The organism is Marinibaculum pumilum (assembly GCF_042646425.1).
Lineage (GTDB): Bacteria > Pseudomonadota > Alphaproteobacteria > Ferrovibrionales > Ferrovibrionaceae > Marinibaculum > Marinibaculum pumilum.
This window is the reverse complement of record NZ_JBHRTR010000054.1, coordinates 391779-447233: the sequence shown is the minus strand read 5'-3', so window position 1 is coordinate 447233 and position 55455 is coordinate 391779. Positions and strand designations below refer to the sequence as shown.

The following is a 55455-nucleotide window of genomic DNA, read 5'->3' as shown; positions in this document are numbered from 1 at the left end:
GCGGTGGACGTGGTGCTGCGGGCCTGGACGGAGGAGCGGTTGAGCTATGCCGGCGCCTTCTTCTCCTGCGACGGTGTGGAAGTGCTGCCGAAGCCGCTGCAGGCGCCGCATCCGCCGGTCTGGATGGCGGCGACGTCGGAGCCCGCCATCGACTGGGCGGCGGGGCAGGGCTTCACCATCCTGATGGACCCGCATGCCACCTTCGACGAGCTGGCGGCGAAACGCCGCTTCTACGGCGAGCGGCTGGCGGCATCGGGCCACGACATTGCCGGCCGGGAGATCCCGATGGCGCGGCTGATCGCACTGGCGGAGGACGACGACAAGGCGGAGGCGGTCGCCCGTCGCGGTGCCGCCTGGCTGACCGATTCCTATGCCGGCCCGGGGCACAACACCGTCGAGCTGCAGAAGCGCGACCTTGGCGGCAAGGATCCGACCGACCGCTATGTGGAGCAGGTGATCCTGCACGGCTCGCCGGACCGGGTGGTGGACCGGATCCTGGAACTGAAGGAAACCGTGCCGCTCAGCTATCTGCTCTGTGCGCCGCTGAGCCAGGAGAGCTTCGGCCTTCTGACAGAGAAAGTGCTGCCGCGGATCCTGTGAGGGGGCAAGCGGCGCCGGTCACGCGGTCTGTCGCGCGGCCTCCATCCGCTGCCAGAGGGGCCGCATCGCCTCGGTGAGCATCGCGAAGGTCTGGTAGCGGTCGCCGTAATGGACGGCCATCGCCGGATCGGGGGCGAATGCTGTGCGGGGGCCGGCCATGGCCTGCGCCCCGGCGGCGAGGTCCGGGAACAGGCCGGCGCCGGTGCCGGCGGCGATCGCGGCCCCCAGGGCGCCGGTTTCCGGACGCGCCCCGGTCGTGATCGGGATGCCCAGCACGTCGGCGAACATCTGCGGCCAGACGGTGCTGCGGGCGCCGCCGCCCGACAGCGCGGCGGTGTCGAAGGCGATGCCCGCCTGCCGCAGCACCTCGACATGCCGGCGATGCTCGAAGGCGACGCCTTCGAACAGGGCGCGCAGCAGATGCCCTTCGCCATGCCAGCCCGCGAGCCCGTAGAAGCCGGCGCGCATGAAGGCCCCCTGTCCCGAGCCGTAGAGGAAGGGGTGGAAATAGGGATCGTCCGGTGCCGGCGCGACCGCTTCCACCAGGCGGCCGCAGGCGGCGAAGGGGTCCGGATGATGCGCCCCGCGCTCCACCAGCTCGCGGACATACCATTCCAGGTTGGCGGCGGAGGTGGCGCTGGACTCGATCGCCATGAAGCGGTCGGGGGCGAAGGCGGAGACCATGAACAGAAGCGGGTCGGCGGGCAGGCTGTCGGTGATGACCTGGTTGATGCTCCAGGTGCCGGCGATGATCGACGCCTCACCCGGCGCGGCGATGCCGGAGCCCAGCGCGCTGGCCACCACGTCGAACAGCCCGCCGACCACCGGCGTGCCGGCGGCGAGGCCGGTGGCCGCCGCCGCCTCGGCGGTGACGGTGCCGGCGATCTCCGCCGGGCCGACCAGGTCGGGCAGCAGGGGCAGGGCGTCGGCAAGGCCGTAGCCGGCCATCAGCTCGGCGTCATAGCGGCCCTCCGGCAGCCGCAGGAAGCCGGCGCCGCTCATGTCGGATATGTCGGAGACCCGCCGCCCGGTCAGGCGGAAGGTCACGAAGTCCTTGCAGAGAAAGGCGGTGGCGGCGCGGCCGTAGAGCTCCGGCGCGTGGCGGCGCAGCCAGGCGAGCAGGGTCGGGGTCTGCGACGGCCAGGGTGCCTGGCGGCAGATCTCTTTCAGCCGCCCGCCATTGCCGTCGGCGGCCAGCTCCGCCGCCAGCCCGGCGGCGCGCATGTCGAGCGAGGTGATGGCCGGCAGCGGTTCGCCGGCCCGGTCCAGCAGGTAGAGGCCGTTGCCGTGGCCGGCACAGCCGATCGCGGCGACGGCGCCGGGCGCAGCGCCGCTCCCCTCCAGCACCTCGCGGATCACGGCGGCGGCATTCGCCCAGAGTTCGCCCGCGTCGCGCTCGACATGGCCCGGGGCGGGCGAATGCGCGCTGCCGTCGCGGCGGCTGGCGGCCAGCTGGTTGCCGTCGCGGTCGAACAGCACCGCCTTGATGACGGTGTTGCCGGCGTCGAGGCCGAGCAGGAGGTCGCCGTCAGCCACCCTGGTAGATCTCCCAGGCTTCTTCGCCGGAGGCGCCGCGGTGGATCATCGCCATCAGCGCCGCCACGACCCGCTTCGGATCGTCATGCTGGTAGACGTTGCGGCCATAGACCAGGCCCCGCGCGCCCTGCGCCAGCAGCGCCGCCGACTTGGCCAGCACGGCGCGCAGATCCTCCTTTCCGCCGCCGCGGACCAGGACCGGCACCCGGGCGGCCTCCACCACCCGGTGGAATTCCTCCGGGTCTTCAGTCGGGTCGGCCTTGATGATGTCGGCGCCCATCTCCGCGGCCAGGCGCACCAGGGTGACGATCTTCGCGGTGTCGCCGTCGACCTGGTAGCCGCCGCGCACCTCGTTGGGCAGCATCACCAGCGGTTCGATCATCAGCGGCATGCCGTAGCGGGAACAGGCGGCGCGGGTGGCGGCGATATTGGCGACGCATTGCCGGAACAGGTCCGGTTCGTCGGGCAGCATGAACAGGTTCACCACCACGCAGGCGGCATCCATTTCCAGCGCGCCGATGATCGGCTCGTCGCGGTTCTGCAGTTCCGCCCACATCACCCGGTGGCGGCGGTCGTTGTAGGGATTGCCCATGTCGATGCGCATCACCAGCGCGGGCTTGCCCTTCTCCGGCCGGGACTGCAGCAGGTCGGCCTGGCCGTAGTTCATCTGGATCGCGTCGGGCGCGGCGGCCACCAGCTGGTCGACGACCCCGGCCATGTCCTCCAGGCCCGCCATGAAGCCGGGCTCGTTGCAGACGCCATGGTCGATCGCCACGTCCAGGCAGCGGCCATGGGTGAAGAGGCGGTTCATCCGCGCCTTCGGGCTTATGCGCATTGCAGGTCTCCCGTGATGTTGCGGTCGCGGCCGGCCAGCAGGCCGACGGTCAGTCCATGGTCCCGCTCCAGCATGGCGCGGAACGCGGCCTCCGCTTCCGCCGCCTTTGCCGCCGGCCAGCCCAGTTCCTCGGCCAGGATCGCGGTCGTCTCCGCGATCGCGGCGGAGGAGAGCGCGCCGGTGATCGCCAGCGAGGTGCGGCGCTGCAGCAGGTCGGCATGGCTGCGGGCATGTTCGTGCCGGATCAGGTAGCGCAGTTCGGCCTGGCTGTAGGCGGTGCCGGCGAGCGGCCGGTCCTGTCGGTCGCGGCAGAAGTCGAGGATGCGGCCGGCATGGCTGCCGTAATGGCCGATGACATGGGTCGCACGGGCGGGATCGACGCCGAACTCTGCGACCAGCGCGTCGGTCATTGCCGCCACCGCCGCTTCGTCGGCCGGATAGCCGGCGCCGCCGCCGATCGGCAGGTCGTCGGTGGCGACACGGCGCGGCCGGTCCAGGAGCGCCAGCGCCCGGTCGGCGGCCTGGGCGCCGAAGGCGCGGAAGGTTGTCCACTTGCCGCCGACCAGGCAGAGGATCGGCGGGCTGCCCGGGATCTCCTGCACCACATGGTCGCGGGAGATGCGGCCGGTGAAGCGGGCATCGCTGCGCACCAGCGGCCGCACGCCGCTGTAGCGGTAGACGATCTGCTCCGGTGCGACCGCGATGCCGGGAAAGACGTAGGACAGCGATTTCAGGATATAGGCGACCTCCTCCGGTTCGCAGCGCACCGCGACCGGCCGGTCGACCCGGATGTCCGTGGAGCCCAGCAGGACCCGATCCAGGTAGGGGAAGAGGATGCACACCCGCCCGTCGACATTTTCGAAATAGATCATATGACCGTTCAGGGCGCGCAGCAGGGCGGGATGGTCGAGGATCAGGTGCGAGCCCTTGGTGCCGCCGACCAGCGGGCGGGGGCGGGAGCCCGGCGCGGCGACGGCCAGGTTGGTCTCGTCCGCCCACGCGCCGGTGGCATTGACGATGACGTCGGCCTGCACCGTGAGAGAGGACCCGGTCAGGGAGTCCGCCAGGACGATGCCGGCCCCGTCCCGGCCCAGCGCAGCCATGTGGTTGATCGCCAGGGCGCCGCCATGCGCCTGCGCCGCGTCCTGCAGCAGTTCGATGCCCAGCCGTTCGGGATGGCTGATCCAGGCATCGTGATAGGTGGCCGACCAGCGGATATTCGGCGGCAGGTCGGGCCAGAGCCGCGCCGTCTCCGCCCGGCCGCGGAAGACATGGGGTGGCATGCTGCGCCGCCTGCGCGCCAGGCGGTCGTACAGCCAGAGGCCGGTCTTCACCGCCAGCGCGCCGCGCTCCGCCGGCCGGTTGCGCAGGCCCAGCATGCCAGTCAGGCCGTTGAGCAGGCCGGAGAAGGTGCGCTGGATCGGCACCGTGGTCGGCAGCGGCCGGACCAGATGCGGCGCATTGCGCAGCAGGGCGTCGCGTTCCTGCAGGGATTCGCGGACCAGCGCGAACTCGCCGTTCTCCAGGTAGCGCAGCCCGCCATGGATCATCCGCGACGGTGCGGAACTGCAGGCACCGCAGAAATCGCCGCGGTCGACCAGCAGCACGTCGACCCCCTGCAGCGCCAGCTCACGGAACGCGGAAATGCCGTTGATGCCGCCGCCCACCACGAGCGCCTGCACCTTCGGTTCCGCCGTCAGCGCGGCGAGCATCTCTTCCCGCGTCCTGGCCATGGCTCGCTGCCGCCGGCAGGGCTGCCGGCGTTCTCTCCTTTCCCTGTCCCGTGGGCCCCGGGGGGCCGTCAGGCGTGGATGCCGGCGAGGTGCGTGGCGGCGGCCGCGTCGATCGCGGCCAGGTCGTGCGCCGTCAGGACGAGCGCGCCGGCGCGGGCATTTTCCACCGCCTGGCCCGCGTTGCGCGCGCCGCAGAGCGCGAAGGTGATCCCCGGCTGCTGCAGGGTCCAGGCGATCACCAGCTCGGCGATGCTGGCGCCATGGGCGTCCGCCACGGGCGCCAGCTCGGCCGTGAAGGACGCGACCTTGCGGCGGTTGTCCACGCTGAAGCGCGGATCGGAGATGCGCAGGTCGTCGCCCTCGAAACGGCGCTCCGGCCCGATCTTCCCGGTCAGCAGGCCCAGCGCCAGCGAGGAATAGCTGAGGATCGAAATGCCGCGCTCCCGGCAGGCGGGCACCAGGTCTGCCTCGATATCGCGATGCACCATGCTGAACTGCTCCTGGATCGCATCCAGGGTGCCGGCGGCGGCATAGGCGGCGATATCCGCAGCGGTCACGTTGCTGGCGCCGATCGCGCGGATCTTGCCCGCCCGCTTCAGGTCCTGCAGCGCGCCCATCGTCTCCGCAACCGGAGTGGTCGGGTCCTGCCAGTGGGTGAAGTAGAGGTCGATATGGTCCGTGCCGAGCCGGCGCAGGCTCTGCTCCACCTCGTGGGCGATGGAGTCCGGCCCCAGATAGCGATGCACCGGGCGGCCGTCCTGGTCGAAGAAATGGTTGCCGCGGTCGGTGTGCCAGACCAGGCCGCATTTCGTCGCCAGCACGACCTCGTCGCGGCGGCCGGCGATCGCCTTGCCGACGATCTCCTCCGACCGGCCCATGCCATAGGCGGGCGCGGTGTCGACCAGGGTCACGCCGGCATCGATGCCCGCCCGGATCGCGGCGATCGATTCCGCCTCGTCCGTGCCGCCCCACATCCAGCCGCCGATCGCCCAGGTGCCCAGTCCGATGGCGGAAGCCTTGATGCCGGAGCCGCCGATTTCCCGTGTCTGCATGCGTTTCACCGCCTTTCCCTTGGTTCCGGTATCGTGCCGGCCATGCGGCCGCGCCTATCCATCGAGCGTCTCGAGGACCGCCTGGGCGGTCGCTTCGTCGCAGACCATGGCCTTCACGTGGCGGCCGCGCAGGGCGGCGCAGATCGGCTCCACCTTGTTTGCGCCCGATGCGACGCCGATGGTGAAGGGGATCGCGTCGAGCGCGTCCGGGGCCACGGCGACGAGCCGGGCATTGAGCTGGTAGTCGCAGGGCCGGCCGTCCCGGTCGACGAGATGCGCCAGCAGCTCCCCCGCCGCGCCCGCCTTCTCGATCTCCGCCCGGTTGCCGCGGCTGCCGGGATGCAGGTCGTAGTAGCTGGAATCGCCGGACAGGATGGAGCCGATGCCCAGCACCGCGACCTGTGCCGCGCGGGCCCGGTCCAGGGCCTCGGTCACCGACTTCATCCCCATCAGCATCTCCTTCTCCGCCACGCTGTCGGCGAACAGCGGTGCATGGATCAGGAAGGCGGAGCCGCCCAGCTTGTCGGCCATCTGGGTCGCGACATGGTTGACGTCGGTATAGTGCTTGCCCTGCACGCAGCCGGTCAGGGGCACCACCTCCACGGCATAGGCGCGATCCGGCGCAAGGCCGGCCACGACGGCGCTCACCCCCTTGCCGCCGGTGATGCAGATCGTGTCGCCGTCGCGCAGCCGTTCCAGCAGCAGCCCTGCGGCCGCCGCACCGACCTGCTGCAGGGTGGTCTCCGCATTGGGGGAGGTGGTGGGCGTGATCCGCACCGCCTCCAGCCCGGCCGCCTCGCGCAGCCGTGACTCCAGGTCGAACAGCGCCTGGTAGCGGCTGCGGATACTGATCTCGACCATCCCCAGCTCGCGGCCCTGCTTGATCAGCCGGTTCACCTTCGGGTGCGACAGGCCGGTGATCTTCGCGATCTCCGCCTGGGTGATGCCCTCCTGGAAGTGCATCACCAGCACGCTGTAGATCTGTCGTTCCAATTCGTAGCGGCCGAAATCGCTGGCGATCCTCATCGCGCCCTCACCTCGACTTCCGCCGGTGGAGGTAGAGGTCGAACGACACTGCGGCGAGCAGGATCGAACCGCGGATGATGTCCTGCCAGTAGACGGAGACGTCCAGCAGGGCGAGCGAGCTGGAGACCACCGACAGGAGGATCGCGCCCAGGATGGCGCCGAGGATGGTGCCCTGGCCGCCGGTCAGGCTGGCGCCGCCGATCACCGCCGCGGCGATCACGTTCAGCTCCATGCCGACGCCGAAGGTCGGCTGCGCGGAGCCGAAGCGGGCCATGTAGATGATCCCCGCCACGCCGGCCAGGGTGGAGCAGAGCACGGTGGTCGCGACGACTACCCGCTGGGTGCGGATGCCGGAATAGGCCGCCGCCTTCGGATTGCTGCCGGTATAGAACACCTTGCGGAAGGCGGTGGAGCGCCGCAGCAGGAAGTCGAAGGCCAGCACGAAGATCACGAAGAAGACGATCACGAACGGGATCACGCCGATCGACCCCTGGCCGATGAACTTGAACTCCGGCGGCAGGGTGAAGAGCCCGATCGGCCGCCCGCCGGTGAGCAGCAGGCAGGCGCCGCGGGCGATCACCATGAAGGCCAGCGAGACGATGAAGTGGTGCAGGCCGATCCGGGTGACGCAGAGCCCCATCGCCAGCCCGATGCCGGCACAGGCGAGGATGGCGAGCGCGGAGGCGGTCCAGGGATCGATGCCGGCGAGGAACAGCCAGCCTGCCAGCACCATGGCGAAGGCGACCACCGAGCCGACCGACAGGTCGATGCCGCCGGAGATCAGCAGGATGGTCATGCCGACGACGACGATGCCCTCGACCGCGAAGGCCATGGTCATCGCCCGCATATTTTCCCAGGTCAGGAAATAGGGCGAGGCGAAGCTCATCGCCACGAAGAGCAGGACCAGGATGAGGACGAGGCCTGCCTCCCGCTGGCGGGCGAGCCGCCGCGCGACACCGGTCCGCGGCTGGCTGCGGGCCGTGCCCGCGTCCTGAAGGCGCAACTCGGTCAATGCAGGTTCTCCCCCTCCGGGCGCAGGCTCTCCCCTTCCGGCCGGACCGTGCGTTCGGTGAAAGAGGCGAGCCGGATGATGTTCTCTTCCGTCAGGGCGTCGCCGGCCACCTCGCCGTTCAGCAGCCCCTCGCGGACGACCAGGACCCGGTCGCAGAGGCCGATCAGCTCCGGCAGCTCGGAGGAGACGACGACGATGCCGACGCCGTTGTTTGCGAGCTCCCGGAGGATGCGGTGGATCTCCGCCTTGGCGCCGACATCGACCCCGCGGGTCGGCTCGTCGAGGAAGATCACCCGGGGTTCCACCGACAGCATCTTGGCGAGCGCGACCTTCTGCTGGTTGCCGCCGGAGAGAGAGGAGACCGGGTCGTCGATGCTGCCGCGCTTCAGGCCCAGCCGGTCGCCAAGCCGGCCGGCCTGCTCCGCCTCCTTCTCCGCATCGACGGTGCCCCAGCGGCTGGAGACCTGCCGCAGGTCGAGCGCGGAGACGTTCGCCGCGATCGGCAGGTCGATGAAGACGCCGTCGCCCTTGCGATCCTCCGACAGGTAGACAAGTCCGTTGTCGATGCTGTGCCGGTAGGAGCGGATCGGCAGCTCGGTGCCGTCGAGTTCCAGCCGGCCGGCGGTGACCGGGTGCAGGCCGCAGATGCCCTTCACGATCTCGCTGCGGCCGGCGCCGATCAGCCCGGCAAGCCCCAGGATCTCGCCGCGGCCCAGGGTGAAGCCGACATCCCGGAAGCGCTTGCCGTCGGTCAGCCCGGCGACCGACAGGAGCGGTGCCGGCGGCGGCGCGGCCGCATCCCGCTTCGGCGGATAGAGCTTGCCCAGCACCCGCCCCACCATGGAGTTCACGACGAAGTCCGGGGTGATCTCCGCCACCTCCCGGGTGGCGATGTGGCGGCCGTCGCGGAACACGGTGACCCGGTCGCAATTGTCGAAGATTTCCACCATGCGGTGGGAGATGTAGATGATCGAGATGCCGCCCGCGGCGAGCCGGCGCATGATGCCGAACAGCAGCTGCGCCTCGTGCTCGGTCAGCGCGGCGGTCGGTTCGTCGAGGATCAGGATGCGGCAGTCCAGGGTCAGCGCCTTGGCGATCTCCACCAGCTGCTGGCTGGAGATCGACAGGTCGCGGACCAGCAGGGTCGGCTCGATCGGGCTGAGCTGGGCCAGCGTCTCGCGGGCGCGGGCATGCAGCGCGGCATAGTCCATGAACCATTTCCGGCTGGCGTTGATCTCCGCCATGAAGATGTTCTCTGCCACCGTGACGTCGGAGCAGAGCGCGATCTCCTGGTGGACGAAACCGATGCCCAGCTCCTGCGCGCGGGCGGGAGAGGTGATCTCCACCGGCGCGCCGTTCAGGAAGATCTCGCCGCTGTCGGGGCGCAGGATGCCGTCGATGATGTTCATCAGGGTCGACTTGCCGGCGCCGTTCTCGCCCGCGATGGCATGCACCTCGCCGCGGCGCAGCTCGAAATCGACGCCGCGCAGCGCCTGGATCGCGCCGAACGACTTGCTGACATTGGAGATCCTGAGGACGAGGTCGTCGGCCATGAGCCTTGTCTTCGCAGTGGCGGCGTGCGGGAACGCGGGGGAACCGGGGGGAGAACGGGGCGGTCGCGCCCGCCGCCGGAAGGCGGCGGGCGGACCCTGCCGCTGCCTAGCTGCGGCCTTCCATATAGGCGTTCAGGTCGAAATCCTCGGCATTCTCCTTCGTGATCACGGCGAAGCCGTTGTCGATGAAGGGAATGCCCATCGGATTGTAGCCGGACCGCTCATAGTCGTTGAACGGATCGATCATGTCCGGATGCGCGGCCATGAAGGTGGCGACGAAGCCCATGAAGCCCTGCATGCCCTGGTTCGGGTTCAGCGCCATGTGGACATTGCCGGCCTTGATATGCTCCAGGGTCGTCGGGGTGACATCGGCATGCATGATGACGACGTCGGCCTTCGCCTCCAGCACCGCGGCGACCGCGCCCTCGGCCGAGCCGGCCTCCGGGATCCACAGCGCGCCGAGATTCGGGTTCGCCTGCAGCATCGACTGGACGGCCTGGTAGGCGCGGTTGGCGTCCTGGTTGGAAGCCTGGCGGCCGACCAGCTTCATTTCCGGATAATGCGTCTTCATATAGTCGATGAAGGCGGTCACCCGCAGGTCGTGGTTGCTCTGGCCCGGATTCTCCAGCACCGCATATTCGCCGGAGCCGCCGAGTTGCTCGGCGATCTCCTCCGCCGCGAACTTCGCCTCCGCCAGATTGTCGGAGGTGATGTAGGAGGTGCGCTTCGAGTTCGGGCTGTCGGCGGCAAAGGTCACCACCGCCACGCCGCTATCCACCGCCCGGTTGATCGGCTCGATGAACGGGTCGGCCTGCATTGGGTGCAGCAGGATGCCCTTCGGCTTCTTCACGAGGTCCTGCTCGAACGAGGCGATCTGCTTGGTGATGTCGTAGTCCGGCGTGCCGGAGAAGATCACCTCGCAGCCCATGGCCGAGGCGGCCTGCTTGAAGCCCTCGAACACCGGCACCCAATAGGGGTGCGCGGAGACCATCACGTTCATGATGTAGGTGTCGCCCGGTTCGCAGGCGAACTTGCTTTCCGCAGAGGCCGGGGCCTGCGCGATCGTCAGGGCCGCCACCGCGGCGGCGGCGGGTACGCTCAGCTTCTTCCACAGGGATGTCATGGTTTCCTTCCTCCCTTGACCGGCGGGGGTTCCAGCCCCTCGCGCGCCTGTTCTGCAATAAATTTCAGTTGCAGATTATTATTGCAAACCGTAAGGCGCGAAGCGGCGCGGAGTCAAGACGACTTGGCCTCCGGCGCAGGAAGTTCACCGCGCAGGCCGTCGTCGCCCAAAGACGGCAGCCCGGCGGGCCTGCGTTGTCAGCAACCGCTCGTTTGCGGATGGCGGCAATGCAGGCGCCCGCCAACGACCGGGCAGCGTGGCAGGACGCCACGATCCCTGTGGGCCCCATGCCATCTTCGACGAGCTGGTCGCGAAGTGCCGCCTCTTCGGCGAGCCGCCGGCGGCTTCCGGCCGCAACATCGCTGACGGCGCAATCCCGGCGACGAGATCCTTGTGGAATGGCCGATCGCGCTGGCCGTGCTGCTGACGGAAACGGTGCCGCTCAGCTACCTGCGCTGCGCGCTGTCGAGCCGCGAGGCCTTCGCACTGCTGACCGAGAGGGAGACGCCGCACATCTTGTGACCGGGACGGGCGGCGAAGGGAGGAAGCGGAGGCAGCCGCACTCGCAGCGGCCAGCCTGCCCTGCGGACCGATCGCTCACGGCCAACTGGCCGCATTCCCGAGATCATGATGCGGGCAGCGGAGGGGCCGCGGCCGTGCAGGCGCCTGGGGACCAGCGCCGCTGCGCGCCGGTACTACCGGCGATGCCCTGGATAGGGCTTGGGTTCCGTCAACGCACCGTCGCAATCGGTCCCGCCGCCGATACAGCCATATTTCCGGCCCTGCAGGATCAGCTTGTAGGTGACGCCGCTGCCCGGCGGCACTGCCGGCTCCGTGGCGGCGGTCAGCCGGAATCCAGCCTTGTCCTGGAAGATGATCACAAAGTCGGATCCGCCGAAGGCGAAGTTCGCAAACTCCCAGCCCTTCTCTGCCGCGGCGCCTTCCTTCACCCAGTCGCGCAGCCTGATGGCCGATACCTGCGCCATTCCCATGGGCGCAGCGATGACCGTGCCGTACCGCTCGGTTTCTATGCCGAGCACCAGCCGGGTCTGGCCGAACTGCCAGTCCGGTGTGTCCATCGGGTCGTAGAAGCCGTCACCGGTCGGGCTCGCCTCGGGCGAGACCCAGCCCGACTTCAGCCGGACGCCAGACTGGAAGTGCCGCATATAGACCAGCTTGCCGCTCACCGGGAGGTGGAGACGGTGATAGTTGTTCACGTTCAGGAACTGGTGGGTGAAGGTGCCGCCATGAAACAGGTCCGTGTCGATGCTGCCGAAGCTCTCCAGCACGCGCTCGCCCGGCCTGCCGGCGATGAACTCGGGAATCGAACTGTAGAGCTGGCCCTTGATCACCATCCCGTTCTGGGCAATGCCGTCATAGCTGGTCACCAGATGACCGCGGTCGCTGATCGGCCAGGTTCCGGCGGGCGTGCTGTCGCCGATCGCAACCACTGTGCGCGGATCGGTGCGGCCGGCGACCGGCCGGGAGGCGTTGGGAAAGGTATCCGCGCACAGCTCCCGGGTGAAGAAGTCCTGGAAGGTGGCGTAGCCGCCCTCCGGCGGGCAGTACCAGTCGCCGAAATTCGGATCGCCGGTGAACTCCGGCAGATATTGGGCCGAGGCGGGCGTTTCGAGATAGGCGCCCCAGGACTCGGTCACGCCGCGAAGCCAGCGCGAGAATGCGTCGTTCTGGAACTGGATCTGGCCCCGTGGGTCCGTGGTCAGCTGCCGGTCCACCAGGAAATAGGTGTAGGAAATCAGATCCAGGATGTTCCAGTTGCAATAGTTCGCCCCGTCCATGCCGGCATGCATGCCGGCGCCGCGCTGCGGGCCGGTCGGGATGTTCCTGGGGTCGTAGGTGACGAGGGCATCGATGAGGTCGTAGTACGCCTCCAGCGAGTCGACCGGGTTGGTCGCCGGATCGTCATTGATCCGTCGTGCCGAGGCGAGCGAGGCGGTCAGGTCCTGGCGGACAGCCTCGTCGCTCTGGACGAGTTCCATCAGGGTCCTGGTGATCGGCTGCCGCTCGACCGGCGGACATGTCTCCGCTCCCGCCGGCAGGGCGGCGAAGGTCGAACAAAGCCCCAATGCCGCGATCATGCCCCATTTGACGGTCCGGTTCATCGCGTTCCTCCCCGACATGAGCCGATAGTGACGCTTCCGCCCGACCAGCATGGGGGCCGTCCGCATCTGCACAGGCGCGATCGTCCCGTCCACATGCCGCGCCGCCGACGATCCGGCGAAAACGATGCTGCGGGCTGACGTCGAGGGTAACGCCGCGGGCATCATGCGTCGACATGGCGGCCCCAGCGATGGCGGCCCGATCCGTGGGGCCGGTCGGCCAAAATGTGGGCGAGGTGCTTCTCGCGCCGCGTGCTGGTCCGACTGAAGGATGGGATCCTGCAGCAGAAGGCAGCGGTGCTGCTGAGCGGCCCGCTCTGCGTGCCGCTTACACCCCCCGGAACTTCGGCTTGCGCTTCTCCAGGAAGGCGGTGCGGCCCTCCTGGAAGTCCTGGCTGGCGAAGCATTCGGAGACCAGCCTGTCCACCGCGGCGCGGTCGCGCTGGCTGGGGTCGCGCAGCAGGTCGTCGACGGCGGTGGCCACCGCCTTGATCGTCAGCGGCGCGTTCTCCGCGATGCGGGCCGCCATCTCCGCCACCGTATCGTCCAGCGCCTCCGGCGCGACGGCGCGGTTGACCAGGCCCATCGCGGCGGCCTCCTGGGCGGTGAACTGGCGGGCGGTGAACAGCACCTCCTTGGTGAAGGAGGGGCCGATCAGGTCGACCAGGGTCTTCACCGCATCATAGCCGTAGCCGACACCCAGCCGGGCGGCCGGGATGCCGAACACGGCGCCGGTCTCCGCCACCCGCAGGTCGCAGCAGATCGCCATCGCCATGCCGCCGCCCATGCAGAAGCCGTGCACCCGGGCGATGGTGGGCTTCGCGGCATGGCGCACCGCGGCATAGGCGTCGGTGGTGGCGGCCTCATAGGCCTTCACCCCTTCCGGCGTGCCGCGCTCGATCTCGAAGCGGGAGATGTCGGCGCCGGCGGTGAAGGCCTTCTCGCCTTCGCCCTTCAGCACGATCACCCGCACTTCGGGGTCGGCCTCGAACTCGTGCACGATCTCCGTCACGCCCTGCCACATGGCAAGGCTCAGTGCGTTGCGCCGTTCCGGGTTGTTGATGATGAGCCAGCCGAGCCCGTTCTCGCGGCGGGCGATCAGCTTGCCATCGGCATAGGCGCGTTCGGAAGTCATGCGGTGCGGTCCTGGCTTTCTGGAATGGGTCGGGGCGGTCGATGAGAAGGCTCAGACGATATTGCCTTCGTGCAGCCGTGCAATAGCGGCCGGGTCATAGCCCAGTTCGGCAAGGATCGCATCCGTGTCCGCGCCGCGCTCCGGCGCCGCGCGGAACGGCATGTCGCGCGTGCCGCTGAGCGCGATCGGCTGCCCGACCAGGGTGCGGCTGCTGCCGTCCGGTGCGGCATAGTTCCGCGCCATCCGGTTGTGGCGCACCTGCGGGTCGTCGAAGGCCTGGCGGATCGTGTTCATCGGCCCGGACGGAATCTCCGCTTCGTCCAGCAGCTTCAGCCAGTGGGCGGCCGGTGCCGTCGCCAGCCGGTCCTCGATCGCCGCGTTCAGGTCCGCACGATTCTGCTGCCGCGCCTTCAGGCTGGCATAGCGCGGATCGTCGGCCCATTCCGGCGCGCCCAGCACTTCGCAGAGCCGGCGCCACATGCTCTGGCCGACCGGGGCGATGTTGATCGGGTCGTCGGCGGTACGGAACAGCCCCATCGGCACGTTGGTGGGATGGTCGTTGCCGGCACGGCCCGGTTCCTCCCCCGCCATCAGCCAGCGGGCGGCCTGGAAGTCGAGCATGAACAGCTGTGCGTTCAGCAGCGAGGTCTGCACCCACTGGCCCCTGCCGGTCCGGTCGCGATGCACCAGTGCCAGCAGCACCCCCATCGCGGCCATCAGGCCGGCGGAGAGGTCGGCGACCGGGATGCCGACCCGCATCGGTCGCCCGTCCGGCTCCCCCGTCACCGACATCAGCCCGGACATGCCCTGCACGATCTGGTCGACGCCGGGGCGCGGCCGGTAGGGCCCTTCCTCGCCGAAGGCGGAGAGCGAGGCGTAGATCAGCCGCGGGTTGATGCCGGCCAGGTCGTCATAGCCGACACCCAGCCGATGCTTCACGTCGGGGCGGAAATTCTCCACCACCACGTCGGCCGTCGCCGCCAGCTTCAGGAACAGGTCGCGGCCTTCCGGATTCTTCAGGTCCAGGGTCAGGCTGCGCTTGTTGCGGTGCAGGTTCTGGAAGTCGGGGCCGGAGCGGCTGCCGCCCAGCGCATTGTCGCCTTCCAGGGCCGCCGGCAGTTCCACCTTGATCACGTCGGCACCCCAGTCGGCGAGCTGGCGGACTGCCGTGGGTCCGGCGCGCACCCGGGTCAGGTCGAGGACACGGATATGTGAGAGCGGCAGCGCCTGTTCTGTCTCGGTCATCTGGTACCGTTTCGGGCAATCGGGCGCCGGCCGCCATCATCGGCCTGCCGGGCCCCTGGAGGGAGGAGATCCTCATGAACGTTCCGGATCGCATGTTGGTCGGTCGGCGCCGCCTGATGCAAGGTGCGGCCGGCCTGCTGGGCGGCCTGCCGCTGGCAGCCGTGCTGGCGGACCCGAAGCTGGCCCGCGCGGCGGCCGCGGGCCTGCAGGACGTCACCATCGAGGTGCCGGGCCACGGCCAGGCGAAGGCCGCGCTGGCCCTGCCGGCGGCGGAGAGCGCGCCGGCGGTGATGCTGATCCACGAATGGTGGGGTCTGAACGACCAGATCAAGACGGTGGCGGCGGAACTGGCGCAGCTGGGCTATGTCGCGCTGGCGATCGACCTGTTCGACGGCAAGGTGGCGACCACGCCGGACGCGGCGCGCGCCCAGGTGCAGGGCATGCAGGACGAGAAGGGGAAGGCGATCTGCGGCGCCTGGCTGACCTGGCTGGAAACGGCGAAGGTCGACGGGGCGTCGCGCGCCAACGGCAAGCTCGCCACCCTGGGCTGGTGCTTCGGCGGCGGCTGGTCGCTGCAGGCCAGCCTGGTGCATCCCGTCGACGGCACGGTGATCTACTACGGCCGGGTCGGCGGCACGCCGGAAGAGCTGAAGGCGCTGAAAGGCCCGGTGCAGGGTCATTTCGCAGAGAAGGACCAGTTCATCACGCAATCGATGGTCACCGCCTGGACACGGTCGATGGACATGGCCGGCCAGTCCTACGAGGTGTTCTGGTACGACGCCGACCATGCCTTCGCCAACCCGACCGGCAGCCGCTACGACGAGCCGGACGCCAGGCTCGCCTGGGGGCGGACGACAGAGTTCCTGGACCATACGATGCGGTCCTGGTAGCGACGGCGAGGTCGGTTCCGGTGCCGGCGGAGAGTGGGCTGGCGCCCCTCTTCGCCGGCGCCGACCTGGCCGATGCCTTCGCCATCGCGCTGCCCGCCGCTGCCCCGAATGACCCGCTGGTACTGGCAACCTGCGTGTTCGGCAGTATGGGCAGCTGGGTACGGCTGCTGCTGCGCCTGCGAGACGGGATCATGGCGCCGTTCGGGGTGAAGACGACCGATGGCATCCGCCGTGCGCTTGCCGCCGGCGGTGCGGAACATGTCGGCTTCTTCCGGGTGCAGGAGAAGACCCCGCCCGGAGCCGTGCCGGCCGAGATCATCATGGGCGAGGACGACCGCCACCTGAACTTCCGTGCCGCGGTGCTGGTCCGCCCGGCAGGCAAGGACAGGGTCGGGACCGGAGATGCGGCCCGGGAGGTGGTGGCGGTCACCGTGGTCCGCTGCCACAACCGGCTCGGCCGGAGCTACCTGTTCGCCATCACCCCGTTCCACAAGGCGGTCGTGAGATCTTCCCTGAACCGCGCCTCCCGCTCCGGCTGGCGCCCGCCCGCAGCGCGCGATGCGTCACCGGGCCGACGCTCATAGGAGCCGCCATTGCCGGCCTGCGGGCCGAGCGCTCCCGGGACGGGCTGGATGGCGCAGGCGCCGGCCGGCAGCAGAATTCACCGTCCGGCCATAATCCGTCCATCAACCGACCGCAGTTCGCAGGCTTCCTTCGACCATCGGACACCGATGAAGGAAGCCTTCGATGGCATCGATCTTCTCCGCAACCCGCCTGGCCGGCCCCCGGCTGGCAGCCCTTGGCATCGCCGCGGCGGCAATCGGCCTTGGCGCAGCCCCCGCTCCGGCAGGGGCCACGCCTCTCGAGACAACCTGGTACATGAGCGGCGAGGTCCATCAGGCGGCGGCATTCCCGCCCGGCCTGGAAGGGACGATCACCGTGTCCTGCGGTCATGAGCCGGACAAGACGGTGAGCTTTACCGGCCCGATCGGCAGCCGCGGCGACGGTGCCCAGGGCCGCCTGTCCTGCGAGGCTCCGTTCTGGATCCGGGGCCGGATCACCGCCAGGACCGAGAGTGGCGTGCAGAGCGTGGACTGCATCCGCGCGCTGACCAGCTATCCGCATCTCGATCAGCCCAATCCGGCGCTCTGGCGCCATGTATCGTTCGACGGCCAGACCCTGTCCTGCCAGATGATGGGGCCGCAAGGGCGGTGATTCCGGGGCGGTGATTCCGGGGCGGTGATTCCGGGGCGGTGATTCCGGGGCGATGATCCGGTGGATGAAGGCTCCGGCAGGGGCGATGACCTCAGCGCGCTTCGTAGAGCTCCACCCCCTGCCGGATCGCCTTCAGCTTCTCGAACACCACCTCCTCGGCCACGAAGTCGAAGCCGGCGAAGGTGCCGAATCCGCAATCGGTGGAGGGGAACACGCGCGCCGGGTCGCCGGTCACCGCCACCGCCTGGGCGATCCGGTCGGCGACCACCTGCGGATGTTCGACATAGTTGCAGGTGGTGTCCACGACGCCGGGCACCAGCACCCGGTCGGACGGGAAGGGATGCACCTCGAAGGCGCGATATTCGTGCTGGTGGCGCGGGTTGGCGAAGGGGATGGAGAGCTGGCCGACATCGGCGCGGTACAGCACCGGCAGGATCTTCTCCAGCGCCAGGTCGTGCAGGTGCGGCCCGTCCCAGTTGCCCCAGCAGCAATGCAGGCGGATGCGCTCGCGCGGCAGGCCCTCCAGCGCCTTGTTCAGCGCCGCGATGTGGCGGCCGGCCTGTTCCACGAAGCCCTCGTCGGTCAGGTCCTGGTACTTGGTGCAGCGCTCCATCGCCAGGTCGGGCGCATCGACCTGCAGGACCAGGCCGGCATCGACGATGACGCGGTATTCCTTCGCCAGCTCCGCCGCCAGGGCATCCAGATAAGCGTCGTCGCTGTCGTAATGCTTGTTGTCCAGGGTGGTGGCGACGATGCCGGGCGAGGGCGCAGTCATGAAGCCCTGTACCCTGCCGTCGGTACCCTTGTCCTTGAGGGCCGCATTGAGGCGGGCGCATTCCGCCTCCACCGCCGCGGTGGAGGCATAGGCCACCGGCGCTTCCGCGACCGGCGCGTTGCGGATCTTCGCCACGTTGCGCATCCGTTGCGCCATCAGCGCGGCGAAGGTCGGGAATTCCGTATAGTCCATCGGCGGGCGCCGGGTGCTTTCACCGCCGAAGCCGGTCATCCGCTCCACGATGTAGGTCTGGAAGCCGGCGCGGCTCTGCTCGCCGTCATTGGCGATGGTGATTCCGGCATCGACCTGGCGGGCGACCATCTCCGCCACCCGGTCGGCGATCGCCGCCTCCAGCGCGGCGGCGTCCACCGCCTCGCCCTTCTCGCGTGCGATCAGAAGGTCGGCCAGCGCATTGCCGCGGGGCAGGGACCCGACATGGGTGACGTCCATGGGAACGCTCCTTTCAGCAGGTGTCAGAGCCAGGCCAGCAGGCCCAGGCTCAGCACCGGGAACAGGGTGAGGATGACGAGGCGGACCAGGTCGGCGGCGACGAACGGCATGACGCCGCGATAGATCTGCCCCAGGGGCACGTCGCCGGCCACACCGCGCAGCACGAAGACGTTGAGGCCGATCGGCGGGGTGATCATGCCCAGCTCGATCACCACCACATTGATCACCGCCCACCAGATCGGATCGTAGCCCAGCCCGGTGACCAGCGGCAGCACGAAGGGCAGGGTGATCAGCATCGCCGAGACGGTCTCGAAGATGGAGCCCAGCACCAGGTAGATGCCCAGCAGGGCGAAGATCACCACCAGCGGCGGCATGTCGAGCCCCTCCACCGAGCGGACCATCGCCTCCGGCGCGCCGCTGACGGTGAAGAAGTAGGAGAAGATCGAGGCGCCGAAGATGATCAGGTAGATCATCGCGGTGTTGGACGCCGTTTCCTCCAGCGCGCCAAAGAAGCCGCGCCAGCCCAGCCGACCGCGCAGCAGCGCCACCAGGAAGGCGAAGGCGGCGCCGACGGCGGCCGCCTCGTTCACGGTGAAGACGCCGCCATAGATGCCGCCGATCACCACCAGCAGCAGCAGGATCACCGCCCAGCTCTGGCGCAGCACCGTGAAACGCTCCGCCCAGGAGAAGCGCTCCCCCGCCGGCCCGGCCTGCGGGTTGATGCGGACATAGATCGCGATGGTGGCGAGGTGCAGGGCGATGGCGATCGCCGCCGGCACCAGCGCGGCGACGAAGATGTCCAGGATCGCCTCCCGCGCCAGCACGGCATAGACCACCATGATGATCGACGGCGGCACCAGGGCGCCGAGGGTGCCGCCGGCGGCGATGCAGCCCGACGCGAAGGAGGCGGCATAGCCGCGGGCCCGCATCTCCGGCAGGGCGACCCGGCCGAAGGTGGCGGCGGTGGCGGGAGAGGAGCCGCAGACCGCGCCGAACACCGCGCAGCCGCCGATCGTCGCCATCGCCAGGCCGCCGCGGCGGTTGCCCAGAAAGGCATAGGCCAGGCGGTAGATGTCCGCCGACAGGCCGCCGGCGGTGGCGAAACTGCCCATCAGCAGGAAGAGCGGGATCACGGCGAGCTCGAAGCTCTCCAGGATGCCGGCCGGCTCCGACACCAGGATCGACAGGGCGGCGCCCCAGCCGCCCAGCAGGCCGAAGCCGACGAAGCCGGCCAGCGCCATGGCGACGCCGATCGGCACCTTCATCAGGATCAGGGCGAACATGCCGCCGACGCCGGCGGCGGCGAGCCAGATTTCATCCATGGTTCAGGCCGCCCCGCCGCTGTCGGCCTCGGCGTAGCGCGACAGTTCCGGCCGGCCGATCGCCATGACGTCGACCAGGACGACCAGCGCCTGCACCGGCAGGCAGAGCGCGAACAGCACCGTCGCAGCGACCCACCAGGGGGCGACCTCCAGCTCCAGCACGAAGGTGGTCTGCCCGCTTTCCAGCAGCTCGCCGGAATAGACGAAGAGCTGCCAGACCAGCAGCACGAAGAAGACCAGGGTGGCCAGGCTGGCCAGGGCGTCGAAGATCCGGCTCAAGGTGCCGCCGGCCAGGTCGGCGAAGAAGGTCACCCGGATGTTGCGCCGCTGCGCCAGGGCGGCGGGGAAGCAGGCGGCCAGCGCCACGGCGATGAACAGGCCGGACAGGTCGTAGACCCCGGCGAAGGGGGCGGAGAACAGCCAGCGCGCCAGCACATCGGCCACCGTTACCAGCGCGATGGCGAGCAGGCCGGCCAGGCCCAGCAGCGCCACCGCGCGGGTGCCGGCGACGGCCCATGTCTCCGGGCGCATCATGATGGGGCAATGTGCAATTCAGAAAGGGACCGCGCCGCGCCGCGCACCCCGCCGTCGTCCCCGGGCCTGACCCGGGGACCGGTCAACGGGCGGCGACGCGGCACCGAATCGCAGCGTCGCCGTTCCGTCACGATCCTCGGGTCAAGCCCGAGGATGACGGCAGCTTTGGTGGAGACAGCAAGGTTGAGGCAGGAGGTGCGGTCCATGTCGCGAAACGCCAACCGCTACTCCTTGCGGATCGCAGCCAGCTCGGACTGCATCGCGTCCAGCAGCTCCGTGCCCTTCTCGTGGCCGGCGGTCCAGTCGTCGATGCAGGGCTTCACCTTGGCGTCCCAGGCGGCGACATCTTCGGCGCTGGGCTCGACGACGGTCTGGTCGGGATCGGCCAGGGTCTCCTTCCGCAGGCGCGCATTCTCCGCGTCCATCGCCGCGCCGAAGGCCTTCGACAGTACCTCGCCGCCATTCTCTGTCATCGCCTTCTGCACCGCGGGCGGCAGTTCGGCGAAGCGCGCCTTGGTCATCACGAAGCCGAAGGGCAGGGCGCCCAGCCGGTTCTCGTAGTGATGGTCGGTAGCGCCCGCCACGCCGAAGGCGTGCAGCGCGGCATAGTGCATCGGCGTGGCGTCGATCACGCCGCGGCTCAGGCTCTCCGGGATCTTGGAGATCGGCATGCCGACCGGTACCGCGCCCAGCGCGGTCAGGCAGGCCTGTTCCAGCTTGCCGGCGGCGCGGATCTTGTGGCCCTCCAGGTCGTCGACGGAATCCATCTCGAAGGTGCCGTGCATCAGGTAGGGCGAGGTGGTGACCAGGGCGAAGACCTCCAGGTCCTCGTAGCCGCGCAGCATCCCCTTGTCGTAGAGCCGCCAGAAGGCGACCGAGCCCTCGGTGGCGTCGTGGATCAGGTTCGGCAGCTCGGTGATCTCGTTGTCGGGGAACAGGCCCGGATTGTAGGCGGGGATGATGAAGGCGATGTCCGCCACCCCGTCCTTCAGCATCTTCAGCTGCTTCGACCCGTCGCGGCCCAGGGTGCCGCCGGGGAACATCTTGATCTCCACCGCCCCGTTCGTGTCGGCCATCACCTTTTCGGCCCAGGGCTTCATGATGGTCTGGTAGGTGATCTCCTTCTCCGGCGTGAAGACGGCGAACTTCAGCTGCAGCGGGTCGTCCGCGGCGGCGGCGGTGGCCAGCTGGCCGCCGAGCATCAGCACGGCGGCGGCGGTCAGGCAGGATTTCAGCATGGTCTCTCCCTCCCCAGGGTCGGTGTTCGGATTGGCTGTCGGCGCTGCGGAAAGATGCGGCTCAGCTACCGCGATTGCCGTCCGCTGCGATCAGCACGCAGGCGAAGATGCAGGGTTCCTCGGTTCGGTTGCTCCAGGCATGGTTGGTGCCGCGCTGGATCACCACGTCGCCGGCCTTCAGGTGCTGCTCGCCCTCGTCCAGCACCAGGTGGACCTCGCCCTTCAGGATGATCGCGAAGTCGACCGTGTCGGTCTTGTGCATGGCGCCGTGGCGGCTGGAGGCCTTGTCCAGGTTCTCGCCCGCACCCATGCCGGAGAAATAGTCCTTCATGGCGTCGAAGTTGCGCTGGCTGTCCGGCGGCACCTCCACGGTGCGGAAGAACAGCCCGGCCGGCGGTACAAGCTTCACCGGGCCGGTCGCGGTGTCGGTGTCGCCGTCGAAGCGGCCCGGCACTGCCGCCATCCGCCACAGGTCGATCAGGCAGGTCAGCGGATTGCCCGGCGGAACGAAGACATTCTCGCGGTCCGGTGTGGTGTCGGGGCCGATACTCTCGTCGGAGACGAAGATCGAGCGTCCCTGCTCGTCATGGCCGGTGACGATCCTGCGCACGGAACTGGGCATGCCGGTCGGCTTCCTCCCTCTTTCGTTGCTGGTGCCGGCCCGAAGGCCGCACCATGGTATTCTCCCGACGCTAGCGGCGCCCTGCGGCAGGAGTCAAACGCTTGTTTCAATCATGTGTTCGTTTAACCTCGGGCCATCCAACGGGAGGCGCGCCGTGAGCGAGGCGAGGATGGCGGGGCTGTCGCGGCAGGATGCTGCCGGCGGCGGGACGGGCGACGCGGCCGAGATGGGCGCCGGCGTCCGCGACCGGATCCTGGATATCGCGGAATCCTGTTTCGCCGAGGAGGGCTATACCGGCGTCTCCCTGCGGCAGATCACGGCGGCGGCGGGGGTGAACCTGGCCGCGGTGAACTACTATTTCGGATCGAAGCTGAACCTGCTGCGGGAGGTGTTCGGCCGCCGCGCCGCGCCGATCAATGCCGAGCGCATGCGCCGCCTGGCCGCCTGCAACGCCGCCATCGATCGCGGCGAGACCGGCGAGGGACAGCCGGGCGCGGCCGCGGCCGTGGTGGCGGCGTTCATCGAACCGACCCTGCGCGGCGGCCATCTGGAAGAGGGCGGCGAGGCCTATCGCCGGATCATGGGCCGGATGTCGTCGAGCCCGCTGCCGGAGGTGCGGGAGATCCTGCACGAGATCTATCGCGAGGCGGCCCTGTCCTTCATCGCCACCCTGTCCAGGGTCGGCCCGCGGCTGACGGAACGCGAGTTCTTCTGGCGGCTGACCTGCATCTATGGCGCGATGCTCTACATCCTGGCCGATACCGGACGCCTGGAACGCCTGACCGACAGCGGCTTCGAGATGAGCCGGGTCGACGAGGCGCTGACCTACGCGATCCCGTTCCTGGCCGCCGGCTTCGTCGCGGCGCCGGTGGATGGCCCGGTGGACGGGATTGCGGAGCGGGAGACGCGATCCTGACCGCGCGGGACGGTGGCGTGGCCACCGGGCAGGGACTGCCCCAGGACCTTCCACCGGGGCGCCTGCCGCTCTATGCGGTCGCGGTCGCGGTTGTGGCGGCCAATGCCTACTACTTCCACCCGATCATCGGCCTGGTGGTGCGCGACCTGCAGGTCGACGCCGCGACCATCGGCCTGGTGCCGGCGCTGAACCAGGTGGCGCTGGCGCTGGGCATCCTGCTGCTGCTGCCGCTGGGCGACCGCTTCAGCAACCGCACCATGGTGACGGCGGCGATTTCCGTGCAGGCTCTGGCCACCTTGATCATGGCACTGGCCGAGAGCTTCCCGATGCTGCTGCTCGGCTCCACCCTGCTCGGCTTCGCCACCCTCGCGCCCTACCTGATGCCGGCCTATGTCTCCAAGCGGGTGGAGAAGCGGCGCCTCGGCCAGGCCACGGCCTGGCTCACCACCGGGGTTGTCGCCGGGGTGCTGTTCGGGCGCGGCATCGCCGGGCCGATGGCCGAGGCGTTCGGCTGGCGCAGCATCTTCTTCGTCGCGACCGGGCTGCTGCTGCTTTGCGCGATCGGCCTGCCGCGGCTGATGGAACGCGGCGAGCGATCGCCGGCGGGCGAAGGCGGGGTCAGGGAACGGCTGGGCTATCTGAACCTCCTGCTGTCGATCGGCCCGATCGTGCGGCGCCATCCGGAGGCGCTGCTCTCGGGCGCGATCCAGGGCCTCAGCTTCGGCGTCTTCCTGGCGCTTTGGCTGGCGCTTGGCCTGCACCTGACCAGCCCGCGGCTGGGCCATGGAGCGGACGTGGTCAGCTATCTCGCCATCCTGTCCGGCGTCGGCCTGCTGACGACGCCGTCGCTCGGCCGCCTGGCCGACCGGATCGGCGCGCGCCGGGCACGGACCCTCTTCCTCTGCCTGCAGATGGTCGCCATCGGCAGCTTCGCCGCCGCCGGCGACGCGGTCTGGTGGATGGCCGTGCCGGCGGTGCTGATGGGGATCTCCGGCCCGATCACCGACGTCTCCGGTCGGATGACGATCCTCGGCCTGGCGCCGGAGATCCGCACCCGGCTGATGACGGTCTATGTCGTGCTGATGTTCGCCGGCGGCGGCATCGCCAGCTGGCTCTCCACCTTCGCCTACGACCTGGGCGGCTGGACGGCCAATGTCACCGTCGCCGCGCTGCTGTCCGGCGCCGCGCTCGTCCTGTCGGCGTGGAGCCTGTGGCGTTGGGGACGGTAGAGGGGGCGCCTTGGACAGCATCCGGACCGGCGCTCGATCATCCTGGTGCAATTCGCCATACGGCATTATATTGAACTTTGATGCCAATTGGCGGAGCGTTTCCGGATGTCGGAATTGCGGCAGGTCGAAGGAACCAGGGCCAGCCCGGACGACGGGCCGATCACGGATGTCGAAGGCGCGGCGATGGCGCGGGCGGCGGTCAACCTGTTCCGGCGCTGGCGGCTGACGGAGGAGCAGGCCTGCATCCTTCTCGGCGGCATCTCCCAGCGGACCTTCGCGCGCTGGAAGGCCGGCGAGGTCGGCCGGCTGTCGCGGGACCTGAAGGCGCGCCTGTCCAACCTGATGGGTATCCACAAGGCCCTCAGGATCATCTTCCGGGACCCCCGGCGCGCCTATGACTGGGTCCATCAGCCCAACGCGGCCTATGGCGGCCGGGCGGCCCTGGACGTGATGCTGGGCGGCGAACTGACGGATATCATGCGGGTCCGGCGATACCTGGATGCGGAGCGCGGCGGCTGGTGACCGATGCCGTCCCCGCGGTGGTGCGGATCTCCTGGTCCCGCGCCTGGCGCATCATCAGGGCGGTCTTCCCACCGATCGCGCTGTTCGAGGATATCGCCGATCCGGCCGACTGGGAGGCCATCGCCTCGGCGGAAGCGAAGACCAATCCCCGTGTCGCCGAAACGGTCGGCATGCTCGACCTGGTGCCACCGGCACGCCGGATTGCCGGCCCGGGCGCATCCTGGGTGATGGCACCCTTCGTCCATGCCTCCCCCGACCGGCCAAGCCGGTTCTCCGATGGACGCAGCGGCGTCTACTACGCCGGCAGCCATCCCGAAGTGGCGATCTTCGAGACCATCCACCACCACAGCCGCTTCATGGCGGCCACGCGCCAGGACGCCGGCTGGACCTCGGAGTTCCGCGAACTCGTCGGCCCGGTCGACGCCGAGCTGCATGACCTCCGCGACGATCCGGTCTTTGCGGTCTGTCTTGACCCGAACGACTATGCCCCGGCCCAGGCACTGGGCGCCCGGCTTCGCGACGAAGGGGCGGACGGCGTCGTCTATCCGAGCGTCAGATGGCCGGCCGGCAGCTGCGTCGCCGCGTTCTGGCCGGATGTCGTGGGCATTCCGCGCCCGGCCAGGCATTTCGCCTATCATTGGGACGGACAAAGCGTGGACCTGGTACGGGAACTGCCGGATGGTCCGACCTTCAGGATTGAAGGGGGGCCGGACTAGGATCCACCGCCGACATAGGCCACCGCCTTGATCTCGATCACCAGGCCGGGGCGGGCCAGGCCGGCGATCTCCAGGATCGTCCAGGTCGGGAAGGGGGCCTTGATATACGCCTCCTTCACCTTCACGAAGTCGGCGAGGTGGCTCTGCAGGCCGACATGGTAGCTGACCAGTTCGACGATATCGTCGAGCGAGGCGCCGGCCGCCTCCAGCACCAGTTTCAGCCGGTCGAAGGCGTTGCGGAACTGGGTCGCGTCATCGTCGGGCAGGGAGCCGTCCGGGTTCGGGCCGATCTGGCCGGCGACGTAGAGGAAGTCGCCGGCGCGCACCGCGGCGGAATAGCCGAACTTGTCGAAGATCGATTTGCCGTCGGCGGCGTTGAACATCGGGTCGGTCGGGTTGATCGCCTGTTTGGTCATCTCTCTCCCCCTATCGGTCAGGTGCGGTTACAGCCGCGTGCCGGGCGGCAGGTCCAGGCCCAGCAGCAGGCTGCCATAGGCCGCGTCGATGCTGTCGGGCTGCAGCAGGAAATGCGAGCTCATGGCGTGCAGGTCGCGGAACTGCCGCTCGATGCGGCTGCCGGCGGGCAGCAGGCTGCCGCCGAGCGCCGCGAACATCCGCTGCGCCTCCGCCAGCGCCAGGCGGCAGGCGATCGCGCTGCGCATGCGCAGGCCGCCGCGCGCCGTCAGGCCCGGCGGCCGGCCGGTGGCGATCGCCGCCTGCAGCTCCGCGGCATCGGCCAGCAGACTGCGGGTCAGGATATCCATCGTGGCGGTGCCGGCAGCGAGCTGCGCCTGGGCATTGGCCTCTTCCCGCGCCGGCCGCTTCGTGCCGGCGCTGACCCGGCCGGCGATGCTGTCGCGGAACGTCTCCGCCACCGCCGCCGCCAGACCCAGCACGGGGGCGGCGACCGACATGGCGAAGACCGGGTTCAGGGGATGGTCGTAGACCGGTTCGTCGTTCGGGCAGTCGGGATGTTTCGCGCCGGACAGCAGCAGCGGCCAGGAGGTCCAGCGATGCGCCGGCACGAAGGTCGGCGGCAGGACGATGTCCCGGCTGCCGGTGCCGCGCATGCCCAGGACATGCCAGCTGTCGGGATCCACGGCGAAGGCGTCAGCCGGCACCAGGACGACATGGGGCTCCGGCGCGGCGCTGCCCGGCAGCGGCACCAGCAGGCCGACCCAGCTGGCCACGTCGATGCCGGAGGCATAGCGCCACCTGCCCGACAGCGTGACGCCGCCGGGCACCGGCTCCGCGACAATGTCGCGGCCGACCCCGCCGGTCAGCATCGGCACGATGGCCGGCCGGCCGCAGAGGAAGACATCCGCCTGCGCCTGCGCAGAGAACTTGCCCAGCATCAGCACGTTGGCGGCGCCCAGGCCGGCGACCCAGGCGGAAGAGGCACAGCCGCGCGCGACCTGGAATATCGCTTCCCAGGCGGCGGCCGGCGGCAGGCCGAGCCCGCCGAAGCGCGGCGGCTGGGTGATGCGGAACAGGTCGGCTTCCGCCAGCCGTGCGGCCACCGCATCGGTCAGCCGGCGGCCGGCCTCCACCTCTTCCTCCTGCGCCCGCAGCCAGGGCACCAAGGCTGCCGCCTTCGCGGCCGGCATGCCGGCCGTCCCGGGCGCTTCGCTCTCCTGTGCGGCTGCCTGCATCCGCCAGCCTCCCCAGTCGCCGTCCGCACCGCGCGGTGCCGGACCATGATCGAGGCAGGCAGTCTAGTGCGGCCGTGGTGCCGGTGCTGTATCCGGCGATACCGGCGCGCGGGGCTGCCGTCTCATGAACGGGCGACCTGGCTAGAAGTCGCTGACCGTCTGGCTTTCGGTCTCGTAGATGTTGGCGGTCCCGGCGGCGGCCTTGTCCGGCTGGCCTGCCTTGCCACCGGCATCGGTTGCCGGTTTGCCGGCGGCCTGCCGCGGCGCGCGGTGCAGGGCCCCGGACCTGGTCTTCCTCATGGCCTTGTTCCTCTGCTGGTCGGTCGGGGCCTGGAGGATCGAGCCGGCCGCGACCCTCGTGCCGGCGGTCATCGTGTCGAGGGCGGGCTCCCCACCCCCCGGCGACGATCGGCCCCCTACAGGTCCAGCTGCTCCAGGAATGTCGACCCGGCAGACACCCGATCCAGGTCGACGGCGGCGGTCCTGCGTTCCGCGGTGTTCCGCTTCGGGGCGAAGGGGCCGTTCGGCTTCGTCTGCGTGCGGGTCATGGCGATGTTCCCTTTCAGCCTGCTGTCGATTCCACGTCGAGGCATGGCGGCCCCGTTTGATGGACATCGGCGCGACGGTCCCGGCACGCAACCGCGTGACACCGGCCGACATACTTGGCTTCATTCCGGGCGGAATTGCGGGACCACGGGAAGAACGGGCGATGAGCGGCGGGCAGCAGGCGACCTGGCGAATGGACGAAGCGCTGACGGCGGCCATCCGGGCACATCGGAGTGCCGGGCGACAGCGGCGCTTTGCCGCCGGCGCGGCGCTGTACGAACAGGGCGAAATCTCGCCGCTGTTCTACTTCGTGGAGGCCGGCATGGTGCAGGTCTCCATCCTGCGCGCGGACGGGACCGAGACGATCCTGGAATATATGGGCCCGGACACGATCTGCGGCGAAGGCGCGGCCTTCGACCGGCTGCCGCGCTTTTCCTCGGCGGTCGCGGTGGAGGAGACAGTGGCGACCGCCTTCGACGCCGACCGGCTGGGCGACCTGTTCGCTGCCGATCCCGGCTTCGCCGCCGCGCTCTTGCGGGCCACCAGCCTGAAGCAGCGGGTGCTGGCGGTGCGGCTGGAACAGCTGGTCTCCCGCGAACCGGAGGGGCGCCTAATGGAACTGTTCCGGCGGCTGGCGGTGATGTTCGGCACCGATCATCCCGGCGGCCGGCTGCTGGTCAACCGGCTGACCCACGAGGAGATCGCGGCGATGACCGGCACCAGTCGGGTCACCGTGACCCGCTGCCTGCAGCGGCTGCGCGAGGCCGGCGCCATCGACCTGGTCGGCGGCCGCTTCCTGGTGCGCGACCGGCCGACGGGGTGACGCCGCCACCGCGCCGGAGACCCGTCAGGGCCTGGAGACGATCACGAAGCCGCGCGAACGGTCGGAGCTCGTATCCTTCAGCAGCATCGCGGCATGGAACATCTCCACCTCGATCCAGACCGGCGGGTATTTGTACTTCGCCACGTCGAGGATCAGCACGGAGTCGGTCGCCGAATCATAGGCGGCGACCGGCGAGATATGGCCGTCGCCTTCCTGCCCCAGCGCCTTGCGCGAATAGTTCGCCACGAAGCGCGAATTGCGATCGGCGAGCGCCGCCTTGATCGCGGCCCGCAGGGCGTCGACCCCGGTTTCGTCGGCAAAATGATGCTCCGCCGTCATGCCGAGATTCTCGATGAAGCGGTCCAGCTCGGCGAGGGTCAGGCCCTCGCTCTCCACCTTCTGGAAGGGCTTCATGGCCTGGTTGGCGGCATTGAAGGTGAGGTCCTGGGTGAACAGCTTCCAGGGATAGCGCCGCGCCAGGGTCGGCCGCGCAATGCCCAGCGAATTGGCGACGCCCGCCACCGTGGCCGGGCCGCAGAAGGTCAGCACCTCTTCGGCTTCGACATAGCTGGCCAGGCTGAAATAGTCGCGGTTCAGGTCGGCGCCGAGCAGGCGCGCCTCGCCCTGTGGCGTGGTCAGGTAGAGCAGCCCCTCCTGCGCAGCGGCCGGCAGGGCGAATGTCAGGCAGGCCAGGATCAGCAGCGATGCGCGCAGGGTCATGTCCCGCTCCCCTTCTGTGGGCGGTCCGAGGCGGGCCGGTCGAGGACATGCCCCGTCCCGCTACGGTATTGGTCCCGGCCGATCGTTCAAGTGAAGAGTCCGCAACCGAGCACCCGGCGGCGGTGCGCAGCCGGCTAGAAATCCAGCACCCGCACCGCGCCGCGTGCGGCGCTGGAGACGGAGCGGGCATAGAGCTGCAGCGCGCGGCTGACCTGCCGCTGCCGCCCCTGTGCCGCCCAGAGCCCGCCCGGGCCCGGCGGCAGGCGGCTGCGGCGGGCGGCCAGGTCGTCGTCCGCCACAAGAAGCTCGACGCGGCGGGCGGGGATGTCGATGCGGATCCGGTCGCCATCCTCCACCAGGCCGATCGGCCCGCCCTCCGCCGCTTCCGGCGAGAGATGGCCGACCGACAGGCCGGAGGAACCGCCGGAGAAGCGGCCGTCGGTGATCAGCGCGCAGCTGTCCGCCAGGCCGACCGACTTCAGGTAGGTGGAGGGATAGAGCATCTCCTGCATGCCGGGGCCGCCCTTCGGCCCCTCGAACCGCACGACGATCGCGCTGCCCGGCGCGATCGCGCCGGCGAGGATAGCGTCGGTCACCGCCTCCTGGCTGTCGAAGACCCGGGCCGGTCCCTCGAACCGCATCAGGTGATCGGGTACACCGGCAGTCTTCACGATGCAGCCGTCCGGCGCCAGGTTGCCGGACAGCACGGCCAGGCCGCCATCGGCGCGATAGGCATGCGCGGCATCGCGGATGCAGCCGGACGCGCGCTCCAGATCCAGGCTTTCGTACATCCGGTCCTGCGAAAAGGGCTGCACGGTGCGCTGGCCGCCGGGCGCGGCGCGGAAGAAATCCCGCGCCGCCGGCGCCGGATCACCGGCAATATCCCAGCCGGCGATGAAGGCGGCCATGTCGGGGGCATGGACGGTCGGTGCCGTGCCGTCGATCAGGCCGGCGCGCTGCAGTTCGCCCAGGATGCCGACGATGCCGCCGGCGCGGTGGACATCCTCCATGTGATAGGCCGGCGTCGCGGGCGCGACCTTGCAGAGCTGCGGCGTGGCGCGCGACAGCCGGTCGATCGCCGCCATGTCGAACGGCACCGCGCCCTCCTCTGCCAGGGCGAGCAGGTGCAGGACGGTGTTGGTCGATCCGCCCATGGCGATGTCCAGCCGCATCGCGTTCTCGAAGGCGGTCCGGGTGGCGATGCCGCGCGGCAGGGCGGTCGCATCCTCCGCCTCGTACCAGCGCTGCGCCAGCGAGACGATGGTGCGGCCAGCTTCCTCGAACAGGGTGCGGCGGCGGGCATGGGTGGCCAGCAGCGAGCCGTTGCCGGGCAGGGCCAGGCCCAGCGCCTCCGCCAGGCAGTTCATCGAATTGGCGGTAAACATGCCGGAGCAGGAGCCGCAGGTCGGGCAGGCGGAGCGCTCCAACGCCGCGACATCGCCATCGGCGGCTTCGGGGTCGGCGCTGGCGCGGATGATGTCGATCAGGTCGCTGGCCTGGGGTGCAGCCCCGCCGAGGTCGGTGCGCCCGGCCTCCATCGGGCCGCCGGAGACGAAGATCGCGGGAATGTTCAGCCGCATGATCGCCATCAGCATGCCGGGGCTGATCTTGTCGCAATTGCCGATGCAGACCAGCGCGTCGGCGCAATGGGCCTGCACGACATATTCCACCGCGTCGGCGATCAGGTCGCGCGACGGCAGGCTGTACAGCATGCCGCCATGGCCCATGGCGATCCCGTCGTCGATGGCGATGGTGTTGAATTCCCGCGGCACGCCGCCAGCCTGCCAGACGGCGCGGGCGACAATGTCGGCGCAGCTGCGCAGATGGACATGTCCGGGCACGAACTGGCTGTAGGAATTCGCGATCGCCACGATCGGCTTGCGGAAATCCTCGTCGCGCAGCCCGGTGGCGCGCCACAGGCCGCGGGCGGCGGCCATGCGCCGGCCGGCGGTGCTGGTGCGGGAGCGGTATTGCGGCATGACAGGCCTCCTTCTCCGTCGATCCGGTAAGCAGGCTAGGGCGGCATATAGCATCGGCAAAACACATAGTTCTGATAGGATCGATCCGAATTGCTGATGGGGAACGGAACGATGCGCGACATCGACATGGCGACCTTCCGCGCCTTCCTGACGGTGGCGGAGGCCGGTGGCTTCACCGCGGCGGCGCGGCGGCTGCACCGGTCGCAATCGGCGGTCAGCATGCAGATCGCCAAGCTGGAGGAGATCGCCGGCGCCGCCGTCTTCAGCCGCGGTCCGGCCGGGGTCGCGCTGACCGCACAGGGCGAGGCGCTGCTGGGCACGGCGCGGCGCATCGTCGGGCTGCACGATGCCGCATTGGCGGAACTGGAAGGCGCGCGGGTCACCGGCCGGGTGCGGATCGGGGTGATGGACGATTACGCCACCCATGTCCTCCCGGCCCTGTTCGCGGAGTTCATGCGCCGCTATCCGGCGATCGGGCTGGAGGTGACGACCGGCTTCACCAGCGCCTTCCTGCCGCAGCTGGGCAGCGCTTTCGACCTGGTGCTGGCGACCCAGCCGGCCGGCGCGAAGGCGGGCCGGGTGCTGCGGACCGAACGGACCTGCTGGGCCTATGCCGCGCGGCGGCCGCTGCCGGAGCTGTCGGTGGTGCCGCTGGCGGTGCTGGCGCCCGGCAACCTGTTCCGCGGCTGGGCGGTGGATGCGCTCGACCGGGCCGGCCTGCCCTGGCGGATCGTCTATTCCTCCTCCTCGATCTCCGCCATCGAATCCGCCGCCGCCGCCGGCATCGCGCTGACGGTGGTCAAGGCGGGCACCGCGCGGCCCGACCTGCGGGTGCTGGGGCCGGGAGAGGGCTTGCCGGCTTTGCCCTCGGCGGAGATCGCCCTGCACCGGGCAGCCGACGGCCTGGGTCCGGCGGCGCAGCACCTGGCGGAGTTCCTGGAGCGGGAGCTGGCCGTGTGAGGTTCGGCCAGGCGGCGACGCACCGGCACCCATGCACGGACGCTGGCCCACGGGCACCGACACAATCGGGTCATGCGGCTGCCGGATTCACCATCCAACTGATGTCCTGCCACCCACAGGAAGGAGCAGGGCATGAACGGGTTCGGTACTGCGGATGCCGGCGGCCACTTCGGGAAATCCGAAGGCCGGCCGCTGGTGGGGCTTCGCCCTTCCGCGGCGCATGCGATGGTCCTGGAAATCGCCGTTGCGGCCGGGTCGCCCGCGGAGCTCAGGCCTTTGCCGGCGGTCCCTTCAGCTCCACCATGTTGCCGTCGGGATCGTTGAAGTAGATCGACGGGCCGTCGCCCTCGGCACCGTAGCGGGTGACCGCCTCGCCCGCTTCGATGCCGTGGCTGGCCAGCAGGTCGCGGATCTCGCCCTCGTCCCAGGGCTCGATGCGCACGCAGAAATGGTCCTGGTTGCGGGTCGCCTGGGCGGGGGCCGCGCCGTCGCCGGACTTCGCCTGCACGGCCACGTCGATCAGGTCGATCATCGAGCGGCCGGCGCGGAGCTGCACCAGGCCGAGCTCGTCCAGCCGGCGTTCCTCGTGGCAGCCCAGCACTTCCGCATAGAAGCGCAGCGCGCGCGGCATGTCGGTGGTGCGCAGCACCAGGTGGTCGATCTCGCGGACCTTCAGGGCCATCTCTGCCTCGTCGGATCAGGGCGTGCGGGGACCGTCATCGGACGGACATTGGTCAGGCTACCACAGGGCGGGATGCCTATTCACCGGGCTGGCGCGCCGCCCCGGCCTGCGTGCTGCCGGCGGGCAGCGGCGCCTCGTCCGACAGCTGCACCTGCTGCAGGAAGTCGCTCATCACCAGGCTCCACCAGTCCAGCAGGTCCACCAGATGGGCCGTGGTGACCCCGCCGGCGGTGCTGACGTCCATCTCCAGGTGCGGGTCGCCTTCCTCGTCCAGCCAGAGGCGGCCGAAGCGGCGGTCGCGGTTCCAGGCATTGGCGGCGGAGGGCGCCATGCCGGCAGGCATGTCGACGGCGGTGCTGAAGCGGATCGAGGCGCAGCGCGGGGGGGCGGCCATGGTGTCGGCGTCGCCCGTGGCGGCGGCCGTGCACTGGTAGAAGTCGATGCCGTAGACGAAGCCGCCGGCATCGGCCAGCAGGCTGGGGTTCGGCCCGGTCATCTCCGCCTGCTGCAGCCGGTGGCCGGTCAGCTGGACCAGCCGTGCCACCAGGTCCGGCCCGACCAGCGGGTGCAGGCTCTGCGCCTGCAGGGCCGCGGACTCCGTGGGGCCGCCCGCGGTGAGGTCCTGCTGCGCCTGGACCGCGGCAGACAGCCCGCCGAGCAGGCCGGCCGCCAGGGCCAGCCGCCGCGCCGTCCGTCCCGGGTGTGGCACCCGTCCCTTGACGCAGCGGCGGCCCGCATCGAACAATTCCGTCATGGAAGGCATCGGGCGGATCCTCACGGTCCTCTTTCAGCTCCAGCGGCCCGGGCCGCCGGGGCGCGACGGCCCGGCGTGCCGATCGCGACCGGGCCGCCGAATCGGGCCCGCCGCCGTGTCGCCGCAACGCATCCTCATCCTGGCGCTCCTGCTGCTGCCGTTCGTCCTGCCGGTCCACCGGGCCGCCGCGCAGGAGCGCGCGGACCGCAGCATCACCGTGGAAGACCTGCGCCGCGCCGCCGTCCGGCTGGAGGCGGTGGTGCCGGGCGATGCCGTCACGGCCGAGATCCTGGGCCAGAGCCGGACCGGCAACGGCGTGGTGATCGGCGAGGACGGTCTGGTCCTGACCATCGGTTATCTGATCCTGGAAGCGGCGACGGTGGATGTCGTCGATCATAGCGGGCGCCGCCTGCCGGCGGAAATCCTCGCCTACGACTTCAACACCGGCTTCGGCCTGGTGCGGGCGCTGGTGCCGCTGGATGCCCGGCCGCTGGCGCTGGGCGATGCCACCGGCCTGGCGGTCGGCGACAAGGCTCTGGTGCTGGGCCATGACAGCGCCGGCGGCATGGCGCCGGCCACCGTGACCGGCCGCCGGGAGTTCGCCGGCAGCTGGGAATACCTGCTCGATGCCGCGATCTATACCCGTCCGCCCTTCCCGCAGTTCGGCGGCGCCGGCCTGGTGGACAGCACCGGCCGGCTGGTCGGAATCGGTGCCCTGGCCGTGCGCCGTGCCGGCCCGGACGCGGAGGATCCCGGCGCGGGCAATGTCTTCGTGCCGATCGACCTTCTGCCGCCGATCCTGGACAACCTGGCCGCCGCCGCCCGCGGCACCGGGGCGCGGCATCCCTGGCTGGGCATGAACACGGTGGAGTTCGGCCCCGGCCTGCTGGTGCAGCGGGTCGCGCCCGACGGCCCGGCGGCCCGGGCGGGGATCGCGCCGGGCAATGTGGTGCTGGCGCTGGAGGGCGAGCCGTTCGACGGCCAGGCCAGCTTCTACCGCCGGCTCTGGTCGCTGGGCGGGCCCGGCCTGGAAGTCGAGCTGCAGGTGCTCGACGGCCGCAAGGTGCGCGACCTGCGGCTGCAGGCGGCGGACCGCTACGACTTCCTGAAGCTGGATCCCAGCCTTTGAGCCGCCGGCTTGCCGCGGACCGGAAATGGCCAGGCCGCTGATGCGGAAAGGGCATGCAATGGCCGTCCTGGCCCTGATCGGCACCATGCTGGCGGACCTGCCGCCGGTGGCGGCGGGCGGTGTGCCGGTGGAGCGGGTGACGGCCACCCTGGCAGACAGCTTCGGCCTGGCGCCAAGCGAACCCTGTGACGCCGCTTCATGCCTGGCAGGTGTCCATCGCGGCAATCCCGACATTCAGATGGAGGTGCAGGTCGAAGCTGACGGGACGGTGCGCGGCGCCTTCCTGCTTTTTCCGCTGATCATGATTCCGCCGCTTGCGCAGCAGCGCGGCGCTGTGGCGGAGGGGCAGATCATGGCGCTGGCCGCCTCCCTGCGGTTCGTCGCCAATGCCTCCGGGGAGCGCGTGTCGGACGGGAGCGACCTGTCCGCTCTGGATCATGACGGCGCCGTGCTGCGCTACATCCGCTTCCGCGACCGTGTCGCCGCGTTCCAGGCGGGCGAGATCGCGGCGCCGCCCCTCGACACAGTGGCGGTGCCCGGCGGCATGCTGCTGACGTTCCGTCTCCTGCCCCCGGGCAATCTCGCAGGGATCGTCCTGCACCGGCATTGAAGCCGGCCGGCGGCCGCCTCAGCCCCCGAACAGTTCCGCGGTGGTCAGGATGCGCATCACCCGCCGCAGTTTCTTCACCGGATAGCGCAGGTCGCTGCGCGGCGGGTTGAACTGTTCCGCGATCACCGCCTCGGCCGTGCGCCGGCGCAGCCGCTTGATATAGCAGCGGCCCGGGGCGCCGTCCTCTCCCAGCATTTCGATCACCACGTCGCAGCCGGGCTGTGGCGGCCGGGACGGGTGGACGAAGACCAGTTCGCCCGCCTCGTAGCGCGGCGCCATGGAATCGCTGGTGACATAGAGGGCGAAAGCCTGTGCGGTTCCGGCCAGCGCCGGCGGTCGGGCGACATAGTCGACCGTCTGGCCGTTGAACTCGAAGCCGGCATCGCTGCCGCCGACCGCGATCCCCAGCACCGGCAGGTCGCGCGGCGCAGCCCAGCCGGCCAGGGTCGGGACGGCCGCCTCAGGCCCACTGCCCGGGCGACGGCCCAGCCCCGCGCGGCCGCGGCCGCGCGGGCCCGCTGTCGGAACGGCAGCGCTGTTGCCTTCCGCGTCCGGGGGGGCACCCGGCGGGGCCGCCGCTGCGCCGGTTTCCGCCGCGGCGCCGGCTTCCTCCGCCGCGCCGAAGCAGAGCCAGATGAAGTCGACGCCGAGCAGTCGGGCGAGTTCCTCCAGCCGTTCGACATCCGGCTTGGCGCGTCCCGCCTCCCACTGCGACACGGCCTGTGCGGAGATGCCGAACCGCTGGGCGACCTCGGCCTGGGTCTGTCCCGACTGCCGCCGCGCCTCCGCGATCCGGTCGCCCAGGCTGGCGGGGCGGGCAGGCGCAGGACTGTCCGCGGCCGTGCCGGCCTGTGATGCCCCGGCCTGAGATGCGCCAGCCGCCTGCCTGCCGCCGCGTGACGCTGCGCCGCTGCCGGCGGAATGCCTGTTGCTCTCGTTCATGGTGCAAGTATAGGCGTGGTTGATATTTCGATCAATTGATTGTTGACAATCTGTGGATCCTGCGGTTCCCTGATAGAACATATAGGGAACATTGAGGCGACCATGGGACGGACAGAGGATGCGGAAGCGGGGATGGCAGGGGGCCCGGGGCCGGCGCTGCGCGCGGCGGACGAAGCCCTCGGGGAGGGGGCCGAACGACGCTTTTCCCGGGCATGGGCGGCCGCCCTGGGCAGCCGGCGGCACGCCGACCTTCGCCCGCCTGCCCGCCGGCGGCGGCCGGTCCGTGTCGCACCCTGTGCGGCCGTGCCGCGGGTGATCGGCCTGCCCCTGCAGCACAGTCCCGTCCCCTCCGCCCTGGGATTCCTGCAGCGCCCCGCGGGGGCGGAGATGTCCGGCCATGTGCCGGCCGTCAGTCACCTCGCCGGCCGCCAGGCCGCAGCCACGGGAGGACAGCCATGAGCATTTCTTCGAACGGGTCCGGCCAGGCGCCGCAGCTGTCGGCCGCGGCGCGCGCCAGCGCAGGCCGGACCCCCTGCGCGATCGGGGCTGCGCAGCGGGCCGATACCGCCGACAGGCGCGGGCCGGCGGTTGCGGCAGGTGCGCCGGCGCTGTGGAGCCGGGCGACGGTCGAGGCGCAGATCCGCGAGGCGATCGCCACCCTTATGGCGCTGCCGGACCGGGAGCGCGACTGGCTGATGAGCTGTCGCAGCCGCTGGCCGGCCGCCCCCGGCGGGGCGGAGGGGCAGGCACGCCGCCGTCGGCCGCAGCCCTCGCCGGGCGCCATCGACCGCATGCTGCCGACCCTGCTGTGGATCCGGCATCTGGACGAGGCCGGGCAGCGTGTCCTATGGATGCGGGGCCTGGGCATGTCCTGGGCGCGCATCGGCGCGGAGATCGGCCGTTCCGGTCAGACCGCCCGGCGCTGGCATGACGGCGCCCTGGACCTGATCGCCGCGCGGCTGAACCGGCAGATGCGCCAATCCCCTTCCTGACGGGCCCGCCGCTGCCCGCCGGGACCGACCGCCACGGCGGTCCGAGCGAACCGGGAGAGCATGTGAGCAGGGAGACGCGACCGTCCGCAGCAGGGCAGGAACCGGAGCCGGAACGCGTCCACCTGACCCGGGAGGGCATCCGCGACAGCTATGCCGACCGGATCCGTCGCCTGCGTGCGGCGGGCATGCCGGTGCTGTCGGAGGAGGAACTGGAGGCCAACCGCGCCGCCGCCCTTGCGGCGCGGCCAGCCGATGCCGATGCCGACGGCAGCGTCTGGATGTTCGGCTACGGCTCCCTGATTTGGAACCCGGCCTTCCATTTCACCGAGGCGCGGCCGTCGCGCATCCACGGCTGGCACCGGCAGTTCTGTTTCACCATCTTCATGGGCCGCGGCAGCCGCGACCGGCCGGGGCTGATGCTGGCGCTCGACCGCGGCGGCTGCTGCGACGGCCTCGCCTACCGCATCGCGCCGCAGGCGGTGGAAGAGGAGACCGCCATCATCTGGCGCCGCGAGATGCTGTCCGGCGCCTACCATCCCCGCTGGGTGCGGGCGGTGACCCCGGACGGACCGGTGCGCGCCCTGACCTTCGTGATGAACCGCGACCATCCGCGCTATGCCGGGCGCCTGCCGCAGCCGGAGGTGGCGGAATGCCTGGCCTTCGCACGCGGCGAACTGGGCACCGGCGCGGAATACCTGTTCAACACGGTGGAGCATCTGCAGGACCTGGGCATCCGTGACCGCCGGCTGGAGGTGCTGGCCGCGGCGGTGCGACGGTGCCAGGACGCCGCGCGGGAGGTGTCGCCCGGCTGAGGCCGGGGCGAACCGGCGATACCTTGATGTCCTTCCAGTTCCAGCGGCGGACCTGCGGCATGATCATGATCGGGGCAGACAGGTGGGTGGGCAGGCGGATGGCCGGGCAGGCCCGGGCGGCATGAAGCATCTGCTGCGCGACGCCGTGGCCCGGCACCGTGCCGGGCGGCTGCAGGAGGCGGCGGGCCTGTACCGGCAGGTGCTGGCGGCGGAACCGAAGAACGCCGATGCGCTGCACCTGCTGGGCCTGGTGGAGCGGGAGGCCGGCCGGCTGGACAAGGCGGCCGGGCTGGTGCGCCGGGCGGTGCGGCTGCGGCCGGCCAACCCGACCTTCCTGTTCAACCTGGCGATCATCGCCCGCGACAGGGGCGATCTGGAGGAGGCGCTGTCCTGCTATCGCAAGGCGGCCGAACTGGACCCGAAGAACCCGCAGCTGCACAACAATCTGGGGGTCGCGCTGGGCGAGAACGGCGACCTGGTCGGGGCGGCGGCGGCATTCCGCGAGGCGCTGCGCCATGCGCCCGACATGCCGGAGGCGATGGTCAACCTGGCGGATACCCTGCAGCGCACCGGGCTGAGCAGCGCCCGGCCCGAGGCGGAGCGCCTGGCCCGGCGCGCGGTTGCGCTGTCGCCCGGCGTGGCGGCGGCCCATGCCGCGCTGGCGGAAGCCCTGCCGCTGCCCGACGGTGGCGCGGCGGCCGTGGCCGCGGCCCGCCGGGCCAGCGAGCTGGCACCGGCCGAACCGGCCCATGCCGAACGGCTGGCGCGCCTGAACCTGCAGGCCGGCCTGACCGATGCCGCCGTGGCGGCGGCGCAGCAGGCGATCGCGCTGGCGCCGGAGGGCGCCCGGGCCCGGGTGACCCTGGGTCGTGCCCTGCTGGCGCAGGGCCGGATGGAGGAGGCGGTGGCGGCATTGCGCGCCGCACTGGATTGCGATCCGAAGGGGGTCGGCGTCTGCGAGGCTGCGGCCGCATCGGAACTGCAGGCGGCACTTATGCTGGCGGGCCAGAGGCAGGCTGCGGCCGAGCTGCAGGACCTGGATCACCTGGTCTTCACCCACAAGGTTGCGGTGCCGCCGGGATACAAGGACATCGACGCCTTCAACCGGACACTGGCGGAAGCGATCCGCACGCACGACACGCTGCGGCAGGACCCCGAAGGCTATGTCACCCGCGACGGCGCCATCACCGAGAACGTGCTGCTGGACGGCCAGCCGGTGTTCCAGGCGATGGAATGGAGCCTGCGCCGGGCGATCGCGGCCTTTACCGGTTCGCTGCGGTCCGGCCGGGCACATTATTTCCGGCGCGACCTTAAGCGGCGCTACCGCATGGTGATGTGGGGGGTGGTGCTGGACCGGGCCGGCCACCTGGAAACCCACATGCACGACGATTCCTGGATCAGCGGCGCCTATTACGTCTCCCTGCCGCGGTTCGACCGCGGGCCGGGGGAGGACCATGCCGGCGCCATCGAGTTCGGCCGCCCGCCCGCCACCTACGGCATCGCGCCGCCCTTTCCGACCCGGGTCGTTGAGCCGGAGGAGGGGATGGTGGTGCTGTTCCCGGCGGCGACCTTCCACCGGACGGTCCCGTTCCGCGCCGACGCGGCACGGATCTGCATCTCCTTCAACTGTCAGCCCTACTGAATCTCAACAGAACTAAATTATTTGTTGACAATCGACTAAATCGGACCTATAAAAAGGTTATGGTTGCACAGCCCGCGCCGCCCGGCAGATCGCCGGGACGCGGGCTTTTTCGTGCCTGCCCGCCAAGAGGTGGCATTGCGGAGCATCGACATGGCGTGGACTGGATGACGGGGTCGGCCGCCGGCCGCGGCAAGGCACTGCGCGGCCTGCTGGCGGAAGAGGTGCTGCGTGCCCTGGCGGCGGACTTCTCCGCCCATGGCGCTGCGGCGCTGGAGCGGGTGCGGGAAGAGCAGCCCGCCGCCTACTTGAGGATCTTCGCCGGGCTGCTGCCCCGCGACGTCAGGGTGGAGCAGGACGGCATCACCGATGGCCTGGACGCCGAGGAACGCGCAAGCCTTCGTGCGGCGCTTGAGGCCGCGCGAGGTCGAGGCGCTGCTGGCGGACCTGGCGGCGGTGGAGAGCCGGCGCCGGCTGGAGGATTACCGCCCCTATCCGAAACAGGCGGCGTTCCACCGCGCCGGCGCAAGCCATCGCGAAAGGCTGCTGCGGGCGGGCAACCAGCTGGGCAAGACCTGGTGCGGCGGCGCTGAGGCGGCCTATCACCTGACCGGGCTTTATCCCGACTGGTGGCGGGGCCGGCGCTGGGCGCGCCCGGTGATGGCCTGGGCCGCCGGCCATACCGGCGAGGCGACGCGGGACACGGTGCAGCGGGTGCTGCTGGGCCGGCCGGGCAGCCCGGGCACCGGCCTGATCCCGGCAGCGGCGCTGGGCAGCGCCATGGCCGCGCGCGGTCAGGGCGGGCTGGTGGACCGGGTTACGGTGGCCCATGCGGCCGGCGGCCAGTCGGTGCTGAAGTTCAAGACCTACGACCAGGGCCGCGAGCGCTGGCAGGGCGAGACCCTGGACTTCGTCTGGTTCGACGAGGAGCCGCCGGCCGATGTCTACAGCGAGGGGCTGACCCGCACCAACGCCACCGGCGGGCTGGTCTGGCTGACCTTCACCCCGCTGCTGGGGATGTCGGAGGTGGTGCGCCGCTTCCTGATGGAACACAGCCCGGACCGCGCGGATATCTGCATGACGATCGAGGATGCGGCGCATATCCCGCCGGACGCGCGGGCGCGGATCCTGGCCGCCTATCCGCCGCACGAGCGGGAGGCGCGGGCCCGCGGCGTGCCGGCGCTGGGGTCGGGGCGGATCTTCCCGGTGGCGGAGAGCCTGCTGGCGGTGGCGGCCTTTCCGCTGCCGCCGCACTGGGTGCTGCTGGGCGCGATCGACTTCGGCTGGGACCATCCAACGGCGGCGGTCCGGCTGGCCTGGGACCGGGACGCGGACATCGTCTACCTGACCGCCTGCTACCGGGTGGTGGAGGCGGTGCCGGCGATCCATGCCGCGGCGCTGAAGCCCTGGGGGCCGGCGATGCCCTGGGCCTGGCCGCATGACGGGGTGAACCGCAGCCCCGGCGGCGGCAAGCCGCTGGCGCAGCAGTATCGCGAGGCGGGGCTGAACATGCTGGCCGATCGCGCCGCCTTCGCCGACGGCTCCACCAGCGTCGAGGCGGGGCTGATGGAACTGCTGCAGCGGATGCAGACCGGCCGGCTGAAGGTCTTTGCCCATCTGGCCGACTGGTTCGAGGAGTTCCGCCTCTACCACCGCAAGGACGGCCGGGTGGTGAAGCAGGCCGACGACCTGATGGACGCGACCCGCTACGGGATCATGTGCCTGCGCCACGCGCGGGCGGACGAGCGCCTGCTGCCGCCGCCGCCGGCGTCGGAGGGCGGGGCCTCCGACAGCTGGATGGGATGAGGGATGAGCGAGCAGGACATCCTGGCGGAGGCGCGCGACCGCTTCGCCGCCAGCCGCGAGGCCAGTGCCGCCGACCGGCTGGAGGCGGAGGCGGATTTCCGCTTTGCCCGGCTGGGCGAGCAGTGGGAGCCGGCGATGCGCCGGGCGCGGGAGCTGGAGGGGCGGCCGGCGCTGACCATCAACCGGCTGCCGGCCTTCATCCGCCAGGTGGTGAACGATGCCCGGCAGGCGAAGCCCGGGATCCGGGTCAGCCCGGTGGATTCCGGCGCCGACCCGGACACCGCCGCGGTGATCGGCGGGCTGATCCGGGCGATCGAGCGCCATTCCCGCGCCGACGAGGCCTATGACACCGCGATCGACCATGCGGTGACCGGCGGCTTCGGCTTCTTCCGCATCGCCATCGACCATGCCGGGCCGGACAGCTTCGATCTGGAGGCGCGGATCGAGCGCATCGCCGACCCGCTGAAGGTGCATTGGGACCCGGACTCCACCGCGCTCGATGCCGCCGACTGGGCGCATGCCTTCGTCGCCGAAAGCCTGCCGGTGGAGAGCTTCCGCCGCCGCCACCCGGATGCCGAGCCGGTCGACTTCGACGGCGACGGAAGGGCGGCGCGCGACGACGGCCGGGTGCGGATCTCCGAATACTGGCGGCGCGAGCATGAGCAGCGGACCCTGCTGCTGGCACGGATGCCCGATGGGTCGCTGCTGACCCTGCCGGCGGAGCGGCTGGAGGCCTGGCTGGAGGAGCTGCACCGGATGATCGGCGCCGATCCGACCGGGCTGGTCGAGGTGGTGCGGGAACGCAAGGTGGAGGTGCCGAAGGTCACCCGCCGGCTGATCTCCGGCAGCGCGGTGCTGGAGACCGCCGACTGGCCGGGCAGCACGATCCCAATCTGCCCGGTCTGGGGCGACGAGACGATCCTGGACGGCAGGCGGCGCTTTCGCTCCCTGATCCGCGACGCCCGCGACCCGCAGAAGATGTTCAACTTCTGGCGTTCCGCCACAACGGAACTCGTGGCGCTGGCGCCGCGCGCGCCCTGGCTGATGCCGGCCGGCGCGCTGCCGCAGAACGGCACCGAGCGGCAGAAATGGGCGCTGGCCAATGCCCGCTCCTTCGCCTACCTGACCTATGAGGGGCCGGTGCCGCCACAGCGCCAGCCTTTCGCCGGGGTGCCGGCCGGCGCGATCCAGGAGGCGCTGAACGCCGCCGACGACATGAAGGCGATCACCGGCATCTACGACCCGGCGCTGGGCGCCCGGTCGAACGAGACCAGCGGCCGCGCGATCCTGGCCCGCCAGCGGGAGAGCCAGGTCTCCAACTTCCACTTCCTGGACAACCTGAACCGCGCGATCCGCTATGCCGGGCAATGCCTGGTGGAGATCATCCCGGCGATCTACGGGCCGCGGCAGGCGGTCCGCATCCTGGGCGAGGACATGGCTGAGAAGGTGGTGGCGCTGGCCGGCGCCGGCGGCGGCGCTGCCGGAGGCGGGCCGGACGGCCGCCTCTACGACCTGTCGGTCGGCCGCTACGACGTCACCGTGCGCGCCGGCCCCAGCTACCAGACCCAGCGCGAAGAGGCGCGCGAGGTGCTGGTGGAGCTGATCCGCGCGCGGCCGGAACTGGCGCCGGTCGTCGGCGACGTGCTGCTCGACAATATGGACTTCGCCGGCGCCGAGGTGATCGCGGAGCGGCTGCGGCGTCTGCTGCCTGCGCCGCTCCAGCAGGGACAGGCCGGCCCGCCTGGCCCCGTCAGGCCGTCCCCGGGCCCGGCGCAGCCGGGGCCCGCCATGCCAACAGGGAGAGCGATGTGAGCGAACAGGAAGCGATCGAGCCGTCGGAAAGCGACGACGTGCAGGCGGAACCGTCCGCGGAACCGCAGGCGGAAGAGGTGGCCGGGCCGGTGGAGCCGGATGCGGAGCCGGCGGATGACGACACGGAGTCCGACGGCATCGAGTTCGATTTCGGCGGCACCAAGGCCCGCTTCGCACGCGACGCCAGTGTCGCCGATGCGGCGGAGGCGCTGCAGGTTTATGCGAAGCAGGTGACCGCCGGCGCCAACCAGAAATTCCAGGAGGCGGCGGAGATCCGCAAGACGGCGGAGGCGGCGCGCAGCTCGCTGGACGAGCTGTCGGAGCTGAACACCGACGCGCTGGAAGCCTATGCCCAGGCGGCGCAGCTGCGCGACCGGGTGCGGGCGCTGGAGGGGGTGGACATGCCCCGGCTCTGGCAGTCCGACCCGGACCGGGCGCGCCGCCTGTCCGACGAGCTTGCCCGGCTGCGCCAGCAGCAGGACCGGGCGATGGACCGGCTCGACCATGTGCAGTCGCACCTCCGCACCGCCCAGGGCGCCTGGCGCCAACAGGCGATGGCGGAGGGAAAGCAGCGGGTCGGCCGGATGGACCCGGGCTTCGCCGCCCAGGCCGACGAGGTCGTCGCCTATGTCCAGCAGGCCTATGGCCTGCCGGCGGAACAGGCGCAGGCCTGGCCGCTGGCACCGGAGATGGCGGTGATGGCCCGCAAGGCGATGCTCTGGGACCGGGCCCAGGCGGCCAGCAAGAGCCGCGGCCCGAAGGCGGAGACCCGCAGCCCCGGCCCGGTGCGGTCATTGTCGGGGACCGGCGGCGGCGCCGCCGCCGGCCCGCACGACCGGCAGGGGGTGGAAAGCTGGATGCGCGCGCGCAACCGCCAGCTGGCGGCACGGCGCGGCTGAGGGCGGCGGGGAAGCCCCTCCCTGTTTCCGTCATCCTCGGGCCCGGAATTGGGTTTCTCTGGCCGAGGATCCCAGCGCCGGCGATGACGCACCACCGTCCCGCAGCTTCGCCGTTCCGTCACGGTCCCCGGGTCAGGCCCGGGGACGACGGCGGGAATTGTGGCAGCAGCGGCATCATCAGCCGGAGGCGAACCCCAACTCACACGCAGCGCCGTGAGGCGCCGCTTTCCCACAGAAGGATTTCTTTTCCATGGCCAATGCGATCCTCACCCCCACCCAGGTGACGCGGGAGGCGCTGCGCATCCTGCACCAGAAGCTGCGCTTCGTGGGCAGCATCAACCGGCAGTACGACGACAGCTTCGCCCAGGACGGGGCGAAGATCGGCGACAGCCTGAAGATCCGCCTGCCGAACGAATATACCGTCCGCACCGGCCGCCAGATCCAGGTGCAGGACACGTCGGAGCAGTCGGTGACCCTGCAGGTCGCGACCCAGAAGGGTGTCGATATGGCCTTCACGTCGAAGGACCTGACCCTGGACCTGGACGATTTCTCGAAGCGGATCCTGGAGCCGGCGATGGCGGTGCTGGCGGCGAACATCGAGGCCGATGCCCTGTCGATGTACCGGGATGTCGCCAACGAGGTCTCCGATGTCGGTTCCGGCCTCACCCTGCTCGGCGTGCTGAACTCCGCGCGGGTGCTGACGGAGAGCCTGGCGCCGATGTCCGACCGCTGCCTGCTGCTGAACCCGACCGACAATGTCAGCCTGGTGGAGGCGGTCTCCGGCCTGTTCAACCCGCAGAAGGAGATCGGCAGCCAGTTCCGGGAGGGCATGGTCGCCAACCAGTTCGTCGGCTACCAGGAGGTCTATGAGACGACCCTGCTGCCGATCCACCTGACCGGCACCGAGGCCGGCCCCGATACCGGCGCCAATGTCGGCGGCGCCGGCCAGTCCGGCAGCACCGTCACGGTGAACGGCACCGTCACCGGCAGCTTCCGCCGCGGCGACATCGTCTGCTTCGAGGGCTGCAACGCCGTCCATCCGGAGACCAAGGCCGACCTGGGCGTGCTGAAGCAGTTCACGGTCACCGCCGATGTGGCATCCGGCTATGCGTCGATCCCGATCGCGCCGGCGATCGTCACTGCCGGCGCCCGGCAGAACGTCGCCGCCAGCCCGACGGATGCGGGCGCGGTGCTGAAGGTGGAGAGCGACCGCACCACCGGCATCGGCAATGCCGCCGACTATGCCATCTCGATGGGCTATCACCGCGACGCCTTCGCCTTCGCCACCGCCGACCTGGTGATGCCCAAGGGGGTCGACTTCGCCGCGCGCGAGGTGTTCGACGGCATCTCGATGCGGGTGGTGCGCCAGTACGACATCAACAACGACAACCTGCCCTGCCGCATCGACGTGCTCTACGGCCACAAGGCGGTGCGGCCCGACCTGGCCTGCCGCATCGGCTTCAACTGAGCGGCAGCGGGAAAGGAGTAAGAGACATGAGCATCAGGCATCTGTCCGACCAGAACCCCGACGGCACCGTGATGGGCGCCGGCGCCGGCGACCGGATCGCCTTCTACGGCGCCACCCCGGTCGCCCAGGCCGGCGCCATCGCCAGCACGGCGGGCACCGCCTCCACCACCGCCAATGCGGTGAACGCGATCCTGACCGCTCTGCGCAATCTGGGACTGGTCGCATCCTGACCATCCTGCCGCCGGCCAGGCCGCCCGTTCCCGGCGCGGTCCTGGCCGGCAACCGGGACGCCAACCGGCATCGGGCCGCGCTGCGCGGCCTGCCCGGCCTTGCGCCGCGCGCCGCCCATGACCGGCCGCTGGCGGTGGTGGGCGGCGGCGCTTCCGCCGCCGCACATCTGGACGAGATCCTGGCCTGGCCGGGGGAGGTGATGGCGATCAACGGCGCCTTCGACTGGCTGCGCGCCGGGCGGGTGCCGGACTGGCACCTGATCCTGGACCCGCAGCCGCTCTGCGCCGGTTTCGTCCGGCACCCGTCGCGGCTGGCGCAATACCTGGTGGCCGACTGCGTGGATCCGTCGGTCCTCGATGCCCTCGACGGCCAGCGGGTGACCCTCTGGCAGCCGCAATCGGCGGCGGCGGAAGGCCCGGATGCCGTGCCCGGCGGCCCCAGCGCGATGACCCGCGCGCCGGTCCTGGCGGCGATGCTCGGCTATCGCCGCATCGACCTGTTCGGCGCCGATTGCTGCTACCCGGTCGACCCCGTGGCGCCGGCCCATGTCTGGGACCGCGACCCGGCTGGCTGGTGGTGCCTGGTGGGCTGCGACGGGATGCTCTGGCGCAGCCAGCCGCAGCTGCTGCGGCAGGCCGTCTTCCTGGCCGAGGCGCTGCCGGCGATGCGGGCCGCCGGCCTGGATATCCGGCTGCGCGGGCAGGGGCATCTGGCGGCGGCGATGCTGCGAACCGGCGGGCGCTGGTTCGACGCGCTTGCAGCCACCGACATTCTGGAGACCGGGGACATGCTGGAGCCTGCGGAACCATGACCACGTTGATCGAGATCGGCCGCGCGGTGGCCGACAAGGTGCAGCTGGACCGGCCGCTGGCCCTGGCCGGCTCCACCGACCCGGGCGGCCAGCGCCTGCTGCAGCTGGCGCAGGAGGCGGGGGAGGCGGTCGCCCGCGCCCATCCCTGGGCCGCGCTGCGCCGCGAGCATGTCTTCACGGCCCTGGGCCAGGAGGAACAGGCCGGCGCCCTGCCGGCGGATTTTGACCGCATGCTGCCGGAGACCCTGTGGGACCGCGCGAACCGGGTGCGCCTGACCGGCCCGGTGCCGCCGGCTGCCTGGGCGGCGCTGAAGGCCGAAGGCCATGCCGGCCGCCGCCGCTTCGCCCTGCGCGCCGGCACCCTGCTGGTCCTGCCAGCCCCGGCGGGCGGCGAGAGCTATGCCTTGGAATATGTCAGCCGCCACTGGTGCGCCGCCGCCGGCGGCGCCGGCCAGGCGGCCTGGATAGCCGACAGCGACACCGCGCTGGTCGATCCGATCCTGGTGCAGCTGCACATGACGGCCGCCTTCCTGGACGGCGAGGGCCAGCCCGCCGGCCTGGCGATGGCGCGCTACCGCGAGCGCCTGGCCGACCTGATCGCCAGCGACCAGGCGGAGCTGGCTGTGCTGTCGGCGGGGGATATCTTTCAGTAGGATCAATCGACTTAGAGTACCAGCATCCGTGCCCGAGTTGGGTGCAACAACCGGGGATGGCAAGGAATGCATCGCTGTTGCTAAAGTAGGATTTAGCAATCGCTGTGACAGGTCGCTGCGATATCTATAGGGTCCAGAAGGCACATCCTCATGACCGTCTGCATCGCAGTCAGAAGTCAACGTATGCTACTACTTGCCTCCGATAGGATGTTAACGGCAGGAGATATACAATTTGAGCCAAACCTGAGAAAGATGCTTTTCTTGACCCCTGCTATAGCAATACTGTTTAGTGGAGATGCTGATTTTCATGCTGAAGTTACCCAAAATGTGAAAATTGAAGTAGATAAGATTATTCACGAAAAGCCAGATGATTGGTTGAATGTAAAATTCATAGCAGATTTGTATTTGAAGTATAGAAATGAATTAAAAAGGAGAAGGGCGGAGGCGGATCTATTGAACCCTTTGGGTTTGAGCTTGGATGAATTTATTATAAAACAAAAGAACATGCACAGTGATATAGTAAATAGGGTGGTGGAAGATATTATCAGTTATCCAGTGCCAGATGTTGAGGTAATCGTCGCCGGAATAGACATGAGATTTGGCTACGCACTGCCAAGCATCTATGTAATACAGAATGGTGAGATTTCATGTTCCGATTCTATATCATTTGCTGCGATCGGAAGTGGCGCCAGACATGCTGAATCGGAGTTAATGCTCGCGCGCCATAGTTATGAGACGCCGAATGCGGAAGCTCTATTGAGTTTATATATTGGAAAGCGTGCTGCAGAAACAGCACCAGGCGTAGGTGCGGAGACAGATATTTGGGCACTGGGGGCCAATCCGGGTGACGCCTTAAGAATTGACGGTCCGCTGCTCGAGAAAGTCGATCGGGAGTATCGACGAATTAAAAGGAAGGCGGATGCTGCGAGAAATCAAGGGAGACAAGAAATTGACAAATTTTTTGAAAAACAAGACGAAACCTCTCGGAAAACTCAATCTCAGTCTGTTGAAAGTGAAAAAAAATAGAGGAATTTCGAAGAGGAAAAAGGCAATCTTGAATAAAGACAAGAAATTTATTTTGAATAGAAATATTTAGTTTTATCAATATTTTTTTGATATCAATTTAAGGCGCCTCCGGGCGCCTTTTTCTTTGGAGATTTCCCATGGCCCGAGCGGCGGCGCGATCGGTATCGGTTCCGGCGCCGGTGGGCGGCTGGAACGCGCGGGATGCGCTGGCGGACATGCCGGCGACCGATGCGGTGATCCTGGACAACTGGTTCCCCGGCACCGACCGGGTGACCCTGCGGCGCGGCTCCGCCGCCCATGTCACCGGCCTGCCGGGGCCGGTGGAGAGCCTGCTGGACTATGTCGCCGCCGACGGGACGGGGGAGCTGTGGGCGGTGGCCGATGGCGGCATCTACGATGCGCGTGCGGCGGCGGCGGGCCCTTTGGCCACCGTCTCCGGCCTGTCGAACAGCCGCTTCCAGTCGGTGCAGATCCAGACCGCCGGCGGCAAGTACCTCCTGGCGGTGAACGGCGCCGACGCGCCCCGGCTCTATGACGGGTCGAGCTGGTCGACGGCCTCCTTCACCGGCCCGACGGTGGCGGACCTGGTCTGGTGCAACCTGCACCAGCGCCGGCTCTGGTTCGGCGCGCGCGACAGCCTGACCGCCTGGTACCTGGGGGTGAACGCGATCGGCGGCACGGCGACCGCCTTCCCGCTGGGCGGCATCGCCAGCCTGGGCGGCTATGTCATGGCGATGGGCACCTGGAGCCGCGACGGCGGCGCCGGCTCCGACGATGTCGCCCTGTTCCTGACCTCCGAAGGGGAGGCGATCGTCTACCAGGGCACCGACCCGTCCGACGCCGCGACCTGGGCGCTGGTCGGCGTGTTCCGCATCGGCAAGCCGATCGGCCGGCGCTGCATGATCAAGATGGGCGCCGACCTGGTGATGATCACCCAGGACGGCTATGTCTTCGCCTCCTCGATCCTGTCGGTGGACCGCAGCCAGTCGCAGCGGGTGGCCCTGTCCAGCCAGATCAACGCCGCCGTCAACGAGGCGGTGCGCGAACATGGCGGGCTGCCGGGCTGGCAGGCGCTCGCCTATGCCGGCGGGCAGATGCTGATCTTCAACGTGCCGACCTCCGCCGCCACGGCGGTGCAGCACGTCTTCAACACCAACACGCGGCGGCCTTGCCGCTTCACCGGCATCGACGCCCTGTGCTGGGGCCTGCTGGGGGGGCACGCGCATTTCGGCACCGCCGACGGCCGGGTCTGCCGCTTCGACACCGGCACCGACGATGCCGGCACCGCGATCGCCGGCGATGCGCTGCAGGCGTTCAGCTATTTCCGCATGCCCGGCCGGGTGAAAGCGTTCAAGCGGGTGCGGCCGATCTTCCAATCCGCGCAGGCGCCGGCGGTGGCGCTGGACCTGAACCTGGACTTCCAGATCCAGGCGCCGACCGCCGCCGCCGTGCCGGCAGCGAACGCGGCCGGCATCTGGGGCAGTTCGAAATGGGGCCAGTTCGCCTGGGGCGGCGGCACCCAGACCTTCAAGGGCTGGCGCGAGGTGCGCGGCTTCGGCCATGCCGCCAGCCTGCGGGTGCGGGTCGTCTCCGACACCGCGCGGCCGTCCTGGCTGTCGACCGACTGGCTGTTCCTGCCCGGCGGGATCGTCTGAATCACACCATTCGGAGAGTGCGATGCTGGTATTCGCGCAAGGCGAGGCGGAGAATCGCGGCCTGGCGGCATGGACCGCGGCGCGCATCGACCATGTCGACGGCTTCGCACCACCCTGCCAGTGCGCAGCGGTGACGGATGCGGCCGGACGGGTGGTGGCGGGGATCGTCTTCCACGACTGGCAGCCGGCTGCCGGCACGTTGCAGCTGTCGATGGCCGCGGAAAGCCCGGCCTGGGCCAGCCGCGCGGTGCTGGCGGCCCTGTTCCGCTACGCCTTCGTCACCAACGGCGCGGCGAAACTGTGGACCGCCACGCCGCACCGCTCGGAACGCGCGCTGCGCTTCAACCTCGGCATCGGCATGCGGCGCGAGGCGGTGCTGCGCCACCAGTTCGGGCCCGGCCGGCATGCGGTGATCTGTTCGATGCTGGCGCGGGAATGGCGCCGCTCGCGCTGGAACGGCCGGCCGCCGCGACGGCCCGCCAGACAGGCATCCTGCACCAGGGGAGAGAGATGATGGGCAAGTCCGCCCCCAGCATGCCGGCACCGCCGGATCCGAACGTCACCGCCGCGGCGCAGAGCCAGGCCAATATCGACGCCGCCCGTGCCACGGCGGAACTGAACCGCACCAACCAGGTGACCCCCTACGGCAATGTCACCTGGAGCCAGGCCTACAGCCCGCAGGACCAGGCGCAGCTGGACCAGTACGATCAGGACTATGCGCGCTGGCAGCAGGATCTTTCCGCCTGGCAGGCCGATCCCGGCACGGTGCAGAGCCGCCGCCAGGTCGGCATCGACGAATATGGCCTGCCCCGCTTTGACGCCGCCACGGCGAGCAACCCGCGCCCCGTGGCGCCGGACCGGCCGCAGGTCTATCCCTCGCAATGGACGCAGACCGTCAGCCTGACGCCACAGGGGCAGGCCAATCTGGACCTGCAGAACGGCCTGACCAATGCGGCACTCAGCTTCGGCCAGGAGCAGCTCGCCCGGGTCGCCGGCACGGCGGCGCAACCCTTCGGCTTCGGCGATGCGCCGCCGCAGGTCACCGGCGTGCCGCCGACCATCGCCGCGGCGGCCGCGACGGGGGCCGGTGCGCAGCCGGGCGCGCGCTACCAGCCCGGCAGCGCGATGGCGGGGCTGGAGGCGCTGGGGCGCGAACTGCAGGCCAGCGGGGGCGATGCCCGCACGGCGCAGGCCCGCTATCTGGGCGGCCTGGCGCCGCAGGGCCTGGCGGAGATCCTGGCCAGCGGCACCGGGCGCGGCATGCTGCTGGGCAATATCGGCGACAGCCTGCAGCAGCGCTATGGCGCCGGCAGCGGGACGGCGGTGCAACGGCTGCAACAGCTGGGCGCAGAACTGCAGGCATCGCCGGGCGCCGACGTGCATGCGGCGCAGCGGGCGCTGCTGGCGAACATGAGCGGCGGCGACATCGCCGACCTGCTGCGGGCGCCGGAAGCCGGCGGCGGCTATGGGCCCGGCTTCCGGCAGGAGCTGGCCAACCGGCTCGCCGAACTGGCGATGGTGCCCGACCGGCCCGACCAGGGGGCGGGCGCGATCCAGCGCAGCCTGCCGACAGGGGGCCTGCCGCCGCTGCCGACCATCGCGCCGATGCTGCCGCCCTATCAGCAGCCACCAGCCGGCCCGATCACGCAGGGGCAAAGTGGATCACAGGTCCAGCCGCAGGCGGCGGCGGACCCGTACCAGACCGCCCTGCAGCGCCAGCGGGTGGAGGATGCGCTGTACCAGCGCGCCACCGCCCGGCTCGATCCCTACTGGCAGACGCAGCAACAGGCGCTGGAAAGCCGCCTGGCGGCGCAGGGCATCCCGGTCGGCAGCGAAGCGCATGATGCCGAGTGGGACCGCTTCGACCGCGCCCGCACCGACGCCTATGGCCAGGCCCGCGACCAGGCGCTGCTGGCCGGCGGCGACGAGCAGTCGCGGCTGTTCGGGCTCGGCCTGGCCGGGCGCCAGCAGGGCTTCAACGAGCTGCTGGCCGGCGGCCAGTTCGCCAATGCCGCGCAGGCGCAGGCCTATGGCCAGGCCAGCAACACCCGCGGGCAGCTGTTCAACGAGCAGATGGCCGGGCGCCAGCAGGCCTTCACGGAGGGCATGACCACCGCCCAGCAGGCCTATTATCAGGCGCTGCAGAACGCGCAGCTGCAGAACGCGGCGCGCCAGCAGGCGATCCAGGAGCAGCTGCTGGCGCGCAACCAGCCGATCAACGAGCTGGCGGCCCTCCTCGGCGTGTCCGGTGGCGTGCAGATGCCGCAGTTCGGCCAGCCGGCGCAGGTCGGCGTGGCGCCGCCGGACCTGCAGGGCGCGATCTACAACAGCTATCAGGGACAGGTGAACAACCGGGCCCAGCAGGCCGCGGCCCAGGCGCGCCAGATGCAGGGGCTGGGCAATGTACTGGGCACCGCCGGCACGATTGCCGCACATGCCGGCTGGCTGTCGGACCGGCGGCTGAAGCGGGACGTGCGGCGGGTCGGTACCGGCGCCCTCGGCCTGCCGCTCTATGCCTTCCGCTACCTGTGGGAGGCGGCGGAACGGGTCGGCTACATGGCCGACGAGGTGCGTGGCGTCGCCCCCTGGGCGGTGTTCAGGGCCGGCCCGTTCGATGCGGTCGACTATGCGGTGCTGCGCGCTGTGGCGGGCCCGCGCTGAGCCGCAGCCGCAACGACCGGTCGCAACATACGGACAGGTGGAGAACCTTCATGCTGCTTTCCGAACGCGCGCGGCAGGGGTCGCGCCGGCTTCAGCCGCTGCAGCGGCTGCAGCCGGATGAGATCAACGACGGCAGTTTCCTGGGTGCCCTGGCGTCGGGGGTGACCCGCACCTTGCAGGCACGCGAGGCCTGGCGGGAGGCGGACCTGGATCGCAAGGCGGACCGGGTCCGCGCCACCGCCCTGGCGCATGGGCTGGAGCCGCCCTGGATCGCGCCGGACGATATCCGTCCCGGGCGGCATCGCAGTCCGGCGGAAATCGCCGCCGGCCCGGCGACCGAACCGCCGTCCGGCCCGCCGCTGGTCGTGGCCGGGCAGGCCGTGCCGACCGGCTGGCCGCGTGTCTCCGGCATCCTGGATTCCGCGATCGCGGCCGATCCGGCATTGGCGGGCCGCCTGGCCGACTTGCGCCTGCAGGCGCAGCTGCAGGCGCTGGACGGGCAGGGGGCGGCCCGGGGGGCGGGCCGGGGGCCGGACCGGGGGCCGAACCGGGGGCAGAACTGGGGGCCGGGCCTGGGTACCGGCCCCAGGGGACGCTGAGGCATGGATCCGGGTCGATTGCTCGAGGGCCGGCGGGGTGCCGGCCGCCGGGACTCAGGTCAATGGCAGGCGGGCCAAGGGGATCTGGGCAGTGGTGAAGCAGGCGCGCAGCCGGATCCGGCCGGTCTGGACCGCCTGGTGCCGGGCAACGATCCGGTGCCGGAGTGGCGCAGCCTGCCGCCCGGCCAGGCGGAGGCGGCGGAGCGCGAGGCCCGCCTGTACCGCATGGACGGCGGGGTGATCAACGACAGCCGGGCCGCCGTCTCGATGTGGACCCGGCTCAAGTACAACCTGTTGCCGGGCGACGAGGACAGGCGGCGGGTCACTGCGAAAGACCTCGGCCTGCCGCTTTCCGCGGTCCGGTGGTCGCGGGGCGACCTCGAATATCTCCGGCCCTCGGGCCTCTGGGCGAAGGCCGTGCCCGCCATCGGCGATGCCCCCCTGTTCGAGAACGACGATCCCCTGGACATGCTGGCCCATCCGGGGCGGAGCTTCGGGCAGTGGCGTGACATGCATCGCCGGATCGGCTTCGCGCTGGATTCAGGCCTAGGCGAGATCCTGCCCGGGATCGGGGGAACCCTGGCCGGCGCCTACATGCTCGGCTGGCCGCCCGATCCGAAGCGCGCGCTGGCGGGCAATGTCCTCGGTGCAGCCGCCACGGACTGGGCTCGCCAGCTGTTCGGCCACAGCATCTTCCTGCCCGAACAGATCCCTGCGCCGGACTGGCTGAACATTGCGGGGCACGGCTTTGCGGGCGTCGGGGGCGAGGTGACGGCACGGCTGCTGCGCGGCCTGCTCGCCAAGGCGCTGAAGGACGAGGACCTGCGGGAACTGGCCGCGTGGGGTGTGTCGGAGCTCGGCATGGCCGGGGTCGAGGCGCCGGCCGAGGCTGCAGGCAGGTGGGCGTCGGATGTGTGGCAGGCGCTGGAGCGGTCAGCGGGCGACCCGATGGCGGCGGGCTCGCTGCCGCCACGTCCGCGCAGACCCGGCTTGTCGCAGCGCCAGAGGTGGCGGCACGGCAAGGCCGCCGGCTCCCTCAACGAACGTCTGGGCAGCCGCTAGCCCTGGCAAAGGCCAACAGCACGACGTGACGGTGCCTGGCGCCGTCGCGGAGGACATCACGGAGGCGCCGATGGCGTTCAACGGCTCCGGATCGTTCAGCCTGCCGGGTTCCAGCTCGGCCGACTACGAGACCGGCGACACGGCGGTCGGCACCGACGTGTTCGCGAAATTCCAGGACCTGGCCGACGGGCTGAGCAACACGCTCTGCCGCGACGGGCAGTCGACCGTCACTGCCAGCATCTCGTTCAGCGGCCAGCGGATCGTCAATCTCGGCGATGCCGTCTCGGCCACCGACGCGCTGAACCGGCAGAGCGGCGACGGCCGCTACAGCCAGCGGCCGGCCACCACGGTCGACAACCGCCTCGTCCGTTTCGACGGCACGGCCGGTACCCTGCAGGGCAGCGGCCTGGTGATCGACGACGCCGACAATCTGACCGGCAATGGCGGTGCCGCCTCGCGCTTCCGCGCGGGGACCAGCACGCAGACCGGCAGCAGCTACACCACGGTTGCCGCGGACCTGGGCACCTGGATCGACGTGACCCATGCCGCCGGCACCGCGGTCACCCTGCATGCCGCACCGGGCGAGGGCGCGGCGATCGGCTTCGTCCAGCGCGGCGCCGGCCAGATCACGTTCGCCGTCGCTTCCGGCACCCTGCGGGCGCGCGGCGGCAAGACCAAGAGCGCCGGCCAGTATGCGATCTGCATGGCGTTGTTCCTGGACGGCGAATGGCATCTGGGCGGAGACATCACGTCATGATCGGCCTCGGCTTCCTGCCCCCGCTGCCGCAGAGCGGCGTCAGCCTGGTCAACACCGTCGACTACACCAGCGGAAGCGGCACCTACACCGTGCCCGCCGGGGTCTCGCAGATCGTCGTGGTCTGCATTGGGGGAGGTGGAGGGGGAGGGGGGAGTAGCAGCGGAACGAATGCTGGCGGCGGCGGCGGGGGAGGTTACACAGAGAAGACCTATAGCGTCGTCGCGGGCGGCATGTACTCATATGCGGTCGGCATTGGCGGGATGCTCGGCAGTCCGGGAAGTAGCTCGTTCTTCAATGGAGGGGCACTGGTAGCTTATGGCGGGGCAGACGGTGGCGACGTCAATGGAGGAACGGGTGGCATTGGAGGTGGCGCCTC

At 70.2% G+C, this 55455-nt stretch carries 56 protein-coding genes (1 of these 56 cut by a window edge); 31 read left to right on the top strand and 25 right to left on the bottom strand.

Annotation, left to right across the window (positions count from 1 at the left end; translation table 11 throughout):
* Positions 1-600: the 3' portion of an LLM class flavin-dependent oxidoreductase gene (locus ACFOGJ_RS28975; RefSeq protein WP_379906789.1), read on the top strand. Its footprint begins 402 nt before the window's first position; only the last 600 of its 1002 coding nucleotides appear in the window; its start codon lies off the left edge, out of view; its stop codon occupies positions 598-600.
* A gap of 18 nt (positions 601-618) precedes the next feature.
* Here the strand turns inward: ACFOGJ_RS28975 and ACFOGJ_RS28970 are convergent, their stop codons facing one another.
* The 8 genes from ACFOGJ_RS28970 to ACFOGJ_RS28935 form a co-directional block, all read right to left on the bottom strand.
* The gene (locus tag ACFOGJ_RS28970; protein WP_379906788.1) at positions 619-2136 is read right to left on the bottom strand and encodes an FGGY-family carbohydrate kinase; all 1518 of its coding nucleotides are present in this window, start codon (positions 2134-2136) and stop codon (positions 619-621) included.
* On the bottom strand, positions 2129-2971 hold the full coding sequence (locus tag ACFOGJ_RS28965; RefSeq protein ID WP_379906786.1) for a class I fructose-bisphosphate aldolase: 843 nt from the start codon (positions 2969-2971) through the stop codon (positions 2129-2131). The genes ACFOGJ_RS28970 and ACFOGJ_RS28965 overlap by 8 nt, the downstream gene beginning before the upstream one ends.
* A complete protein-coding gene (locus ACFOGJ_RS28960; RefSeq protein WP_379906785.1) occupies positions 2962-4704 on the bottom strand; it encodes a glycerol-3-phosphate dehydrogenase/oxidase in 1743 nt (580 codons plus the stop codon). Before ACFOGJ_RS28960 ends, ACFOGJ_RS28965 begins: the two co-directional genes overlap by 10 nt.
* 68 nt (positions 4705-4772) lie before the next feature.
* A complete protein-coding gene (locus ACFOGJ_RS28955) occupies positions 4773-5756 on the bottom strand; it encodes an aldo/keto reductase (RefSeq protein WP_379906784.1) in 984 nt (327 codons plus the stop codon).
* A gap of 54 nt (positions 5757-5810) precedes the next feature.
* Positions 5811-6782 carry a sugar-binding transcriptional regulator gene (locus ACFOGJ_RS28950; protein ID WP_379906783.1) on the bottom strand — a complete coding sequence of 324 codons (972 nt, stop codon included), beginning with the start codon at positions 6780-6782 and terminating at the stop codon, positions 5811-5813.
* Positions 6783-6789: 7 nt separating this feature from the next.
* A complete protein-coding gene (locus ACFOGJ_RS28945) occupies positions 6790-7794 on the bottom strand; it encodes an ABC transporter permease (protein WP_379906782.1) in 1005 nt (334 codons plus the stop codon).
* Positions 7791-9347 (bottom strand): sugar ABC transporter ATP-binding protein, encoded by a 1557-nt coding sequence (locus ACFOGJ_RS28940; protein ID WP_379906781.1) that lies wholly within the window; start codon positions 9345-9347, stop codon positions 7791-7793. Before ACFOGJ_RS28940 ends, ACFOGJ_RS28945 begins: the two co-directional genes overlap by 4 nt.
* Before the next feature lie 106 nt (positions 9348-9453).
* Complete coding sequence (locus ACFOGJ_RS28935) at positions 9454-10470, bottom strand: substrate-binding domain-containing protein (RefSeq protein WP_379906780.1); 1017 nt, start codon at positions 10468-10470, stop codon at positions 9454-9456.
* A 393-nt stretch (positions 10471-10863) separates the two neighbouring features.
* Between ACFOGJ_RS28935 and ACFOGJ_RS28930 the strand changes: the two genes are divergently transcribed.
* Entirely contained in the window at positions 10864-10992 is a 129-nt protein-coding gene (locus ACFOGJ_RS28930) for a hypothetical protein (RefSeq protein WP_379906779.1), read from the top strand.
* A 173-nt stretch (positions 10993-11165) separates the two neighbouring features.
* Here the strand turns inward: ACFOGJ_RS28930 and ACFOGJ_RS28925 are convergent, their stop codons facing one another.
* The 3 genes from ACFOGJ_RS28925 to ACFOGJ_RS28915 all read right to left on the bottom strand — a co-directional run bounded on the left by ACFOGJ_RS28925 (position 11166) and on the right by ACFOGJ_RS28915 (position 14970).
* Complete coding sequence (locus ACFOGJ_RS28925) at positions 11166-12758, bottom strand: phosphatidylserine decarboxylase (RefSeq protein WP_379906778.1); 1593 nt, start codon at positions 12756-12758, stop codon at positions 11166-11168.
* 160 nt (positions 12759-12918) lie between these two features.
* On the bottom strand, positions 12919-13725 hold the full coding sequence (locus ACFOGJ_RS28920) for an enoyl-CoA hydratase (protein WP_379906777.1): 807 nt from the start codon (positions 13723-13725) through the stop codon (positions 12919-12921).
* A 51-nt stretch (positions 13726-13776) separates the two neighbouring features.
* Positions 13777-14970, bottom strand: a complete 1194-nt coding sequence (locus tag ACFOGJ_RS28915) for a CaiB/BaiF CoA transferase family protein (RefSeq protein WP_379906776.1) — start codon at positions 14968-14970, stop codon at positions 13777-13779.
* 74 nt (positions 14971-15044) lie between these two features.
* Here ACFOGJ_RS28915 and ACFOGJ_RS28910 point away from each other — a divergent pair, with 74 nt between their 5' ends.
* From ACFOGJ_RS28910 to ACFOGJ_RS28900, 3 genes are all read left to right on the top strand, one after another.
* Entirely contained in the window at positions 15045-15860 is an 816-nt protein-coding gene (locus ACFOGJ_RS28910) for a dienelactone hydrolase family protein (protein WP_379906775.1), read from the top strand.
* A 20-nt stretch (positions 15861-15880) separates the two neighbouring features.
* Complete coding sequence (locus ACFOGJ_RS28905) at positions 15881-16444, top strand: DUF2867 domain-containing protein (protein WP_379906774.1); 564 nt, start codon at positions 15881-15883, stop codon at positions 16442-16444.
* Between the two features lie 163 nt (positions 16445-16607).
* Positions 16608-17075 (top strand): hypothetical protein, encoded by a 468-nt coding sequence (locus ACFOGJ_RS28900; RefSeq protein WP_379906773.1) that lies wholly within the window; start codon positions 16608-16610, stop codon positions 17073-17075.
* A 91-nt stretch (positions 17076-17166) separates the two neighbouring features.
* On the opposite strand, the gene ACFOGJ_RS28895 is transcribed toward ACFOGJ_RS28900, so the two are convergent.
* The 5 genes from ACFOGJ_RS28895 to ACFOGJ_RS28875 form a co-directional block, all read right to left on the bottom strand.
* Entirely contained in the window at positions 17167-18300 is a 1134-nt protein-coding gene (locus tag ACFOGJ_RS28895; RefSeq protein WP_379906772.1) for a cobalamin-independent methionine synthase II family protein, read from the bottom strand.
* 23 nt (positions 18301-18323) lie between these two features.
* Entirely contained in the window at positions 18324-19622 is a 1299-nt protein-coding gene (locus tag ACFOGJ_RS28890; protein WP_379906770.1) for a TRAP transporter large permease, read from the bottom strand.
* 3 nt (positions 19623-19625) lie between these two features.
* Positions 19626-20156, bottom strand: a complete 531-nt coding sequence (locus tag ACFOGJ_RS28885) for a TRAP transporter small permease (protein WP_379906769.1) — start codon at positions 20154-20156, stop codon at positions 19626-19628.
* 224 nt (positions 20157-20380) lie between these two features.
* Positions 20381-21394 (bottom strand): TRAP transporter substrate-binding protein, encoded by a 1014-nt coding sequence (locus ACFOGJ_RS28880; RefSeq protein ID WP_379906768.1) that lies wholly within the window; start codon positions 21392-21394, stop codon positions 20381-20383.
* A gap of 61 nt (positions 21395-21455) precedes the next feature.
* A complete protein-coding gene (locus ACFOGJ_RS28875) occupies positions 21456-22016 on the bottom strand; it encodes a cupin domain-containing protein (protein ID WP_379906767.1) in 561 nt (186 codons plus the stop codon).
* 154 nt (positions 22017-22170) lie between these two features.
* Here ACFOGJ_RS28875 and ACFOGJ_RS28870 point away from each other — a divergent pair, with 154 nt between their 5' ends.
* The 4 genes from ACFOGJ_RS28870 to ACFOGJ_RS28855 all read left to right on the top strand — a co-directional run bounded on the left by ACFOGJ_RS28870 (position 22171) and on the right by ACFOGJ_RS28855 (position 25399).
* Complete coding sequence (locus ACFOGJ_RS28870; RefSeq protein ID WP_379906766.1) at positions 22171-22932, top strand: TetR/AcrR family transcriptional regulator; 762 nt, start codon at positions 22171-22173, stop codon at positions 22930-22932.
* Between the two features lie 17 nt (positions 22933-22949).
* The gene (locus tag ACFOGJ_RS28865; RefSeq protein WP_379906765.1) at positions 22950-24161 is read left to right on the top strand and encodes an MFS transporter; all 1212 of its coding nucleotides are present in this window, start codon (positions 22950-22952) and stop codon (positions 24159-24161) included.
* Positions 24162-24266: 105 nt separating this feature from the next.
* Positions 24267-24683, top strand: coding sequence for an antitoxin Xre-like helix-turn-helix domain-containing protein (locus ACFOGJ_RS28860; RefSeq protein ID WP_379906764.1), 417 nt, complete (start codon positions 24267-24269; stop codon positions 24681-24683).
* Complete coding sequence (locus ACFOGJ_RS28855; RefSeq protein WP_379906763.1) at positions 24680-25399, top strand: RES family NAD+ phosphorylase; 720 nt, start codon at positions 24680-24682, stop codon at positions 25397-25399. Before ACFOGJ_RS28860 ends, ACFOGJ_RS28855 begins: the two co-directional genes overlap by 4 nt.
* On the opposite strand, the gene ACFOGJ_RS28850 is transcribed toward ACFOGJ_RS28855, so the two are convergent.
* From ACFOGJ_RS28850 to ACFOGJ_RS28835, 4 genes are all read right to left on the bottom strand, one after another.
* Positions 25396-25815: a RidA family protein gene (locus ACFOGJ_RS28850; protein ID WP_379906761.1), complete on the bottom strand. Its 420-nt coding sequence runs from the start codon at positions 25813-25815 to the stop codon at positions 25396-25398. The genes ACFOGJ_RS28855 and ACFOGJ_RS28850 overlap by 4 nt on opposite strands.
* Positions 25816-25842: 27 nt before the next feature.
* A complete protein-coding gene (locus ACFOGJ_RS28845; RefSeq protein ID WP_379906760.1) occupies positions 25843-27051 on the bottom strand; it encodes an acyl-CoA dehydrogenase family protein in 1209 nt (402 codons plus the stop codon).
* 141 nt (positions 27052-27192) lie between these two features.
* Positions 27193-27423: a hypothetical protein gene (locus ACFOGJ_RS28840; protein WP_379906759.1), complete on the bottom strand. Its 231-nt coding sequence runs from the start codon at positions 27421-27423 to the stop codon at positions 27193-27195.
* 44 nt (positions 27424-27467) lie between these two features.
* Positions 27468-27599: a hypothetical protein gene (locus ACFOGJ_RS28835; protein WP_379906758.1), complete on the bottom strand. Its 132-nt coding sequence runs from the start codon at positions 27597-27599 to the stop codon at positions 27468-27470.
* Positions 27600-27760: 161 nt separating this feature from the next.
* On the opposite strand from ACFOGJ_RS28835, the gene ACFOGJ_RS28830 reads away from it, so the two are divergent.
* Entirely contained in the window at positions 27761-28420 is a 660-nt protein-coding gene (locus ACFOGJ_RS28830) for a Crp/Fnr family transcriptional regulator (protein ID WP_379906757.1), read from the top strand.
* A gap of 24 nt (positions 28421-28444) precedes the next feature.
* Here ACFOGJ_RS28830 and ACFOGJ_RS28825 read toward each other — a convergent pair whose 3' ends face one another.
* Both ACFOGJ_RS28825 and ilvD read right to left on the bottom strand, forming a co-directional pair.
* Positions 28445-29140 (bottom strand): phytochelatin synthase family protein, encoded by a 696-nt coding sequence (locus tag ACFOGJ_RS28825; RefSeq protein WP_379906755.1) that lies wholly within the window; start codon positions 29138-29140, stop codon positions 28445-28447.
* Positions 29141-29274: 134 nt separating this feature from the next.
* On the bottom strand, positions 29275-31119 hold the full coding sequence (gene ilvD / locus ACFOGJ_RS28820; protein WP_379906754.1) for a dihydroxy-acid dehydratase: 1845 nt from the start codon (positions 31117-31119) through the stop codon (positions 29275-29277).
* A 111-nt stretch (positions 31120-31230) separates the two neighbouring features.
* On the opposite strand from ilvD, the gene ACFOGJ_RS28815 reads away from it, so the two are divergent.
* Positions 31231-32079, top strand: coding sequence for a LysR substrate-binding domain-containing protein (locus tag ACFOGJ_RS28815; RefSeq protein ID WP_379906752.1), 849 nt, complete (start codon positions 31231-31233; stop codon positions 32077-32079).
* Positions 32080-32347: 268 nt separating this feature from the next.
* On the opposite strand, the gene ACFOGJ_RS28810 is transcribed toward ACFOGJ_RS28815, so the two are convergent.
* Both ACFOGJ_RS28810 and ACFOGJ_RS28805 read right to left on the bottom strand, forming a co-directional pair.
* A complete protein-coding gene (locus ACFOGJ_RS28810) occupies positions 32348-32761 on the bottom strand; it encodes a VOC family protein (RefSeq protein ID WP_379906751.1) in 414 nt (137 codons plus the stop codon).
* Between the two features lie 76 nt (positions 32762-32837).
* The gene (locus ACFOGJ_RS28805) at positions 32838-33515 is read right to left on the bottom strand and encodes a YbjN domain-containing protein (RefSeq protein WP_379906750.1); all 678 of its coding nucleotides are present in this window, start codon (positions 33513-33515) and stop codon (positions 32838-32840) included.
* Positions 33516-33630: 115 nt separating this feature from the next.
* Between ACFOGJ_RS28805 and ACFOGJ_RS28800 the strand changes: the two genes are divergently transcribed.
* Together ACFOGJ_RS28800 and ACFOGJ_RS28795 are read left to right on the top strand one after the other, a co-directional pair.
* On the top strand, positions 33631-34644 hold the full coding sequence (locus tag ACFOGJ_RS28800) for a S1C family serine protease (protein WP_379906749.1): 1014 nt from the start codon (positions 33631-33633) through the stop codon (positions 34642-34644).
* A gap of 58 nt (positions 34645-34702) precedes the next feature.
* Positions 34703-35254, top strand: coding sequence for a hypothetical protein (locus ACFOGJ_RS28795; RefSeq protein ID WP_379906748.1), 552 nt, complete (start codon positions 34703-34705; stop codon positions 35252-35254).
* 18 nt (positions 35255-35272) lie between these two features.
* On the opposite strand, the gene ACFOGJ_RS28790 is transcribed toward ACFOGJ_RS28795, so the two are convergent.
* Entirely contained in the window at positions 35273-36196 is a 924-nt protein-coding gene (locus ACFOGJ_RS28790) for an XRE family transcriptional regulator (protein ID WP_379906747.1), read from the bottom strand.
* 455 nt (positions 36197-36651) lie between these two features.
* Between ACFOGJ_RS28790 and ACFOGJ_RS28785 the strand changes: the two genes are divergently transcribed.
* From ACFOGJ_RS28785 to ACFOGJ_RS28700, 18 genes are all read left to right on the top strand, one after another.
* Positions 36652-37188: a DUF6362 family protein gene (locus ACFOGJ_RS28785; RefSeq protein ID WP_379906746.1), complete on the top strand. Its 537-nt coding sequence runs from the start codon at positions 36652-36654 to the stop codon at positions 37186-37188.
* 62 nt (positions 37189-37250) lie between these two features.
* Entirely contained in the window at positions 37251-38000 is a 750-nt protein-coding gene (locus ACFOGJ_RS28780) for a gamma-glutamylcyclotransferase (RefSeq protein ID WP_379906745.1), read from the top strand.
* Between the two features lie 121 nt (positions 38001-38121).
* Positions 38122-39642 carry a tetratricopeptide repeat protein gene (locus ACFOGJ_RS28775; protein WP_379906744.1) on the top strand — a complete coding sequence of 507 codons (1521 nt, stop codon included), beginning with the start codon at positions 38122-38124 and terminating at the stop codon, positions 39640-39642.
* Between the two features lie 399 nt (positions 39643-40041).
* The gene (locus ACFOGJ_RS28770; protein WP_379906743.1) at positions 40042-41445 is read left to right on the top strand and encodes a terminase large subunit domain-containing protein; all 1404 of its coding nucleotides are present in this window, start codon (positions 40042-40044) and stop codon (positions 41443-41445) included.
* Positions 41446-41448: 3 nt separating this feature from the next.
* Positions 41449-43257 (top strand): portal protein, encoded by a 1809-nt coding sequence (locus tag ACFOGJ_RS28765; protein WP_379906741.1) that lies wholly within the window; start codon positions 41449-41451, stop codon positions 43255-43257.
* On the top strand, positions 43254-44156 hold the full coding sequence (locus ACFOGJ_RS28760; protein ID WP_379906740.1) for a hypothetical protein: 903 nt from the start codon (positions 43254-43256) through the stop codon (positions 44154-44156). Before ACFOGJ_RS28765 ends, ACFOGJ_RS28760 begins: the two co-directional genes overlap by 4 nt.
* A 250-nt stretch (positions 44157-44406) precedes the next feature.
* The gene (locus ACFOGJ_RS28755) at positions 44407-45624 is read left to right on the top strand and encodes a P22 phage major capsid protein family protein (RefSeq protein WP_379906739.1); all 1218 of its coding nucleotides are present in this window, start codon (positions 44407-44409) and stop codon (positions 45622-45624) included.
* 26 nt (positions 45625-45650) lie between these two features.
* Positions 45651-45854 (top strand): hypothetical protein, encoded by a 204-nt coding sequence (locus ACFOGJ_RS28750; RefSeq protein ID WP_379906738.1) that lies wholly within the window; start codon positions 45651-45653, stop codon positions 45852-45854.
* Positions 45848-46666 (top strand): 6-hydroxymethylpterin diphosphokinase MptE-like protein, encoded by an 819-nt coding sequence (locus tag ACFOGJ_RS28745; RefSeq protein WP_379907082.1) that lies wholly within the window; start codon positions 45848-45850, stop codon positions 46664-46666. Before ACFOGJ_RS28750 ends, ACFOGJ_RS28745 begins: the two co-directional genes overlap by 7 nt.
* Positions 46663-47319: a hypothetical protein gene (locus ACFOGJ_RS28740; protein WP_379906737.1), complete on the top strand. Its 657-nt coding sequence runs from the start codon at positions 46663-46665 to the stop codon at positions 47317-47319. The genes ACFOGJ_RS28745 and ACFOGJ_RS28740 overlap by 4 nt, the downstream gene beginning before the upstream one ends.
* 150 nt (positions 47320-47469) lie before the next feature.
* Positions 47470-48345 carry a hypothetical protein gene (locus tag ACFOGJ_RS28735; protein WP_379906736.1) on the top strand — a complete coding sequence of 292 codons (876 nt, stop codon included), beginning with the start codon at positions 47470-47472 and terminating at the stop codon, positions 48343-48345.
* Positions 48346-48482: 137 nt separating this feature from the next.
* Entirely contained in the window at positions 48483-50000 is a 1518-nt protein-coding gene (locus ACFOGJ_RS28730) for a hypothetical protein (RefSeq protein ID WP_379906735.1), read from the top strand.
* Between the two features lie 22 nt (positions 50001-50022).
* Entirely contained in the window at positions 50023-50514 is a 492-nt protein-coding gene (locus ACFOGJ_RS28725; RefSeq protein WP_379906734.1) for a hypothetical protein, read from the top strand.
* Positions 50511-52661, top strand: coding sequence for a tail fiber domain-containing protein (locus ACFOGJ_RS28720; RefSeq protein WP_379906733.1), 2151 nt, complete (start codon positions 50511-50513; stop codon positions 52659-52661). Before ACFOGJ_RS28725 ends, ACFOGJ_RS28720 begins: the two co-directional genes overlap by 4 nt.
* A 50-nt stretch (positions 52662-52711) precedes the next feature.
* A complete protein-coding gene (locus ACFOGJ_RS28715) occupies positions 52712-53260 on the top strand; it encodes a hypothetical protein (RefSeq protein ID WP_379906732.1) in 549 nt (182 codons plus the stop codon).
* Between the two features lie 237 nt (positions 53261-53497).
* Positions 53498-54322, top strand: a complete 825-nt coding sequence (locus ACFOGJ_RS28710; protein ID WP_379906731.1) for a hypothetical protein — start codon at positions 53498-53500, stop codon at positions 54320-54322.
* Between the two features lie 31 nt (positions 54323-54353).
* Positions 54354-55079 (top strand): hypothetical protein, encoded by a 726-nt coding sequence (locus ACFOGJ_RS28705; RefSeq protein WP_379906730.1) that lies wholly within the window; start codon positions 54354-54356, stop codon positions 55077-55079.
* Positions 55076-55455, top strand: a 380-nt coding sequence (locus ACFOGJ_RS28700; protein WP_379906729.1) for a glycine-rich domain-containing protein, incomplete at its 3' end; no start/stop codon positions are given. The genes ACFOGJ_RS28705 and ACFOGJ_RS28700, both read left to right, overlap by 4 nt.

Bases quoted from the DNA above. Each gene is read 5' to 3' on its own strand.
- ACFOGJ_RS28965 (WP_379906786.1), bottom strand. From the start codon at position 2,971: ATGCGCATAAGCCCGAAGGCGCGGATGAACCGCCTCTTCACCCATGGC.
- ACFOGJ_RS28960 (WP_379906785.1), bottom strand. From the start codon at position 4,704: ATGGCCAGGACGCGGGAAGAGATGCTCGCCGCGCTGACGGCGGAACCG.
- ACFOGJ_RS28955 (WP_379906784.1), bottom strand. From the start codon at position 5,756: ATGCAGACACGGGAAATCGGCGGCTCCGGCATCAAGGCTTCCGCCATC.
- ACFOGJ_RS28950 (WP_379906783.1), bottom strand. From the start codon at position 6,782: ATGAGGATCGCCAGCGATTTCGGCCGCTACGAATTGGAACGACAGATC.
- ACFOGJ_RS28940 (WP_379906781.1), bottom strand. From the start codon at position 9,347: ATGGCCGACGACCTCGTCCTCAGGATCTCCAATGTCAGCAAGTCGTTC.
- ACFOGJ_RS28935 (WP_379906780.1), bottom strand. From the start codon at position 10,470: ATGACATCCCTGTGGAAGAAGCTGAGCGTACCCGCCGCCGCCGCGGTG.
- ACFOGJ_RS28925 (WP_379906778.1), bottom strand. From the start codon at position 12,758: ATGATGCCCGCGGCGTTACCCTCGACGTCAGCCCGCAGCATCGTTTTC.
- ACFOGJ_RS28920 (WP_379906777.1), bottom strand. From the start codon at position 13,725: ATGACTTCCGAACGCGCCTATGCCGATGGCAAGCTGATCGCCCGCCGC.
- ACFOGJ_RS28915 (WP_379906776.1), bottom strand. From the start codon at position 14,970: ATGACCGAGACAGAACAGGCGCTGCCGCTCTCACATATCCGTGTCCTC.
- ACFOGJ_RS28910 (WP_379906775.1), top strand. From the start codon at position 15,045: ATGAACGTTCCGGATCGCATGTTGGTCGGTCGGCGCCGCCTGATGCAA.
- ACFOGJ_RS28900 (WP_379906773.1), top strand. From the start codon at position 16,608: ATGGCATCGATCTTCTCCGCAACCCGCCTGGCCGGCCCCCGGCTGGCA.
- ACFOGJ_RS28895 (WP_379906772.1), bottom strand. From the start codon at position 18,300: ATGGACGTCACCCATGTCGGGTCCCTGCCCCGCGGCAATGCGCTGGCC.
- ACFOGJ_RS28890 (WP_379906770.1), bottom strand. From the start codon at position 19,622: ATGGATGAAATCTGGCTCGCCGCCGCCGGCGTCGGCGGCATGTTCGCC.
- ACFOGJ_RS28885 (WP_379906769.1), bottom strand. From the start codon at position 20,156: ATGATGCGCCCGGAGACATGGGCCGTCGCCGGCACCCGCGCGGTGGCG.
- ACFOGJ_RS28880 (WP_379906768.1), bottom strand. From the start codon at position 21,394: ATGCTGAAATCCTGCCTGACCGCCGCCGCCGTGCTGATGCTCGGCGGC.
- ACFOGJ_RS28875 (WP_379906767.1), bottom strand. From the start codon at position 22,016: ATGCCCAGTTCCGTGCGCAGGATCGTCACCGGCCATGACGAGCAGGGA.
- ACFOGJ_RS28860 (WP_379906764.1), top strand. From the start codon at position 24,267: ATGTCGGAATTGCGGCAGGTCGAAGGAACCAGGGCCAGCCCGGACGAC.
- ACFOGJ_RS28850 (WP_379906761.1), bottom strand. From the start codon at position 25,815: ATGACCAAACAGGCGATCAACCCGACCGACCCGATGTTCAACGCCGCC.
- ACFOGJ_RS28845 (WP_379906760.1), bottom strand. From the start codon at position 27,051: ATGCAGGCAGCCGCACAGGAGAGCGAAGCGCCCGGGACGGCCGGCATG.
- ACFOGJ_RS28840 (WP_379906759.1), bottom strand. From the start codon at position 27,423: ATGACCGCCGGCACGAGGGTCGCGGCCGGCTCGATCCTCCAGGCCCCG.
- ACFOGJ_RS28835 (WP_379906758.1), bottom strand. From the start codon at position 27,599: ATGACCCGCACGCAGACGAAGCCGAACGGCCCCTTCGCCCCGAAGCGG.
- ACFOGJ_RS28830 (WP_379906757.1), top strand. From the start codon at position 27,761: ATGAGCGGCGGGCAGCAGGCGACCTGGCGAATGGACGAAGCGCTGACG.
- ACFOGJ_RS28825 (WP_379906755.1), bottom strand. From the start codon at position 29,140: ATGACCCTGCGCGCATCGCTGCTGATCCTGGCCTGCCTGACATTCGCC.
- ilvD (WP_379906754.1), bottom strand. From the start codon at position 31,119: ATGCCGCAATACCGCTCCCGCACCAGCACCGCCGGCCGGCGCATGGCC.
- ACFOGJ_RS28815 (WP_379906752.1), top strand. From the start codon at position 31,231: ATGCGCGACATCGACATGGCGACCTTCCGCGCCTTCCTGACGGTGGCG.
- ACFOGJ_RS28810 (WP_379906751.1), bottom strand. From the start codon at position 32,761: ATGGCCCTGAAGGTCCGCGAGATCGACCACCTGGTGCTGCGCACCACC.
- ACFOGJ_RS28805 (WP_379906750.1), bottom strand. From the start codon at position 33,515: ATGACGGAATTGTTCGATGCGGGCCGCCGCTGCGTCAAGGGACGGGTG.
- ACFOGJ_RS28795 (WP_379906748.1), top strand. From the start codon at position 34,703: ATGGCCGTCCTGGCCCTGATCGGCACCATGCTGGCGGACCTGCCGCCG.
- ACFOGJ_RS28790 (WP_379906747.1), bottom strand. From the start codon at position 36,196: ATGAACGAGAGCAACAGGCATTCCGCCGGCAGCGGCGCAGCGTCACGC.
- ACFOGJ_RS28785 (WP_379906746.1), top strand. From the start codon at position 36,652: ATGAGCATTTCTTCGAACGGGTCCGGCCAGGCGCCGCAGCTGTCGGCC.
- ACFOGJ_RS28775 (WP_379906744.1), top strand. From the start codon at position 38,122: ATGAAGCATCTGCTGCGCGACGCCGTGGCCCGGCACCGTGCCGGGCGG.
- ACFOGJ_RS28765 (WP_379906741.1), top strand. From the start codon at position 41,449: ATGAGCGAGCAGGACATCCTGGCGGAGGCGCGCGACCGCTTCGCCGCC.
- ACFOGJ_RS28755 (WP_379906739.1), top strand. From the start codon at position 44,407: ATGGCCAATGCGATCCTCACCCCCACCCAGGTGACGCGGGAGGCGCTG.
- ACFOGJ_RS28750 (WP_379906738.1), top strand. From the start codon at position 45,651: ATGAGCATCAGGCATCTGTCCGACCAGAACCCCGACGGCACCGTGATG.
- ACFOGJ_RS28740 (WP_379906737.1), top strand. From the start codon at position 46,663: ATGACCACGTTGATCGAGATCGGCCGCGCGGTGGCCGACAAGGTGCAG.
- ACFOGJ_RS28735 (WP_379906736.1), top strand. From the start codon at position 47,470: ATGACCGTCTGCATCGCAGTCAGAAGTCAACGTATGCTACTACTTGCC.
- ACFOGJ_RS28730 (WP_379906735.1), top strand. From the start codon at position 48,483: ATGGCCCGAGCGGCGGCGCGATCGGTATCGGTTCCGGCGCCGGTGGGC.
- ACFOGJ_RS28725 (WP_379906734.1), top strand. From the start codon at position 50,023: ATGCTGGTATTCGCGCAAGGCGAGGCGGAGAATCGCGGCCTGGCGGCA.
- ACFOGJ_RS28720 (WP_379906733.1), top strand. From the start codon at position 50,511: ATGATGGGCAAGTCCGCCCCCAGCATGCCGGCACCGCCGGATCCGAAC.
- ACFOGJ_RS28715 (WP_379906732.1), top strand. From the start codon at position 52,712: ATGCTGCTTTCCGAACGCGCGCGGCAGGGGTCGCGCCGGCTTCAGCCG.